Annotated in this window: 48 protein-coding genes and 2 tRNA genes (2 of these 50 cut by a window edge); 6 read left to right on the plus strand and 44 right to left on the minus strand. The window is 48.0% G+C overall.

Annotated features, from left to right (window positions below; all coding sequences use genetic code 11):
* From MHB82_RS23970 to MHB82_RS24055, 18 genes are all read right to left on the minus strand, one after another.
* A protein-coding gene (locus tag MHB82_RS23970; RefSeq protein WP_341176027.1) for an RluA family pseudouridine synthase crosses the window boundary here: on the minus strand, nt 1-824 show its 5' portion. The gene continues 82 nt to the left of window position 1, outside the view; only the first 824 of its 906 coding nucleotides appear in the window; its start codon is at nt 822-824; its stop codon lies off the left edge, out of view.
* A complete protein-coding gene (hemL, locus tag MHB82_RS23975; protein ID WP_341176028.1) occupies nt 821-2,125 on the minus strand; it encodes a glutamate-1-semialdehyde 2,1-aminomutase in 1,305 nt (434 codons plus the stop codon). The genes MHB82_RS23970 and hemL overlap by 4 nt, the downstream gene beginning before the upstream one ends.
* 148 nt (nt 2,126-2,273) lie before the next feature.
* The gene (gene hemB, locus MHB82_RS23980; RefSeq protein WP_341176029.1) at nt 2,274-3,275 is read right to left on the minus strand and encodes a porphobilinogen synthase; all 1,002 of its coding nucleotides are present in this window, start codon (nt 3,273-3,275) and stop codon (nt 2,274-2,276) included.
* A 136-nt stretch (nt 3,276-3,411) separates the two neighbouring features.
* Nucleotides 3,412-4,974, minus strand: coding sequence for a uroporphyrinogen-III C-methyltransferase (cobA, locus tag MHB82_RS23985; protein WP_341176030.1), 1,563 nt, complete (start codon nt 4,972-4,974; stop codon nt 3,412-3,414).
* A 4-nt stretch (nt 4,975-4,978) separates the two neighbouring features.
* Nucleotides 4,979-5,935 (minus strand): hydroxymethylbilane synthase, encoded by a 957-nt coding sequence (gene hemC, locus MHB82_RS23990; protein ID WP_110822807.1) that lies wholly within the window; start codon nt 5,933-5,935, stop codon nt 4,979-4,981.
* Nucleotides 5,936-5,937: 2 nt separating this feature from the next.
* Nucleotides 5,938-6,588 (minus strand): precorrin-2 dehydrogenase/sirohydrochlorin ferrochelatase family protein, encoded by a 651-nt coding sequence (locus tag MHB82_RS23995; protein ID WP_095361418.1) that lies wholly within the window; start codon nt 6,586-6,588, stop codon nt 5,938-5,940.
* Nucleotides 6,589-6,593: 5 nt separating this feature from the next.
* Nucleotides 6,594-7,421: a cytochrome c biogenesis protein CcsA gene (gene ccsA, locus MHB82_RS24000; RefSeq protein ID WP_375335150.1), complete on the minus strand. Its 828-nt coding sequence runs from the start codon at nt 7,419-7,421 to the stop codon at nt 6,594-6,596.
* 15 nt (nt 7,422-7,436) lie between these two features.
* Nucleotides 7,437-8,825 (minus strand): glutamyl-tRNA reductase, encoded by a 1,389-nt coding sequence (gene hemA, locus MHB82_RS24005; protein WP_095361417.1) that lies wholly within the window; start codon nt 8,823-8,825, stop codon nt 7,437-7,439.
* Nucleotides 8,826-9,137: 312 nt separating this feature from the next.
* The gene (speD, locus tag MHB82_RS24010) at nt 9,138-9,536 is read right to left on the minus strand and encodes an adenosylmethionine decarboxylase (protein WP_095293297.1); all 399 of its coding nucleotides are present in this window, start codon (nt 9,534-9,536) and stop codon (nt 9,138-9,140) included.
* A gap of 335 nt (nt 9,537-9,871) precedes the next feature.
* Nucleotides 9,872-10,459 (minus strand): non-ribosomal peptide synthetase module, encoded by a 588-nt coding sequence (locus tag MHB82_RS24015; protein WP_341176031.1) that lies wholly within the window; start codon nt 10,457-10,459, stop codon nt 9,872-9,874.
* A gap of 267 nt (nt 10,460-10,726) precedes the next feature.
* On the minus strand, nt 10,727-11,368 hold the full coding sequence (gene yihA, locus MHB82_RS24020; RefSeq protein ID WP_095361442.1) for a ribosome biogenesis GTP-binding protein YihA/YsxC: 642 nt from the start codon (nt 11,366-11,368) through the stop codon (nt 10,727-10,729).
* Between the two features lie 161 nt (nt 11,369-11,529).
* Nucleotides 11,530-13,869: an endopeptidase La gene (gene lon / locus MHB82_RS24025; RefSeq protein ID WP_341176689.1), complete on the minus strand. Its 2,340-nt coding sequence runs from the start codon at nt 13,867-13,869 to the stop codon at nt 11,530-11,532.
* A gap of 87 nt (nt 13,870-13,956) precedes the next feature.
* Entirely contained in the window at nt 13,957-15,714 is a 1,758-nt protein-coding gene (gene lonB, locus MHB82_RS24030; protein ID WP_095361414.1) for an ATP-dependent protease LonB, read from the minus strand.
* Between the two features lie 168 nt (nt 15,715-15,882).
* Nucleotides 15,883-16,980 (minus strand): flavodoxin-dependent (E)-4-hydroxy-3-methylbut-2-enyl-diphosphate synthase, encoded by a 1,098-nt coding sequence (gene ispG, locus MHB82_RS24035; RefSeq protein ID WP_095293293.1) that lies wholly within the window; start codon nt 16,978-16,980, stop codon nt 15,883-15,885.
* A gap of 121 nt (nt 16,981-17,101) precedes the next feature.
* Complete coding sequence (gene clpX / locus MHB82_RS24040) at nt 17,102-18,355, minus strand: ATP-dependent protease ATP-binding subunit ClpX (protein ID WP_095361413.1); 1,254 nt, start codon at nt 18,353-18,355, stop codon at nt 17,102-17,104.
* A 12-nt stretch (nt 18,356-18,367) separates the two neighbouring features.
* The gene (gene clpP, locus MHB82_RS24045; protein WP_091001992.1) at nt 18,368-18,958 is read right to left on the minus strand and encodes an ATP-dependent Clp endopeptidase proteolytic subunit ClpP; all 591 of its coding nucleotides are present in this window, start codon (nt 18,956-18,958) and stop codon (nt 18,368-18,370) included.
* Nucleotides 18,959-19,333: 375 nt separating this feature from the next.
* Complete coding sequence (gene tig / locus MHB82_RS24050) at nt 19,334-20,674, minus strand: trigger factor (RefSeq protein ID WP_341176032.1); 1,341 nt, start codon at nt 20,672-20,674, stop codon at nt 19,334-19,336.
* A gap of 135 nt (nt 20,675-20,809) precedes the next feature.
* Nucleotides 20,810-21,652 (minus strand): hypothetical protein, encoded by an 843-nt coding sequence (locus MHB82_RS24055; protein ID WP_341176033.1) that lies wholly within the window; start codon nt 21,650-21,652, stop codon nt 20,810-20,812.
* A 325-nt stretch (nt 21,653-21,977) separates the two neighbouring features.
* Between MHB82_RS24055 and MHB82_RS24060 the strand changes: the two genes are divergently transcribed.
* Nucleotides 21,978-22,051: transfer RNA gene (locus MHB82_RS24060), tRNA-Arg, on the plus strand.
* A 279-nt stretch (nt 22,052-22,330) separates the two neighbouring features.
* Nucleotides 22,331-23,566 carry a CynX/NimT family MFS transporter gene (locus MHB82_RS24065; RefSeq protein ID WP_341176034.1) on the plus strand — a complete coding sequence of 412 codons (1,236 nt, stop codon included), beginning with the start codon at nt 22,331-22,333 and terminating at the stop codon, nt 23,564-23,566.
* Between the two features lie 87 nt (nt 23,567-23,653).
* Here the strand turns inward: MHB82_RS24065 and MHB82_RS24070 are convergent, their stop codons facing one another.
* The 3 genes from MHB82_RS24070 to MHB82_RS24080 all read right to left on the minus strand — a co-directional run bounded on the left by MHB82_RS24070 (nt 23,654) and on the right by MHB82_RS24080 (nt 29,744).
* A complete protein-coding gene (locus MHB82_RS24070; RefSeq protein ID WP_341176035.1) occupies nt 23,654-28,153 on the minus strand; it encodes a S8 family serine peptidase in 4,500 nt (1,499 codons plus the stop codon).
* A gap of 381 nt (nt 28,154-28,534) precedes the next feature.
* Nucleotides 28,535-29,308, minus strand: a complete 774-nt coding sequence (locus MHB82_RS24075; protein WP_341176036.1) for a class I SAM-dependent methyltransferase — start codon at nt 29,306-29,308, stop codon at nt 28,535-28,537.
* Between the two features lie 362 nt (nt 29,309-29,670).
* Nucleotides 29,671-29,744: transfer RNA gene (locus tag MHB82_RS24080), tRNA-Arg, on the minus strand.
* A 297-nt stretch (nt 29,745-30,041) separates the two neighbouring features.
* Here MHB82_RS24080 and MHB82_RS24085 point away from each other — a divergent pair.
* Entirely contained in the window at nt 30,042-30,335 is a 294-nt protein-coding gene (locus MHB82_RS24085; RefSeq protein ID WP_095293284.1) for a DUF4870 domain-containing protein, read from the plus strand.
* A gap of 77 nt (nt 30,336-30,412) precedes the next feature.
* Here MHB82_RS24085 and MHB82_RS24090 read toward each other — a convergent pair whose 3' ends face one another.
* From MHB82_RS24090 to MHB82_RS24100, 3 genes are all read right to left on the minus strand, one after another.
* A complete protein-coding gene (locus MHB82_RS24090; protein WP_255248063.1) occupies nt 30,413-30,541 on the minus strand; it encodes a hypothetical protein in 129 nt (42 codons plus the stop codon).
* Between the two features lie 70 nt (nt 30,542-30,611).
* Nucleotides 30,612-30,968 (minus strand): hypothetical protein, encoded by a 357-nt coding sequence (locus MHB82_RS24095; protein WP_095361407.1) that lies wholly within the window; start codon nt 30,966-30,968, stop codon nt 30,612-30,614.
* A gap of 20 nt (nt 30,969-30,988) precedes the next feature.
* Nucleotides 30,989-31,288, minus strand: a complete 300-nt coding sequence (locus tag MHB82_RS24100) for a hypothetical protein (protein WP_183524909.1) — start codon at nt 31,286-31,288, stop codon at nt 30,989-30,991.
* A 192-nt stretch (nt 31,289-31,480) separates the two neighbouring features.
* Here MHB82_RS24100 and asnB point away from each other — a divergent pair, with 192 nt between their 5' ends.
* Nucleotides 31,481-33,325: an asparagine synthase (glutamine-hydrolyzing) gene (asnB, locus tag MHB82_RS24105; RefSeq protein WP_110756361.1), complete on the plus strand. Its 1,845-nt coding sequence runs from the start codon at nt 31,481-31,483 to the stop codon at nt 33,323-33,325.
* A 142-nt stretch (nt 33,326-33,467) separates the two neighbouring features.
* On the opposite strand, the gene MHB82_RS24110 is transcribed toward asnB, so the two are convergent.
* The 8 genes from MHB82_RS24110 to MHB82_RS24145 form a co-directional block, all read right to left on the minus strand.
* Nucleotides 33,468-34,337 carry an STM4011 family radical SAM protein gene (locus tag MHB82_RS24110; protein WP_341176037.1) on the minus strand — a complete coding sequence of 290 codons (870 nt, stop codon included), beginning with the start codon at nt 34,335-34,337 and terminating at the stop codon, nt 33,468-33,470.
* A complete protein-coding gene (locus tag MHB82_RS24115) occupies nt 34,334-35,728 on the minus strand; it encodes an STM4012 family radical SAM protein (protein ID WP_341176038.1) in 1,395 nt (464 codons plus the stop codon). Before MHB82_RS24115 ends, MHB82_RS24110 begins: the two co-directional genes overlap by 4 nt.
* A gap of 56 nt (nt 35,729-35,784) precedes the next feature.
* Nucleotides 35,785-36,570, minus strand: coding sequence for an STM4013/SEN3800 family hydrolase (locus MHB82_RS24120; protein WP_341176039.1), 786 nt, complete (start codon nt 36,568-36,570; stop codon nt 35,785-35,787).
* On the minus strand, nt 36,563-37,849 hold the full coding sequence (locus MHB82_RS24125) for an STM4014 family protein (RefSeq protein ID WP_341176040.1): 1,287 nt from the start codon (nt 37,847-37,849) through the stop codon (nt 36,563-36,565). The genes MHB82_RS24120 and MHB82_RS24125 overlap by 8 nt, the downstream gene beginning before the upstream one ends.
* A gap of 3 nt (nt 37,850-37,852) precedes the next feature.
* Nucleotides 37,853-38,695 carry an STM4015 family protein gene (locus MHB82_RS24130; protein WP_341176041.1) on the minus strand — a complete coding sequence of 281 codons (843 nt, stop codon included), beginning with the start codon at nt 38,693-38,695 and terminating at the stop codon, nt 37,853-37,855.
* Between the two features lie 396 nt (nt 38,696-39,091).
* Entirely contained in the window at nt 39,092-39,715 is a 624-nt protein-coding gene (locus tag MHB82_RS24135) for an XTP/dITP diphosphatase (protein WP_110756372.1), read from the minus strand.
* Between the two features lies 1 nt (nt 39,716).
* On the minus strand, nt 39,717-40,475 hold the full coding sequence (rph, locus tag MHB82_RS24140) for a ribonuclease PH (RefSeq protein WP_095293274.1): 759 nt from the start codon (nt 40,473-40,475) through the stop codon (nt 39,717-39,719).
* Nucleotides 40,476-40,616: 141 nt separating this feature from the next.
* Nucleotides 40,617-41,672: a GerMN domain-containing protein gene (locus MHB82_RS24145; protein ID WP_095361379.1), complete on the minus strand. Its 1,056-nt coding sequence runs from the start codon at nt 41,670-41,672 to the stop codon at nt 40,617-40,619.
* Between the two features lie 195 nt (nt 41,673-41,867).
* Between MHB82_RS24145 and MHB82_RS24150 the strand changes: the two genes are divergently transcribed.
* On the plus strand, nt 41,868-42,434 hold the full coding sequence (locus MHB82_RS24150) for a phosphatidylglycerophosphatase A family protein (RefSeq protein WP_095361378.1): 567 nt from the start codon (nt 41,868-41,870) through the stop codon (nt 42,432-42,434).
* A gap of 105 nt (nt 42,435-42,539) precedes the next feature.
* Here the strand turns inward: MHB82_RS24150 and MHB82_RS24155 are convergent, their stop codons facing one another.
* The 5 genes from MHB82_RS24155 to MHB82_RS24175 all read right to left on the minus strand — a co-directional run bounded on the left by MHB82_RS24155 (nt 42,540) and on the right by MHB82_RS24175 (nt 46,610).
* Nucleotides 42,540-43,193: a ferric reductase-like transmembrane domain-containing protein gene (locus tag MHB82_RS24155; RefSeq protein ID WP_341176042.1), complete on the minus strand. Its 654-nt coding sequence runs from the start codon at nt 43,191-43,193 to the stop codon at nt 42,540-42,542.
* Nucleotides 43,194-43,275: 82 nt separating this feature from the next.
* Complete coding sequence (locus tag MHB82_RS24160; RefSeq protein ID WP_341176043.1) at nt 43,276-44,316, minus strand: FAD:protein FMN transferase; 1,041 nt, start codon at nt 44,314-44,316, stop codon at nt 43,276-43,278.
* On the minus strand, nt 44,313-44,648 hold the full coding sequence (locus MHB82_RS24165; protein WP_341176044.1) for a hypothetical protein: 336 nt from the start codon (nt 44,646-44,648) through the stop codon (nt 44,313-44,315). The genes MHB82_RS24160 and MHB82_RS24165 overlap by 4 nt, the downstream gene beginning before the upstream one ends.
* 209 nt (nt 44,649-44,857) lie before the next feature.
* Nucleotides 44,858-45,844 carry an MBL fold metallo-hydrolase gene (locus MHB82_RS24170; RefSeq protein WP_341176045.1) on the minus strand — a complete coding sequence of 329 codons (987 nt, stop codon included), beginning with the start codon at nt 45,842-45,844 and terminating at the stop codon, nt 44,858-44,860.
* A gap of 22 nt (nt 45,845-45,866) precedes the next feature.
* The gene (locus MHB82_RS24175) at nt 45,867-46,610 is read right to left on the minus strand and encodes a class I SAM-dependent methyltransferase (protein ID WP_341176046.1); all 744 of its coding nucleotides are present in this window, start codon (nt 46,608-46,610) and stop codon (nt 45,867-45,869) included.
* A 321-nt stretch (nt 46,611-46,931) separates the two neighbouring features.
* Between MHB82_RS24175 and MHB82_RS24180 the strand changes: the two genes are divergently transcribed.
* Complete coding sequence (locus tag MHB82_RS24180) at nt 46,932-47,807, plus strand: DUF72 domain-containing protein (RefSeq protein ID WP_341176047.1); 876 nt, start codon at nt 46,932-46,934, stop codon at nt 47,805-47,807.
* 328 nt (nt 47,808-48,135) lie between these two features.
* On the opposite strand, the gene MHB82_RS24185 is transcribed toward MHB82_RS24180, so the two are convergent.
* From MHB82_RS24185 to MHB82_RS24215, 7 genes are all read right to left on the minus strand, one after another.
* On the minus strand, nt 48,136-48,567 hold the full coding sequence (locus MHB82_RS24185; RefSeq protein WP_341176048.1) for a hypothetical protein: 432 nt from the start codon (nt 48,565-48,567) through the stop codon (nt 48,136-48,138).
* A 102-nt stretch (nt 48,568-48,669) separates the two neighbouring features.
* Nucleotides 48,670-48,927 (minus strand): hypothetical protein, encoded by a 258-nt coding sequence (locus MHB82_RS24190; RefSeq protein WP_341176049.1) that lies wholly within the window; start codon nt 48,925-48,927, stop codon nt 48,670-48,672.
* 220 nt (nt 48,928-49,147) lie between these two features.
* Nucleotides 49,148-51,373, minus strand: a complete 2,226-nt coding sequence (locus MHB82_RS24195; RefSeq protein ID WP_341176050.1) for a glycoside hydrolase family 88/105 protein — start codon at nt 51,371-51,373, stop codon at nt 49,148-49,150.
* Between the two features lie 11 nt (nt 51,374-51,384).
* Nucleotides 51,385-52,206, minus strand: coding sequence for a polysaccharide deacetylase family protein (locus MHB82_RS24200; RefSeq protein WP_341176051.1), 822 nt, complete (start codon nt 52,204-52,206; stop codon nt 51,385-51,387).
* Nucleotides 52,184-53,845, minus strand: a complete 1,662-nt coding sequence (locus MHB82_RS24205) for a glycoside hydrolase family 43 protein (protein WP_341176052.1) — start codon at nt 53,843-53,845, stop codon at nt 52,184-52,186. Before MHB82_RS24205 ends, MHB82_RS24200 begins: the two co-directional genes overlap by 23 nt.
* A gap of 25 nt (nt 53,846-53,870) precedes the next feature.
* Entirely contained in the window at nt 53,871-57,209 is a 3,339-nt protein-coding gene (locus MHB82_RS24210) for a glycosyl hydrolase (RefSeq protein ID WP_341176053.1), read from the minus strand.
* Nucleotides 57,210-57,414: 205 nt separating this feature from the next.
* Nucleotides 57,415-57,671, minus strand: partial view of an extracellular solute-binding protein gene (locus tag MHB82_RS24215; protein WP_341176054.1) — the 3' portion only. The gene runs 1,255 nt beyond the window's last position; only the last 257 of its 1,512 coding nucleotides appear in the window; the start codon falls outside the window, past its right edge — the gene reads right to left on this strand; its stop codon occupies nt 57,415-57,417.

Genomic DNA, 57,671 nt, shown 5'->3' on the forward strand with positions numbered 1-57,671 from the left:
GGATGATTAAATTTTAACACTTCACCATGAAGTGCCTGGCGCCCAATGGCATCAGGCTTTCCTCCATACAGCTGATCGCCAACAAGCGGGTGTCCAGCATAACTCAGATGCACTCTGATCTGATGCGTACGTCCTGTATCCAGTATTAAACGCACAAGTGTAGCACGCTCCCACACTTCTACAATCTCTACATGTGTTACTGCGTCCTGCCCACTCTCGGAAACGCGTCTGCGCTGCTTGTGATGCCTGTCCTTACCGATGGGCGCATCAATTTTGCTGCATTCCGGAGATACCTGCCCTTCAGCAATGGCTACATACTGACGCCCAATTTCTTTGCGACGCATTGCCTCATCCAATTTTGCCAGAGCAAAAGCATTCTTGGCATAGAGAACAGGGCCTGTGGTATCTTCATCGAGACGATGCACATGGCGCACGCTGGTGTCGATACCGTTGATCTCATAATAAGAGGCGACAGCGTGATCCAGCGTAATGGCATGATCGGCACGAGATCCATCCGGATGCAGCTTCATACCCGCAGGTTTATGTACAACCAGACTAAAATCATCCTCGTACAGCACCTCAATCTCTGCCCACCGGGGTTCAACATCAATGGGCTGAGATGCAAAAAGGGCCAGCCGAAGCCGGTCCCCTGCGAGTTGAATTCCGTGATTTGCCTTGAGCTGACGAAACAGCTTTTCTGGAAACGAAAGTTCAGTGAGCAGCCATTGCTCTGCCGCAAGCTGTCTGTCTGGACTGCCTGTTACCACTTTGCCTGGCATCAGCTCCAGCCATTCCCCACGACGCTTCCAACTTTTGATCGTCATAGAGATTGTAGAGCCTTGCGGTTTGCTTCAATCGTATCGTCAATATCCTGCTCTGTATGCACACCAGAGACGAACATGCCCTCAAATTGGGAAGGTGCCACGCTTACACCCTCATCAATCATTGCTGCAAAGTAGCGAACAAACTGATCCAAATTGCTTCCTTTGGCTATATCGTAATTGGTAACAGGTACACTGCTGAAGAACGGACATACCATGGAACCAACGCGATTGATCGTTACTGCAATACCCGCCTCTGCCGCATTCTTTTCGAAGCCAGCCTGCAAACGAGACGACAACGTCTCCAAACGATCATAGACTTCCGGTGTCAACAGTTTGAGGGTGGTATAGCCTGCTGCCATAGCCAGTGGGTTACCACTCAGTGTTCCCGCTTGATAGATCGGACCGGTTGGAGCGATCTGCTCCATCAGATCCCGACGACCACCATATGCTCCGACCGGAAGGCCGCCGCCGATAACTTTACCGAGACATGTCAGATCGGGCGTAACACCATATCGCCCCTGTGCACAGTTCAAGCCTACACGGAAACCGGTCATGACTTCATCAAAGATGAGCAGGCTGCCGTACTGGCTCGTCAGGCTGCGCAGACCTTCAAGAAAGCCCGCTGCCGGAGGTACAACGCCCATATTCCCAGCCACAGGCTCAACAATGACAGCAGCCAGCTCCTCACCAAAACGTTCAAAGGCAAGACTAACCGATTCCAGATCATTGTATGGCACAGTGATCGTATTGGTAGCAACCCCTTCAGGAACTCCAGGACTGTCTGGCAATCCAAGGGTAGCGACACCGGAGCCCGCTTTGATCAGCAAGCTGTCCGCATGTCCGTGATATGAACCTTCAAACTTCAGAATTTTGCTGCGGCCCGTTACACCGCGCGCCAATCTGATGGCACTCATGGTTGCTTCCGTACCCGAGTTGACCATCCGCACAATATCGATGGAAGGTACGCGTTCGCAAACAAGTTTAGCCATCTCGGTCTCCAGCAGCGTTGGAGCACCAAAGCTCGTTCCTTTCAGAGCTGTTTCACGCAGTGCTTCAACGACATCAGGATGGGCATGTCCCATAATAAGTGGTCCCCATGAGCCCACATAATCAATAAATACATTGCCATCAATATCGTAAATTTTGGACCCTTCTCCACGTTCTGCATAGATCGGGGTAAGTCCTACGGATTTGAATGCCCGAACGGGGCTGTTTACGCCTCCAGGTATGTACTGCTTGGCTTCCTCGAATGCGCTGCGTGAGCGCTCATCGTTTCGTCTTTTTCCTGATTGTGCAGTCATGAACATCCTCCTTAATATGAAGGCCCCGCTCCTTATATGAACAGTAAACTGATCTATACAAGCGACATAACAGGGTCGTGCAGGGCCTTGCTATATGTTGATCATTTGATAACGACGCTCTTAGCAAACGTGTAATTACATAGAACTATTACTTCTCAGCCAACCAGCGGGAGGCATCTTTTCCGTAATACGTAATGATCATATCCGCACCCGCGCGTTTCATGCTGAGCAGAATTTCCATGGCGACCTTTTTCTCATCAATCCAACCCTGTATTGCTGCAGCCTTCACCATGGCATACTCACCACTTACATTGTAGGCCACAAGCGGGAGGTCAAATTGATCCTTGATTGTGCGCATCACGTCCAGATAGGAGAGTGACGGTTTCACCATCAGCATGTCTGCTCCCTCAAGCACATCCGTTTCAGCTTCGCGCAGTGCCTCGCGGGCATTAGCCGGGTCCATCTGATATGATTTGCGATCTCCAAACTGTGGGGTGGAATCCGCTGCTTCACGGAAGGGACCATAAAAAGCAGATGCATATTTAACGGAGTATGACATGATTGGAATATGGCTGAAACCATTCTCATCCAGTCCTGCCCGAATGGCCTGAACGAATCCATCCATCATATTGGATGGGGCAATAATATCCGCGCCTGCTTTGGCTTGGGATACAGCTGTTTTCACTAGCAAATCCAGTGATTCATCATTCAGAACATCTCCGCAGATATGTCCGTCAACTTCCACGGTATGCACCATACCGCAGTGGCCGTGATCCGTAAATTCACACAGGCAGGTATCTGCCACAACCAGCAGGTTGGGATACCAGGACTTAATCAATTTCGTTGCTTCCTGCACAATACCATCTTCAGCGAAACCAGAAGAACCAATACTATCCTTTGTCTCAGGAATACCGAACAACAACACGGCCGGAATTCCCAGATCGGCAATCTCTTTTACCTCTTCCTGCAGACGGTCAAGAGAAAAACGGAATACGCCTGGCATAGATTTGATCTCGGATTTTACGTTTTCACCGTAAGTTACATAGATGGGCTGGATAAAATCATCCACGGTCAGATGAGTCTCTCTAACCATATTGCGGATGCCTGCGGATTGACGTAAGCGACGGTGTCGTATAATTGGGAAACTCATATAGATACATCCTCTCTTAGAGTAAAGTAGAGCAAAAAGGGAAGCGCGCCGGTATCCTAACGAATTCAGCACGCTTCATCAATCTGCATTTTGGTATATGGATACAATCTATTACAATAGCGATACAATTCCTAAATCAACGAGGCATAGCCCCTTCTGGAGAAGGCGTCCGTTTCCATTCAATCAGCGCAGAGATCATACTTTCGATCGTTGCTTCTGCGGCCATCAGTGTCACCTTCAACCCAGCCGCTTCTGCCGTCTTGGCAGTCACTGGCCCGATGCAAGCAACCTCGACATTTTTTAACAACGGTAATGGATCTTGGAGCCCCATCCGTTTAAGCATCTCCATGAAGTTCGTAACCGTTGAAGAGCTCGTGAACGTCACCGCGTGAATACCGCCTTCTTCCAGCAGCTTCAGAAGTTCATCATCATCCTCTCCCGCGAGTACGGTGTCATAGATGATCGCTTCCGTGACCTCAAGTCCGTGTTCCTTCAACTGGTCAGGCAACCAGGATCGTGCCAGATCACCGTGGGGAAGCAGCACTTTCTGACCTTTTTTCAGTTGACTCTCAAAAGCCTCCAGCATACCTTCCTGCTGAAAAGGCCCTTTGACCACTTCGGCAACAATACCGTGCTTGCGCAAGGCCTCGGCAGTTGTAGGTCCGACTGCAGCAACTCTTGCTTGATGCATGGCCCGGATATCCTTGCCTTGCTCTTCCAGGTGACGGAAGAAAAACTCCACACCGTTTACGCTCGTGAAAAATACCCAATCAAATGTATTTAACGCACCGAAGGCATCCTTGACACTTTGTTTTGCAGTTTCACTCGAAGGCATAACGGTTTCGATAACTGGAAACTCATACGGCTCACCACCAAGTTCCTCGATGCGGTTCACCAGTTCACTCGCCTGACTGCGAGCGCGCGTCACCAGAATTCGTTTACCGAACAACGGTAGTACCTCAGCCCATTTCAATTGCTCACGTTGATTCACCACTTCCCCCACAACAATGACTGCAGGCGGTTGGAAGTTGGCAGCAATGACCTTGGCTTCTATATTTTCAAGCGTACCCACAAGGGTATCCTGCTCAGCTCTTGTTCCCCAACGAACCAGTGCGACGGGTGTCTGTGCCGGACGGCCATGACGGATGAGCTGTTCACTAATATAGCCGATCTTGGCTACACCCATCATAAATACCAGTGTTCCCGTTGCGTTCGTTACTTTATCCCAATGAATGCTGCGATCCAGCTTGTCCGGGCTTTCATGCCCTGTAATAATGGAAATGGATGATGCATAATCGCGGTGAGTCACCGGTATTCCGGCATAAGCAGGCACACTTATGGCTGCGGTAACCCCAGGCACGATTTCAAAAGGAACGCCGTTTTTGTGCAGCAGGTCTGCCTCTTCTCCGACGCGTCCAAATATCGTTGGATCTCCGCCTTTCAGCCGAACAACCACTTTCCCCTCAAGGGCCAGATCGACGAGCAGCTGATTAATCTCTTCCTGTTTCATCGTGTGACGGTCAGGCCGCTTGCCTACGTAAATCTTCACTGCGCCAGGCTTCATCTGTTTCAACAATCTCGGACTGGCCAAACGATCATAGACTACAGCATCTGCTTTGCCGATAGACTCCCATCCTTTTACCGTTATCAGCTTAGCATCCCCTGGACCTGCTCCTACCAAAAAGACCTTTCCCACCATGTCCTCATCCCCTAACTTCTGCCAGTATCTGCTCTGCTCCCCGTTCAATCAATCTCCATGCTACTTCTTCTCCAAGACGTACCGGATCTGTTCCGGTCAGAGCTTCTTTAAGGATCAGTCCGCCATCCGGCGTACCAACCATACCCGTTAATTGTAACGTGTTTTGCCCATTCGGGGAATCTGTATCTTGCTGACGATTCCAGACGGCATGAGCACCGATAGGCACCTGACAGCCTCCATTCAATACACTGAGGAATTTACGTTCTGCCAAAACGGGAAAAGCAGTCTCCGGATCATTATACAGCTTCAACAGATGAAGCAGCTCCTCGTCGTCCTCACGGCATTCAATACCCAGTGCACCCTGGCCAACGGCAGGAAGGCAAGCCTCTTCGGACAGATACTCGGTAATCCGATCCTGCCAGCCCATTCGATATAATCCTGCAGCAGCTAAAATAATAGCATCGAGACCCTCCGTCTCCAGCTTGCGAAGACGTGAGTCAATGTTACCACGCAGGGATTCGAGCTGCAGATCCGGGCGGTATGCCTTTAACTGACTGGAACGACGGAGACTGCTTGTCCCCACTCTCGCCCCTTCCGGCAATTGATCCAAAGATAGCCCCCCATTGGAGATCAGGGCATCACGCGGATCGGCACGGCGCGGAACAGCACCATTGATTAATCCTTCCGGCAGTTCGGACGGCATATCCTTCATGCTGTGCACAGCCATATCAATGGTACGATCCAACATGGCCTGTTCGATCTCTTTGACAAACAGTCCTTTGCCACCGACTTTGGACAGCGTTACATCGAGAATCAAGTCTCCCTTCGTAACGATCTTATGTACTTCAAAGTCAAATGCTAAACCTTCCCGCTCACAAATGCTTCGTAAATCCTGAATTACATGTCCTGTCTGTGTCAAAGCCAGTGCGCTTTGTCTGCTTCCCACTTTAATTGTACGCATATCTACAGCTCCTCCTGATTACGGGATATCCAATTCCCGATTTCTTCTTCTGTCCACCACCGAAATTGCCCTGCACGGATATCCTCCAGCACATTCATTTCAGTCAACCGCCGCAGTAAAATGCTTCGTACACGCGGAGACGACACACGTGACTTCACTTGAATCCTCATCTGATGTAGAAATTCAATATACGTCTCGTATTCTTCGCCAAATTGCTGCTCCAGTGTAGACCGAATCTCTGCGGCAGCTGCCGGTCCTGCTCCAGCTGTTGAGATCGCAATGCTCAATCTTCCACGCCTGACTACACTGGGGGTGATGAAAGCACTGTTCTCGGAAGACATCGCATCATTCACCAGTATGCCCGCATCGTTAGCTTCCTGTACTACCTGTGCGTTGACTTCAACGTGATCCGTTGCTGCATATACGAGAAAGGCCCCCCGCAAATCACCTTTGCGGTAGGACCGGGCTATCCACTCAATTCGGGAATCCTGATGCAGTTGTTTCAGCTCCGATGTGATTTCCGGACTAAACACCTTAATATGCGCTTCGGCGTGTAGCAAACCTTTAATCTTACGTTCGGCAACACGTCCGCCCCCAACAACGCAGCAGGTTTTGCCTGAAGTATTTACATATAACGGCGTATAGCGATCCATAGTCCTCACTCCCCTGTCCAACGATGAAACGCTGAATACGCATTGGTTAAAAAGCTCATAATGACAAAACCATATCCAATCAATGTCCATCTTGCCATGATGATGTTGGAAAACTGTTTTCTCTGCTTAGAAACGAAATAACCGATATAGATCGCGATAGCGAGACCTGTTGCAATGACTTTCAGATCCAGAAGCAGATACCACCTGGTCTCAGCGACAATGGATAATACGGCCAGCACCACGGAGACGCCAAGTAACGGTGTTCCGATCAATGTTGCGCCATCCATGTATTTGCCAATGACTTCAAGACTCGGCATCCGCCGCATCGTATCATTCCATTTTTTGTTTTTCAATTTACGGTGCAGGAACAGATACAACATGGCGAAGACCGCAGCTACCGTGAGTGCTGCAAAGCCCAGATTTGCCAGCGTAATGTGCATGATCAGCAGCCCGTGAACGGTCTGCCAGTTATGCAGCGAGATCTCCCCAGCTGTAAACCACAATCGATTCAGTACGGTAACTGAGAAGCCCACAATATTCAATAGCAGGATGACAAATTCCGAACGCTGGACACGTATCATCCCCAGGGACATCAATACGATACTAAACGAAAAGATAAACAGAAAATCAAACGTTGTATAGATCGGAAAATGGCCCTCGGTCCACATTCGCAAAATCACATGAACGACCTGAAGCAGCCAGACAACAACAAGAAACCCTGTGCCCGTTCGCTTCGCCCCCGCATTCCGTCGAATGCAGTCCGAGAAATAGAACAGAAGGCTCAGGGCATACATATAGATCAGAGCTTCATAGATTTGTTCAGAAAGGGTCAAGCTGTTCACCCGCCCTTATACACTTGCCGGAGCATAAGCCGGCATTGCATCTTGCCGGTTGTCTTTAAGATGAACGGCGGCCGGTTTACCCAAGGCCGAGGCATCGCTTTGGTTTACTTTTTCTGCGGCCGTCTCCACTGCATCCTCCAAGGCAAAAATTTGGGTGAACATGCGTAGTGCTTCATCTCCATGCTTGCCGCCAGCCATTTCCTTGATCCGGTTGATCGGATCTGTCGTCATTTGATTCACGATGCTTTTGGTCAAACGACGGATAACCTTACGCTGATGTTCGTCGAGCTCAGGCAGTTTATTAAAGAGACTCTCCATCGTATCTTCATGAATGGAAGCTCCTTTCTCCTGCAATGCCCGAATCACCGGGCGAACACCTAATGTTTTGAGCCAGTGATAGTAGTCTTCCATCTCCAGTTCAATCATTTTTTCGATTTTGGCCGCTTCCACCTTGCGCATCTCCAGATTGCTCTCCACGATCCCTTCCAGATCATCAATATCATAAAGGAATACGTTGGATAACTCTCCGATGGCCGGATCAATATCCCGAGGAACCGCAATATCGATCAGGAATAATGGACGTGATTGACGACGCTTCATGCTCTCACGGACAACGGAAGCATCCAGAACATATCGCTCTGCACCTGTTGAACTGATGACAATATCAACCTCACTCAGTCTCTCCAAAGCCTGCTCCATCGTACAAGGGGTTCCCCTGAACTTGGCAGCGAGTTCCTGAGCCCTTGCAAGAGTTCTGTTCGCTACAATGACCTCTGAGGCTCCATTGGCGTACAGATGCTTGACCGTCAACTCACTCATTTTGCCCGCTCCAAGAATGAGTACCTTCTTGTCCGTAAACATGCCAAAAATACGTTTCCCCAGTTCAACAGCTGCGTAACTGACCGAGACTGCACTTTCTCCAATGGAAGTCTCCGAATGTGCTCTCTTGCCCAGAGTTACCGCCTGTTTGAACAACATGTTAAACCAGGTGCCTGTCGATTTCTCTTCCTGGGCAGTGAAAAAGGCCTGCTTCACCTGTCCAAGAATCTGTGTTTCACCAATCACCATGGAATCCAATCCGCAAATGACACGGAACAGATGGCGAATGGCTTGATCATCTTCATATATATATAAGTGTTGCGTAAATTCTTCCCGCGGAACATTAAACCATTGTTCCATAAACGTACGAATAAAATAACCACACATGTGAAGACGGTCTACCACAACATACAACTCGGTACGGTTACATGTGGCTACGATTACACCTTCCAATACACTCTTGGTCAGCTTGAGCTGCTGCAGCGCTTCAGACAAGTCTTTTTCTGCAAATGTGAATCGTTCCCTAACCTCTACAGGCGCCGTGCGATAATTCAAACCAACTACAACGATGTGCATTGCAAGTTCACCTGCCTAATAAATTTCCAATCAAAGTGTTTTCTACATATCTCCATCCATTTATGCTTGACATGGTTAATTATATCACACATCATGACCGCGACCGGGCCATTTTTATGAAATGTTTATGAAATCCCCATGTAGATTATCCAATGCATTGTCATTTATTGTAGTGTCTCACCAATCTTCTCCGTTATTCGTTCTTCAAAATATTAAAACAAATAGTCATGGAATAATTCCATGACTATTTATAATTCGGGATAATTGCTTCATTCCCCATATGTGAACATTGCTCATGTTTATCTACATCACTTAGACCAGTTCGATGGGTTGCATTGTCGGTGTTACGACCTGCAGTTCACCCAATCCACGCACCAGTTTCTTAGCGTACGTTTTCTCCGGTTTCAAAACGGATACCAGGTAGTCAATGGCCAGCTGTGGGTCTACCGTTTCACCACAAGTGTAGCAGTCAATCGCCGCAAACCCTCTCTCAGGATACGTATGAATGGAGAGATGGCTCTCTGACAATAGCACAAGCACTGTCGCTCCTTGTGGCTCAAACTGCTTGGATTGCACGGACATTACTGTCGCACCACATGCCTCTGCAGCTTCAACCAGTTGGGCTTGCAGATACTCTGCACTGTTCAGTAGATCAAAGTCGACACCCCAAACATCAACAGCAACGTGTCTTCCGAAAGTTGAATATTCCATCCTTCGTTTCCCCCTTCCTAGGAATAAAATGTTTGAAAATTTCATCCGCTAGGACCTACGTCATTCACTTCCCGAGGGAAAAACCTCTCGCAACATATAATGTCCTGAGTGAATCCTGGTTCCTATATTCTTTTCAACGAGAATAAAAATAACATCTATTTTAAAGGAATGCAACCCTTTTTTTACAGTTAAACAAATAAATTATTGCCAGCCTAAATGAACGCATTCTTCACAAAAAAATCCCCTTCGGGACCTGAACCGGCAAGTGCCGGTGATCAGACAATAAGGGGATGGATAAAGCATTTATAGTTGTACAAAGGGCGTCTTAAGGTTCGTTAAGCCTCAAGTTCAAAGAGCCGTTCTTGATGTCGAGCAAGTCTTGCATCAATCTGATGAAGCTCTTCAGGAGCTGATGTATGAATCCTAGTATCAAGAAGTGTGTCCACCTCTGCATATAATCGGTTAATTTCACGCTCAACATCCCGAGCCTGGAATTGACGCTGTAATTCAAGCAATGTGTTTTTGTATTCATAGATCAGGCGGGTATTTTCCCCGTTTTGTTCTACAATTTTACGAACAGAGCCTTGAGCATAAACATACGTCATGGTGAATTCTTCATAAATCCGATGAACAACGCCGTCACCCTTAAAGGTCATAAAGAGTTTTCGGACAACGTTGGTCAGATGATGGTTTACCAGACGGCAAGACAACTCACAGATGTAAAACCCTTTCTGACGGTCAAAGGGAAAATGAACTTCCTCTCCACTGACATCTGCAAGCACAATTTCCTGACAACCATTATCAAGCACCTTAATCCGGTGATGAATCCGGCCATCGTCCGACATGCGCAAAAACTGATGCATCTGGGGTTCTGACAATTTAAAAGTGGCATTAACATACTCTGTGGCTAACCGCTGAGCCATACAAATCTCCTCAATTCTTCCCGATTGTTTTGCCTTCCTGCTTATGGGCAGTCATCTCAAAATTCTTCAGGCCGGCAAAGCCGGTATTTTTGTTCCTGTGGCATAAACGCACCTACATTCATTATACACCACCGCTAAACCAATATGCTCCAGAACAAAACAGTGAATTCTCATAAAATCCCATGAAAATACGGATATAATCGATCATTCATTCTTTATTCAGCCAGCTTACTCACTTTTCCGCATTAACATGGCAGAATCTGTTGCTCATTCATTCACTTCGCTGATTTCTTCTGGTTCAGATTCGTCCGAAGCAAATTGTCCAATACCTGCGTGGCGTGTGATGATCTCCCATAATTCATCTTTACCCAGTCCTAATTCGGATGAAAACGGTACAAACAAGTCTCCTGGACGCAAATCGAGCGCTTGCTTAATGACTTTGATATGTTTGGCTCTGCGTGTCTTTGGAATCTTGTCCATTTTGGTTGCTACAACTACCAATGGCAATCCGTGATGGCGAAGCCATTCATTCATCATCTTGTCATCCTTGGAGGGTTCATGTCTCATATCTACCATTTGCATGACAAGCTTCAATTCCTTGCGGCCGAGCAGGTACTTCTCCATCATTTTACCCCAGGCAAAGCGCTGCTCTTTGGAAACTTTGGCGTAACCGTAACCCGGAAAATCGACAAAATATAAATCCTGATTAATTTTATAATAGTTCAGCTGCTGCGTTTTACCCGGTGTCGAACTTGTTCGTGCCAGATTTTTGCGGCTAATCAAACGATTAATCAGAGATGATTTGCCCACGTTTGAACGTCCCGCCAAAGCAATCTCCGGCAGGCCATCATCGGGATATTGTTCAGGCCTAACGGCACTGATAATAAATTCGGATTGGTTTACTTTCATCATATATCTATCCTCTCTGGATCTCTTGTTCTTGCATTAGAAGCCAATAAACGTATTATGCCTTGGATCATTGTTCTATCATACCAAAAAAACCGTTCCAGCGGACGCCGAAGCTTCCGCAGAACGGTTCATTCTTCATACGCTCCCTTGGTTAACCGGATCTACAGGTGAATTCCTGTCTGCTCCACGAGCGCATGCTGCAGCACCTGATCCATATGGGCTACTGGGACAAATTCCACATCTTCCTTGATGCTGTCCGGAATGTCCCGCAGGTCCCGTTCGTTATCCTTGGGCAATAATATTTTTTTGTAACCGGCGCGATGTGCTGCCAGTGATTTTTCCTTCAAACCGCCGATAGGCAACACGCGACCACGCAGCGTAATCTCACCCGTCATCGCAATGTCTTTCGACACATGTTTGTTCGTCAATGCAGAAATCAAAGCTGTAGCCATCGTAATTCCTGCAGAAGGTCCATCCTTAGGAATGGCTCCCTCAGGTACATGGATGTGGATATCATTCTTCTCATGGAAGTCAGCCGGAATGCCTAACTGGGCCGCCTTGGACCGGGTATAACTAAATGCTGCCTGAGCGGATTCCTTCATGACATCACCCAGTTTACCAGTTAATGTCAGTTTCCCTGTTCCAGGTACAACCGTGACCTCAATAACAAGCGTATCTCCACCTACTTCGGTCCATGCTAGCCCGGTTACGGTGCCAATCTGGTCTTCCAGTTCGGCCATGCCGTAACGGAACTTGCCAGGTCCAAGATAGTCCTTGATTTCATCCGGTGTGATAATGATCTGACCTTCCGCACCAGATACGATATTTTTAGCCGCTTTCCGGCATAGTGAAGCCATCTGCTGTTCCAGATTCCGCACGCCAGACTCGCGGGTATATTCACGAATAACACGGAGCAGGCTGGCATCGCCAATCTCCAGCTGTTCTTCTTCCAGACCATGATCACGCTTCTGCTTCGGCAGCAGATAGTTTTTGGCAATCTGAAGTTTCTCGATCTCCGTATACCCAGGAATATTGAGCATCTCCATCCGATCAAGCAGCGGACGAGGAATGTTGTGCACCGTATTGGCGGTTGTAACGAACATGACGTTGGATAAGTCAAAAGGCAGTTCCACAAAGTGATCGCTAAACGTACTATTCTGTTCAGGATCAAGTACCTCAAGCAGCGCTGCAGATGGATCCCCGCGGAAGTCAGATGCCATTTTGTCGATCTCGTCCAGCAGGAAGACGGGATTAAGTGAGCCTGCTGTTTTCATTCCCTGAATGATACGACCAGGCATGGCACCTACATACGTGCGACGGTGTCCACGAATTTCGGCTTCATCCCGCACGCCACCGAGGGAGATTCTTACAAACTCCCGGCCCAGCGATCTTGCGATCGAACGGGCAAGTGACGTTTTCCCCACCCCTGGAGGACCAACCAGGCAGAGAATTGGCCCTTTAAGCTTTTTGACAAGCTTCTGAACCGCCAAATATTCAAGCACACGCTCTTTAGGTTTTTCCAGACCATAATGATCGGCATTCAGCACATCTTCGGCTTTTTGAATATCCAGATCATCCTCTGTCATCTCGCTCCAAGGCAGAGCTAGCAGCCAATCCACATAGTTGCGAATGACCCCGCCCTCAGCGGAGCTGGCAGGCATTTTCTCCAGTCGGTCAATCTCTTTCTCGACCTTATCCTTGACCTTGTCCGGCAAGCCGAGTTCTTCCATCTGAGTCCGAAGCTCCTCGACCTCACCCGCACGGCCTTCTTTTTCACCCAGTTCTTTCTGGATCGCTTTCATCTGCTCACGCAAATAATATTCCTTCTGGGTTTTCTCCATCTGTTTCTTCACACGCTGGCTGATCTTGCGTTCAAGCTCCAGCACTTCACGCTCATTATTGAGAATGTCGAGAAGTTTCTCCAGACGTTCGCGAACGTCGATCGTCTCCAGAATTTCCTGTTTATCCTTGATCTTCAAGGACAGGTGACTCGTGATCACATCAGCCAATCGGCCGGGTTCTTCAATATCGGACACAGCGGCAAGTGTCTCGGGTGTTACCTTTTTGGACAGATTAATATAATTTTCGAACTGGTTCAGAACCGTACGCATCAGGGCATCCGTCTCCGGATGACTATTCTCTTCTTCAGGCAGTTCCTGTGCCAGCACTTCGTAATATTCCTCGTTGTCCGTATATTCAATGATTTCAGCCCGTTCCAAGCCCTCCACCAGAACACGAATCGTTCCGTTTGGAAGCTTCAGCATTTGTCTGACCTTGGCTACGGTTCCGATTCTGAAAATGTCCTCTTGTGTTGGTTCTTCAATATTTACCTCGGCTTGGGAACATAGGAGAATCAAATGTTCTTCTACCATCGCTTTTTCTAAAGCCTTGACCGATTTCTCCCGGCCCACATCGAGATGCAGTACCATACTCGGGTAGACGAGAAGTCCTCTTAAAGGCAGTAAAGGAAAACGACGACCTTTCGTTTTGCTCGGTCCCATCGCTTTCGCACCTCCAATGGCTCTCAGGTTGTAGTCATTCATTATTCTATCAAATGTTCACATAAAAAACCAATTGAAGGGAAGCGCTTAGCAGCTTCCCGAATCAGTAACCTGTCCCGGACGGGTCAGATCAGCACGTAAAAATGAAGCAGATGCTGGAGGGAAAATCTCTGCAGCGGGTGCTGCTGGCTCATCTGCGTGCTTCAATTGCTCCGCCTGCTGAGAATCAGGCACCCAGGCAAATACCTCACGAAAAACATCCTGAACCGTATCTACCGGAATGACGCGTAATCCATCCAGATTCTCAAAAATGGACTGCCAGTTTTCGGCGGGAATAATAACGGTCTTGGCTCCCGCCTGAAAAGCAGCCTCTACTTTGGCGAGCACACCGCCAATCGGCTTCACCCGGCCATGAATGCTGATTTCCCCAGTCATCGCTGTCTCATGATCAACAGGACGTCCCTGAATAGCCGAGACAATTGCCGTGGCCATCGCAATTCCGGCTGATGGACCGTCAATTGGCGTTCCTCCCGGGAAGTTGATATGCAAGTCATAGTCATTCGGACGAAGTCCCATGGCTTTTAACACGGTGATCACATTTTCAACCGAACCTTTGGCCATGCTTTTTCTCCGGAGTGTTCGCGAACCGCCTCCAATCTCTTCCTCATCCACCACGCCCGTAATATTGATTCGGCCCTGGTCTCTGAGTACAGGCACGGCAGACACTTCGATCTCAAGTATGGTGCCCATATTCGGACCGTATACGGCCAAGCCATTAACAAAACCAATCTGTGGCTGCTGAGGCACCTTGCGATCCGGACGCGGCTGGATTTGGCTGCTGCCAGCAACCCACTCGACATCCGAGGCCTGAAGGGTCTCTCTTTTTTCTGTGAGTGCCAGTCCGGCAGCAAGCTGAATAATATTCACTGCCTCGCGTCCGTTCGTGGCATATCGCTTGACCACTTCAACAGCATCCGGACAAGGGCTGAAGCCGATTTTTTGAACAGCGTCCTCAGCAATTTTCCCGATCTCTTCCGGCAATAATGGTCTGAAGTATACTTCCATGCAGCGCGAACGAAGCGCTGGAGGCAGTTCATGAGGCGAACGTGTCGTCGCTCCGACAAGACGGAAATCCGCTGGCAGGCCATTTTGAAAAATATCGTGGATATAAGCAGGAGTATGCGTGTCTTCCGAGTTATAGTACGCACTTTCCAAAAAGACCTTGCGATCTTCCAGTACTTTGAGTAATTTATTCATTTGAATGGAATGCAATTCACCGATCTCATCGATAAACAACATGCCCCCATGGGCTTTGGTCACGGCTCCCGGTTTCGGTTGAGGAATGCCCGCAACCCCCATGGCACCTGCCCCCTGATATATCGGATCATGTACTGAACCGATTAAGGGGTCGGCAATCCCGCGCTCGTCAAAACGGGCGGTTGTCGCATCCAGCTCCGTAAACTTGGCATCTGGCTTGAACGGTGATGATGGATTTTTTTTGGCTTCCTCCAGGACCACCCTGGCTGCTGCTGTCTTCCCAACTCCGGGAGGCCCATAAATAATTACATGCTGCGGATTTGCACTGCACAAGGCAGCCTTGAGAGCACGCAAGCCGTCTTTTTGCCCCACGATATCATTGATGGTAGCTGGCCGTGTCTTCTCTGCGAGTGGTTTCGTAAGTGAAATCGAACGCAATTTACGCAGTTTCTCCAGCTCTTTGCGAGACTCACGCTCGACGGCACTGCGATTGGTTTTCTGGCCCCGAAGCAGATTCCAGAAATACAAACCAATCACCACACCAAAAAATAACTGTATCAACATGAAGACCATGCCTAAATCACCCATATCTCAACATCCTCCTGTTCTTCTGACTGTTCCCTACGGAATCATACTAATACATGGTAGTATAGCCGTTTCACCAACAGGTAAACGGTCCAGGCAGAATTTATGGATGTTAAGACACCAAGAGCCCGTCATTGCTGACGGGCTCTTGGTTAAGCATATATGAAACGATCAGTGCGAGCGTCCAGGAATTACTCCTGTTGTTTCATAGGTTTCGACGATTTTATCGATTTCCTTTTTCAATTCCTCTACCATAATTTCCTCAGGCACTTTACGGATCATCTTACCGTGACGGAACAAGAGACCTTCTCCACGAGCACCGGCAATTCCGATATCCGCTTCTTTTGCCTCACCAGGACCATTCACCGCACATCCCAGTACAGACACTTTAATCGGCACCTTGAGTTTGGAGATATACTCTTCCACCTCGTTCGCAATAGAGAAGAGATCAATGTCCAGACGACCGCAGGTCGGGCAAGAAATCAACGTAGCGGCATTCGAAATGAGCCCAAAGGTTTTGAGCAGATCGCGTGCAACCTTGATTTCTTCTACCGGGTCTGCGCTGAGCGAGATCCGCATGGTTGAACCAATACCCATAGAGAGCAGAGCACCCATACCTGCCGAGCTCTTAATTGTGCCCGAGAACAGCGTACCCGCTTCTGTGATTCCCAAGTGTAACGGATACTTAATGATCTGAGCTGCCTTGGAATACGCTTCAATCGCCATCGGTACATCCGACGCTTTCAGTGAAACGATAATATCATGGAAATCGAGTTCTTCCAGAATACCAATGTGATACAATGCACTTTCTACCATAGCATCAGCTGTTGGATATCCGTACTTCTCAAGCAAATGGTTTTCCAGTGAACCGGCGTTAACCCCGATCCGAATGGGAATACCACGTTCCTTACATGCTTTCACGACTTCTTCCACTTTAGCACGTTTACCGATGTTGCCTGGATTAATCCGGACTTTATCGATGCCGTTCTCTATCGCAAGAAGAGCCAGTTTATAGTTAAAGTGAATATCTGCTACAAGCGGAATGTGGATGCGTTTCTTGATTTCTTTAATGGCTGCAGCAGCTTCCTCATTATTTACGGTTACACGTACTATTTGGCATCCTGCCTCTTCCAATCGCAAAATTTCCGCAACGGTAGCCTCAACGTCTGCCGTTTTTGTAGTACACATACTTTGGATAATGACTTCATTACTGCCACCAATCGTTATATTCCCTACTTTTACGGGACGTGTATCTTGTCTTAAATACATGAGTGATTTCTCTCCCCACAACGTCAAAGCTCCACCCTGACAGAGACATGAATTCGCCTTCTGCCAAAGTGGAGAACTGACAAGTCTATATTTCAGAGCTGAGCAAGAGTGCTACCTTCAGTTACGCACTTTCTTCCTGCTTATCGTCCTTCGATTGGCCAAGTTCAGGCACAACTCTTTTCTCAACGACTTCTTCGGTAATCACACAGTTCGTAACATCATCACGTGAAGGCACTTCATACATGATTTCAAGCATGATACCCTCAATGATGGCACGCAAGCCCCGCGCACCTGTGTTACGTTTGATTGCTTCTTTTGCAATCGCGAGCAACGCACCTGGTTCAAACACCAGATTTACATTGTCCAGTTCAAGCAATTTTTGATACTGCTTGGTCAGGGCGTTTTTTGGTTCGGAAAGAATCCGTACCAATGTATCTTCGTCCAGTGGCTCCAAAGTGGAGATGACTGGTAGACGGCCTACAAATTCCGGAATCAGACCAAATTTCAGCAAGTCTTCCGGCAGGACCATACCCAGGTATTCACCCGGTTTGAGGTCTTTTTGTTCCGCAACGGTATTAAAGCCAATAACTTTTTTACCGATCCGGCGTTTGATCATTTGCTCGAGACCATCAAAGGCACCACCACAAATGAACAGGATATTTGTTGTATCAATTTGGATAAATTCCTGATGTGGATGCTTACGCCCACCTTGTGGTGGTACAGAAGCAACCGTTCCTTCCAGGATTTTCAGCAACGCTTGTTGTACCCCTTCACCCGATACGTCACGTGTAATGGACGGGTTCTCGGATTTGCGGGCTACTTTGTCAATTTCATCGATATAAATGATACCGCGCTCTGCTTTTTCCACATCATAGTCAGCAGCTTGAATGAGCTTGAGCAGAATGTTCTCAACGTCTTCACCGACATAACCAGCTTCAGTCAATGAAGTCGCGTCAGCAATAGCAAAAGGAACATTGAGGATTTTGGCCATCGTTTGCGCAAGCAACGTTTTACCGGAACCTGTAGGTCCGAGAAGCAAAATGTTACTCTTTTGCAGTTCAACGTCCTCAATCTTGCTTTGAGTATTAATCCGTTTGTAGTGATTGTAAACCGCTACAGACAAAGACTTCTTCGCTTGATCCTGTCCAATAACATATTGATCCAGAATATCGCGGATTTCTTTTGGTTTCGGTATATCTTTGAGGTCCAGTTCTTCGTCATGACCGAGCTCTTCCTCAACGATTTCGGTGCAAAGTTCGATACATTCATCACAAATGTACACGCCTGGTCCAGCGACCAGCTTGCGCACCTGTTCTTGAGATTTACCGCAAAAAGAGCATTTCAGTTGCCCTTTCTCATCGTTAAATTTAAACATGAAACCACCCCTTTAGGAATTGATCGGTCTGCTGAGCACCTGGTCAATAATGCCGTACGCTTTGGCTTCTTCCGCACTCATGAAAAAGTCACGGTCCGTATCCCGCTCAATTTTCTCAAGGGGCTGACCTGTACGATCGACGTATATTTGATTCAGTTTCTGACGTGTTTTAATAATCCATTCGGCGTGGATTTTAATATCCGCAGCCTGTCCTTGAACGCCGCCAAGCGGTTGGTGAATCATCACTTCGCTATTGGTCAGCGCATATCGTTTACCAGGCGCACCGGCCGTTAACAACAACGAACCCATGCTTGCTGCCATCCCAACGCAAATGGTAGATACATCCGGCTTGATATACTGCATCGTATCGTATATACCCATCCCTGCGGTGACAGAACCACCAGGTGAATTAATGTACAAGCTGATATCCTTCTCAGGATCGTCGGCTGCCAAAAATAAAAGCTGTGCTATGACAAGATTGGCTACATCGTCATCAATCGCACTGGTTAGAAAAATGATGCGATCCTTCAGCAAACGCGAATATATATCGTAAGACCGTTCGCCTCGATTGGTTTGTTCCACAACCATTGGCACCAGACTCATGAGACCAACCTCTTTTCTACATGTAATTAGACATAGGCTACCTGTAAAGCAAACCCAAATTCATTCTAACACGTTCCTGTGACAATGTCATTTTTCACAAGTAGTGTCAAGCATAAGTTAGTTTACTTTTTAGCCTGATCATATTTAACCATGTTTTCTATGTATGTGCAAATCGAAGGAATCCTATGCCGTTTAACCTTATTTTATTTGCATAAGTACATAGGAGCTTGAAACAGCATAACCCTTCCCAACATTATAACCATCCATATTATTACTGAATCATCTATAAAATGGATGCCATAATTTAAAAATAAGGCACGCAATGATTCACGTGCCTTATCCTTTATTCAGCTGCTTGTTGCCTTACAGCTTGTCTTATTTTTCGTCAGATTCTGCAGCAGCTTCTTCAGCAGGAGCTTCAACCGGCTCTACAACTTTGCTGTTCTCAACGAGAACATCGATCGTTTTGCGCAGTTTAACTTCATCGCGAAGGCTGTCGAGGGAACCATTGCCCTCCAGAATGCCACGAATCTCTTCAGCAGGACGCTTGTAGGATTCAGCCATTTTTTCGAGTTCTTGGTTCACTTCTTCGTCAGATACTTCAATGTCTTCCGCTTTACCTACAGCTTCAAGAACCAGGTTGTTGCGAACACGTTTGGAAGCATCTTCTTGCATTTGTCCTCTCAGGTCAGCTTGTGTTTGACCGGAGAAGCTCAGGAACATTTCCAGGTTCATGCCTTGGTTACGCAGGCGGTTGTCAAAATCACGCATCATGTTTTGCACTTCGCTGTCAACCATTGCAGAAGGGATGTCCACTTCAGCATTTTCTGCTACTTTTTCTACTACCGCATTTTCTTGAGCTGCTTTGAACTCATCTGCTTTGCGGGATTCGAGTTGTGTTTTCAGATCAGCTTTGTACTCTTCCAGAGTATCAAATTCGCTGACATCTTTCGCAAACTCATCATCCAGTTCTGGCAGTTGTTTGCGTTTGATTTCGTGTACTTTCACTTTGAATACCGCTTGTTTGCCAGCAAGTTCTGCTGCGTGGTAGCTCTCTGGGAAAGTTACTTCAACGTCTTTGAAGTCGCCTGTGGACAGACCAACAACTTGTTCTTCAAATCCTGGGATGAATGTGTTGGAACCCAGTTCCAAGGAATAACGTTCAGCTTGTCCACCTTCGAATGGTACACCATCAACGGAACCATCGAAGTCGATAACTGCAACGTCACCGTTTTGTGCAGAACCTTCGTCGATTACAACGAGTTCAGCATGACGTTGTTGAAGACGCTCAAGCTCTTCAGTTACTTCTGCGTCTGTTACTTCGCCTTTAGCTACAGCAACTTCGATTCCTTTGTAGTCACCCAGGGTAACTTCAGGTTTCACCGTTACTTTCGCTTTGAACTTGAATGCTTGTCCTTTAGCGAATTGTTCGATATCTACATCCGGACGATCTACCGGGAAAATATCCGTTTGGTCAATAGCTTCTGTGTAAGCTTCAGGAAGCAAAATGTCGATTGCTTCTTGGTACAAGCTCTCTACACCGAAACGAGCTTCGAAAATTGGACGTGGCACTTTACCTTTACGGAATCCAGGCACGTTCGCTTGTTTTACTACTTTATTAAAAGCTTTGTCGAGTGCTGCAGTTACACGATCTGCACCAACTTCAACTTCAAGAACCCCAAGGTTCTTCTCTATCTTTTCCCAAGTTGCTTTCATTGTATACTTTCCCCTCCAAAATTCACATGTTCACGTAGGCGATCACGTACAAAATAACCATTTTAGTATAAACAAGATTACATTCTTTTTCAAGGGGAATCCCTTGATGCGGTTTGAGGTAAACGTTTCCGGCCCTTATTGGCCCCCCAAACCTGCAGAAACAAACTGCTTCATTGAACGATATGCCTGCTCCAAACGGAAGCGCATCGCTCCAGTTACAGCATACATTGAACGGGTATCTTCTTCGTCGTGGGAGCCTCCCAGACTGTCTGCAACGGTCATATGTAGTGCTGCTGCCCATATATCTGTCATGGAATCATTATCTTCCAGCATGGAATCGTAGTCTCGTGTTCCATACACCGCCATGACAAATTGTATCCAAAGTTCCTGTGCAAAATAAAAGAGTGTCGGTTCGTGAACTTCCGTCTGATCGGCCACTCGCTCGAGAATGCGCACGATCTGAAGCGGAAAATCCTCCGGGCGCAGAGGGACCGTATCAATCTCCACTTCAACCTGCTCTTCCCCTCTTGTAAACGTGATGAAGCCCTGCGTACCGCGACGTCGTAAGGTTTGCAACACCCGGAACTGCAACAGTGGATGAAGAGACTTATCGGTCAACCAGCTACTGAGTGCCTCATCGATCTCCGGTAGTTCAAGATAGGCCAGCTGCTCCAATGCAAGCATCGTTTGTTCGGATAGTGGTTCTTCCATTACTGTTCGAAGCAGCTTATCCGCATATCCTTTATCCTGCTCCAACTTGGACCTGGCGTGCTGACGTGCCATATCTTCCTCACTGATTTCCTCTTCTTCTTCTACATCTGGGGCAATAGAGGAATCTTCCGCATAATGAGGGAACGCAGCTTCAAGCCACTCCAGCAGAGCCCGCCATTCATCATAATGACGTTCTTCCTGTCCCTGACATTGCAGCAAGAAGCGGAGCAGATTCATGGCTTCCCCATATCGCTCGTTTTCAAGCATGACAGTTAATTGAATCTGGTAATAGTCCAGCGTCTTAGGAAACAGAACAATATTGTTACTGTGCTCGTTTTCCGGGGTCGTGGATTCCTTGATAGGAGCACCTCCTCTATATCCTCAATCTCCGTCGGAATCAACCATAAATAGATGTATATTAAACGAATGTCGATCTATTTTCTGAGTTCTCCTGATATTCTAACATAACCTTAAATATAATGAAAAAAACGTCCCCTGTCGCCAAACATCATATACGAATAAGTTATTTAAATAAAATGTTTGATATTCATCATTATTTATGATAAAATCATTTTTGCTTGAAAAAATTCATGTCTCAGTAGCTCAGCTGGATAGAGCAACGGCCTTCTAAGCCGTCGGTCGGGGGTTCGAATCCCTTCTGGGACGTATTAAGAAAGAGCTTCCTTCTGGAAGCTTTTTTTTGCGTTCTGGGGATGGTTCGTCGAAGCATCCTCTTCGTTAGCACTACTTCGCAGTCTCGACTGCAAGGAGAGTATCCTTCTGGGACGTATTAAAAAATAGCTTCCTTCGGGAAGCTATTTTTACGTTCAGGGGATATGCTCGCCCAACTTCGTTGCTCAATGTTGACACCGAATGTTATGCTTGTTGGTACACGTATGTATCAAAGTATACATATTAGAAAAAATAAATAACAGGAGATTAACTATGCCATCCTCTTTACATCAACATTCGCCTGATCATGCAGTTGCGGATAACTCTACAGCGTCCGTGAAACTCGGACTTCTCCTTACAGGCATCATCCTGATTGCAGCCACGATGCGGTCGCCCATTACAGCGGCAGGGCCTATCGTTGATTTAATTCGTGCCGATACAGGGATAAGTCATACGATGGCGGGATTGCTCACTTCACTGCCACTGCTTGCTTTTGCTGCAATTTCCCCCTTTGCTCCGCAGCTGGCAAAAAGATTCGGTTTGGAGGCCGCACTGCTGACCGCTATCATTATTGTAACGTGTGGTATTGCACTGCGTTTTTTGCCGTCTGTTCCTGCACTTTTTGCAGGCACAGCCATCCTTGGATGTGGAATTGCACTAAGTAACGTTTTACTCCCCAGTTTGATTAAACGGGATTTTCCATTACGCGTAGGACTGGTTACTGGTCTATACTCCGTATCCATGAATATATGGGGTGCCATCGCCTCGGGAATTAGCGTTCCGGCAGCAGGATTCACCTCCATGGGTTGGCATGCTTCACTTGGAATGTGGGCTGTGCTCTCCATCCTGGCTCTTATCTTGTGGCTGCCTCACGTTCGTAACGGACGCCGCGGAGAAGTCTATGTTGCATCTCGGAATACCGAGAAACCGGTACGACTCATCTCCTCTTCACTCGCTTGGTATATCACGCTGTTTATGGGATTACAATCGTTGATTTTTTACTCCACCATTACTTGGCTGCCCGAAATTTTGTCTACGCAGGGTTTTAACCCATCTTCTGCAGGATTGATGTTGTCCATGATGCAGATGGTCAGCGTTCCAGTGACGTTCGTTATCCCCATCCTGGCTGGGCGGATGAAGGATCAACGCGTGCTGACAGCTATCACCTGTACGTGTCTCATATTGGGGTATGCGTTCCTCTTAAGCGGCATCTCCTCACTGGTTACTGTTGGTGTGGTTCTCGCTGGTATTGGTGGCGGAGCTTCATTTGGCCTGGTTACGATGTTCTTTGTACTTCGGACTGCGGACGCCAGACAAGCGGCAGGATTATCGGGAATGGCTCAATCGTTCGGGTATATGCTGGCAGCGGGAGGCCCCTTGTTGTTCGGACTAATTCATGACTGGACGCATGGCTGGACCATTCCACTGCTTTTGCAGGTTGCACTCGCCATCGTATTGCTGATTACAGGTATCATGGCCAGTAAAAATCGATTAATTGGTAATTCATGAGATAGATAAACTTCAAACGATAAAAAGGGACCCTCCGTGACGGAAGGTCCCTTTTTATCATTAACTATGCGATATGCCATATGCTCATTAAATTTTGCCCAGATGTTCAAGTAGGCGGTACAGAATAACCGATACCTGTGCGCGGGTTGATGTGGCTTTGGGAGCAAATTGATTACCGGTCATCCCTTTAACCAGACCATTCTCTACCGCAAAAGCTACAGCGGATTTCGCTTCATCCGAGATCTGATCTCCGTCTTTGAAATCAACTGATGCCGGTCCTTGTTCCAGTTCCAGAGCATCTGCGATCATTAGAACCATTTCTTCACGAGTCAAGTGTTCCCTTGCACCAGCCTCTTTGCTGCGTACTTCCCAATCAATACCCGTTCCAAAGATTCGATCGAGCAGCGTTGCAAATTCTGCGTGAGTAATGGTGCTATTAGGTGAAAATGTACTTGCATTAATACCTTTAGTGATTTGTTGAGATGCAATTACTTCGATTTCATCTTTAGCCCAGTGATTAATAATATCCCCGAAGGTTACGTCATTTTCCACCGCAGCATATGCTCCTGGCTCTGTAACATTGAACTGCAATTGCCCTTGTTGAGACACATCCGACAATGATGCAGGCTGCCATACTTTTTCTGTTGTTTGGTGGTAAGCAATGACTTTGCGCGGATCTTTCACAGACTTCGCATCATATTTCAAAGTAAGCGTAATGTTGTGCTTAAATGTGTCTTCATCCTGATCAATGGACACGATTGAAGAAACATGCTTCTCATTCTGATTGTCCGCTTGCTCTTTTAATACATGCAGTTTCAAACTGAAGCCGCTTGAAGAGATGTAGTCCGTTAGTGACATTGCAGGAATAGACACATTAAACGCTAGACCTTCAATAACCAAACTTTTGCCAGCTGCTTGAATCTTATCAGCTATAGATTTAATTAATGTTAGTTCCACTTGACTATACTTTTCAAACTCTATAGCGGATAGATCCAGCTTCACTTCTTTTCCATCACCTGCTAATTGTGTATTGATAGCCGTTTCGGATAGTGCAGCTGTAGCTTGGATTGTTCCGTCCGTATTTTTTTTCTCGGTTACGGATGCATCACCTTTTACAGTCGGCGATGGCGTTGGTGTTGGCGAAGGTGCTGAGCTTGATCCACCTGAAGAACCAGAGCCTGGAGATGGTGTGCCAGGATTAGGCACTTGTGGATCAGGATCTTTTTTTACAGTTAAAGCGGTAGATGACGTTCCCACCAATCCTTGAAGATCTTCAATAGTGATTTCCACACTATATTCTCCTGGAAGCAATCCCTCAAGACTAACAGTAAATGCAGCGTCTGATTCTACTTCAAAGTTCCCCTCTTTGATCTTCTTATCAGTAGAGTCTTTGACGATATAGCCGGACTTCAAGGATTTTGTTACGTCAAGATCATAATTCCATCCACTTTTAAGAGCAGGGGCAACAGTGAAGTACAGGTCTTCAACCGTACCTGACAGAGAGTTCGTACCTGTTTGCTGTATTTCCAGTTTTTCAGGCACTTTTACCACTGGTGCTTCTGTTTTCACCAAGAATGGAGGGGTATCCTCTACATACGTTTTGCCGTCTGTACCGTTCGCTGTAATGTCTACTGTATACAAGCCATCAGGGATTTCCATTACTTCTTTTGTAGTGTAATTCACAAAATTACCAGTCCAAGCCAAATTGTATCTTGTATTGGATTTGAAGTTATAATAATCTCCATAAATATATCCAATGTAACCATCCTGGTTAGGACCGGCCTCCATGTCAATTCCATCGAAAATTTCGACCACCGCAAAATTCATAGGGTTATGGAACTCCATCGCTATATTCAACGTATCTAGCGTGCCATCTTCCTTCAATGGATAATGGAATGGATTTGTCTCATTACCATACTTCGTTTCAATGTATTTAACGCCAGCCTCTGTAACATTGAAGTGTGCCACGTACGGTAAGCTGTACGTTTTCGCTCCATGACTGAACTGAAGATACCCTTGGGCTTCTCCAACAGTAGTCACGCCTTTTGGAACCGTAATCGTCACCGTTACCTCTTCTTCTCCATCCAATTCAAAGGATGCCTTATCAACGGAAACCGAGACACCATTAATGGTACGAGTAGGATTAACAGATACAGAATATTCCCCGCCTGTTCCTTTTAGTGACTGAACTTTGAGCGTTTTGCTGACCGTTTTTTCGTCTGTACTTAGGAAGTTGCCGAAATTGACACTACCTGTAATGTTTTCTTTTTCTACTGCCTCGCCGTTTTCAGTATATTTCGTGACATCCATGACTTTAACAAAAGTCTCAGGATCAATCGTCTCTGTGGCCTGTATACGTCCAGCACCTTGATCGAACACATCATAATTCTCTGTATTCAGTACTTTGGCATTGTTCATAAGGGCAACTTTGATATCGAAAGGTGTCCAATCCGGATGTTTTTCGATCAGCAATGCAATCAGCCCGGCTACATGCGGAGTCGCCATGCTTGTTCCTGATTTACGTCCATACGCTTGATCGTAATCCGCTTCAGGCTCATCCTTGCCATACGCAGGAATGGTTGACAGGATGCTAGTTCCTGGTGCAACAATGTCCGGTTTAATGTCCAGTGTTACCTTGGCTGGTCCTCGGGAACTTGAGGAGTTCATCTCATCTCCCTCTGTCATGTCTTTGACGAAATCACTGAAGCTGACTTCAACGCCTTGACCAGCGTCGAGCTGCGCCTTGATAGCTTCTCCATCTTCCTTGCTCATGCTCAGGGTAGGAATAAATTCAAAATCATCGCCCAAACTAACGCCAATTGGCCCAGGAATGTTATTGTAAACAATAACAGCAATCGCCCCAGCCGCTTTGGCATTGGCAATCTTATCAACGAAAGCTAGCTCCCCGCGCTGGATGAAAGCAACTTTGCCGTTCATATCTTTTCCTTCAAAATCAGTTGGTTTGCCCAAGCCGGCGTACACCAAATCGTATTGTCCATTCAAAACCGTTTCCGGATCCTCCGCTAGATTCCAGCCCATCACATCCAGGCGATAGACTGACTCTGTAACGCTTAGTGGATTGGTGTCCGTTTCAGTTGGAGCTGCGACTTCCTCCTCTTCAGCAGGTGCCCCTTCATCCGTACTAGGAATAGTTGTATCTTGTGTTGTATCTTGTGTTGTTTCCAAAGTAGTCTCTGCTTGCTCTACTTGTGGCAACGCATCTTCGCCTAATGATTCAGGCTTTTCAACGGTTGGCTCTTCTTCATCTGGTGTGCTAGCAAGAATGTCTTCCTCTGGATTTTCTGGAGCTTCAGTTCCTGGTGCTACTCCAAGTTCAGGTGATTGCTCAACCTCAGGTGCAGGCAATTCTTCAGGTAGTGTACCTTCACCTTCCTTATCGATCCAAAAATGTGTGTCGGCTGTGATCATCTGACTAGGGCCCGTAGAGTTACCGACTGTGATTGCCATAGCCGATGCTCCCGGAGAACCTAGTGTGTAACGGTTCGGGCCTTCGTTACCACTTGCTACCACTGCAGTCACACCTGACAGCATGGCATTATTGAGGGCAACCGAAGTAATGTAACTTGGATCATTTGCTAAATTCCCCAGTGAGAGATTGATGATGTCCATACCATCTTTGACCGAGCGATCAATTCCGCCCAGGACCCAAGCGGTTTGTCCACTGCCATAAGGCCCTAATACGCGGTAAGCATAGATTTCAGCTTCAGGAGCAATACCAATCACCCCATAATCTCCAGCTTCACGAGCGGCAATTGTTCCTGCTACGTGAGTACCGTGGGATGTATAGTAGGAACTGCCTTTTTCGTTAAACTCGGGCTGTTCAGACACCTTCCACTCTTCTCTTGTTGCTTCATAAGGATCTTCATCATTATCCACAAAATCCCATCCACCCTTATAACCTTCTGTTAGATTAGGGTGCTTGTAGTCGATCCCTGTATCAATAACGCCGACTTTGATACCATTTCCTTTGTAACCCAAATCCCATACTTCCGGGGCACCAATAAACGGAGCTGTATCCTTCATATAGGGATTAACTTCATCATTCTCTGGCGTTAACGCGATTTCAAGGTCAGGATACACACTGACCACACCTGGTATGCGAAGCAACTGTCCCATCTGGCTTCCATTCACTTCAATGGCTACACCATTCAGGGCGTATGCGTACTTTTCCAATACTTCGTGATTGATTTTGTTCTGAGTGAGGCTATGTACAAATGACTGTTGTTGTTGTTCGACCTTCGTCACAGCATTTGTTTCCATAGAGGAGGTAAATGACTTTCCTGAGAGGGTTGATTCGCCTTGCGCTACAGCTACGGGTTTGTTTGAGAGTTCAACGATCACTCTTGTTTTCTCTCCACCTAGACCTTCCAGCCTCTGATCCAAAAAAGGTTTTGCGGCAAGTTTCTCTTCCCGCTGGTCGAGAATCTCTCTCCACTGCTCGGCTTCAGCCTTGGTAGGCAAATTCCTGTCAAGCTGTACTTCTGCTGGAGCGGCTCCAGCCGCAGGCATGATGATGGAAAAGATCATAAGGACACTTAATAGCATGGATATCAATCGTTTATTCAAGGCGATGCCCCTCCTTCTTAATATGAATACCTCACCAATCACTGGGGTCTTGTCCCGAACAAGTACTGCAATACTTGTATAATGTCACCATCCCTTCCGCAAGAAGTTTGACCCATGGTAAATTATTCTACTAAATCATCACAATTCCCTTCTAAATAATTACAAATATGATATAAAAATTACTTATATGGTTCTTGAGTAAGAGGAAAATAAGAGAATTGTATTTATTTGTCGATGAAGATATTGAATTTTAAACTAGTTCATAGGAAAAAAGACCACAATCCTCATTGAAGCATGAGAATCATGATCCCTGCAAGATACAGACATTAAAGAGTAATGACCTTTTAAATTTCATTTAACAAAGTAAATGATACATTCACTTTACTTATCCAGTTTTACAGCCTCCACTCGCAAACGCTTATAATCCGCATAGATGGCATCATCTTTCCAGAGCTTGGGTACTACCATTTTACTCGTTTCAAGGCAAATTCCCTCAATTTGTTCCTTGCTTAGACCAGCAAAATAGTCCCCTCCAAAATGAGCTAACCACCCCTCAATACCCTTCTCCCCATCTTGAAGCTGGGTAGGACGATCGTAATGATAGGCCTGCCGAACCAGGAATCCCTTCTCTTCCAAGAGGGAGCTGTACTCACCGATTGTTGGAAAGTACCAGGGATTGCGATCTGCAGCATGAATTCCTGTCTTTTGTTCGAGCACCGTCTCCAGTGCAGTTACTATGGTCTGAACGTTACCCTTTCCACCAAACTCCACGACCAGGCGTCCGCCAGGCCTCAGCGCATTCCATATACTTTCTGCGACAAGTTCAGGAGACTTCATCCAGTGCAATGCTGCGTTGGAGAAAACAGCATCATAGGGTTTGCTGGCCTCGAATCGGTGTCCGTCCCCTTCCACGAATGTGATTTCTGGGAACTTCTCTCTTGCCCGCTGTATCATGTCCGGAGAGGCATCCATGCCAACCACCTCTGCTTGTGACAAGGCGATTTCGTGTGTCAAATCACCCGTCCCACAGCCTAAATCTAGAATCCGTTCTCCCTTTTGAGGTTGAAGCCATGAAATTAAACTTTTTCCGTATCCCGATACAAAGGCCAATTTGTGATCATACTCCTCTGCCTGCCATTGGTTGATTGATTTCATCGATACCACCGTCGCTTTCGTAATGATAAGTTTATTGTGGCACATCCGGACTTATTATTTAAATATATAATTTCTATCCCATTAATAGTTATAACCTATAAACTTCTGTCCCAGGAGGGATACTCTCCTTGCAGTCGAGACTGCGAAGTAATCCTCTCGAAGCTTATGCTCCGACGAACCATGGGGTTCTCATCACCTGAACGTAAAAAAGCTTCCCGTAGTAAGCTTTCTTGAACGTCCCAGGAGGGATACTCTCCTTCCAGTCGAGACTGCGAAGTAATCCTCTCGAAGCTTATGCTTCGACGATGGGGGTTCTCATCCCCTGAACGTAAAAAAAGCTTCCCGTAGGAAGCTTTCTTGAACGTCCCAGGAGGGATTCGAACCCCCGACCGACGGCTTAGAAGGCCGTTGCTCTATCCTGCTGAGCTACTGAGACAAGTATGTATAAATAAAATTTTTGGCGCGATTTCTATTATACTCGGTTTTCTATATTTTTCAATACTTTTATAAAAAAATTAATAAGTTGCATCCAGTTACATTCATTTACGTATAATTTCATACGCTGCTCAACCGATCGAATACGATCTGGATTCGCAGGCAATATTGTTGATGGCGGGGTTTATACCCCATATACACCATACGGAACATAGACTATTCATTGTCAGCTTGGCTGGGTAATCTTTTGCATACATACCTTTACACCTAAATTCATTCAAAGAAGGAGAGAATTGTTATGAGACAGCTTTTGTCCGCCTTATCCTATTTCAGTATTTTCTTCGCTCCTTTTCTGTTCCCGATTATCATTTGGATTGTTGCGCGGGACAATTATATTGAGGGACATGCCAAACGGGCCTTGTTTTCACACGTTTTCCCGTTTCTCGCTGCCATTCCCCTCTTTTATTTCTTCGTTACCTCTCAGAGCATTGGAGGCGCCATCGGTTATGTCATTCTGTTCTTTGTGATTTATGGATTAAGCTTTATTTATAATATCGTCAAAGGGATTCAAGTCCTTCGTGAGTATGCGTGACTTCCACACCATCCTTACCATTAGATTACATGCAGAAACCCGCCGTTTCCAAAAAAGCGGCGGGTTCTTCATTCCGGTTACTTGTTTCCCTTACGCCATGGATTTCTAAGCGTAGGACGCTTGCTGTTAACGGCGAGCACTTCCCCGGCAAACTCGGTATGATGCGCGTAAAGGTTTCCTTTGTTTTTCTTGAACTTGGAAGCCATTGCTATCACCTCCCCGGAACTTGGTTGTAGTATGCTCCGGGTTAGCTCCTTTATCCATGCTGGAAGATGATTACGCCTGACCAACTAAGTAGCGTTGAAGGGTTGGGCCGAGCAGGCCAAACGCAAACAATTCACTTTGGAATCGCGCTTTATCTTCTCCAGCGGTTATACCTTCACTGTTCTGAAACGCTGTCTCCGTTGCATCCTCAAAAGCAGTGTGCATATTGTTGTTGTACCAATCCAGAACAGCATCCGAATGGTTGCGTACAATCCTTACCACTTCCAATGTGCTTCCAGGCTGAGTTGCCGCCACATATACTAATAAAGAAGGATCTCCTGCGTTCGCTGGTTGTACCTCCACTTCTGCACAAGACAATCCATCCACCTCGGTTAATCTGCGGATCTTGGCATCCTGAATTGCATACATTGTTATCGCTCCTTATCATTTCATATACTTTGTTCGATCTCTCGTCTTGTCTCCGGTGTTCCCAAACGGTAAATCTCTTGATACACCTGCTGTATAGCAGCTTCATATGCCCGATTCACCGATTCTTCAGGTGTATCCGGCCACGGGAATACCATTCCTGGAAAGGCCTCTTCCTCTTTTTCCTGCATCAGGTTGAGGAGTCCCATTAAATGGTCAACTTCCTGAGGTGTCGCCTGAATAACCCATTCATAAGCAGCTGCGTGCTGATCCTGTAAAACGGAACGTCCACCCACAGAAACATAATAGGTTGTTTTGTCCACAGTCCATTCTCTCCTTCACAGGCATGCTGAGGCCGTTGTTCCTAGACATAGTTTCCGAAGAGGACAGACATTTTATGCCTGCTTTCGGCATATATTTGTTACGACTTCTGACGAAAAAGACAACATTCGCTGGCTCCATGCCATGCAACACTCTACAGGATCAACGAATCGACTAAGAAAGGATGAACAACCATGTGCGGTATAACCGGCTTCATACAGTGGAATCGGGATTTGACCCAGGAATCGGAACTGCTGCTCCGAATGACGGACAGTTTGTCGAACCGGGGGCCCGACGCTTCAGGTACATGGATCTCCAATCCTTGTGCATTTGGACATCGCCGGCTCAGCGTAATGGACCCGGAGAACGGGGCTCAGCCCATGCATGCGTTACAGGGAGACACCTCCTATACCGTCGTGTATAACGGAGAACTATACAATGCACCCGAATTGAAAAAAGAGCTGCTTCAACGGGGGCACCATTTCCGTACGCAATGTGATACGGAAGTTCTGCTCGCCTCTTATATCGAATGGGGACCGGCATGTGTAGACCGTTTTAATGGCATTTTTGCTTTTGCCATCTGGGATGGAGGACGCGAACAGGTCTTCATGGCACGTGACCGCCTTGGCGTCAAACCATTGTTTTACAGCAATGCAAAAGACGCTCTCGTATTCGGCTCCGAACCCAAATCACTTTTACTTCACCCGGATGTCGAAGCTGCTGTGGGCCCCGAGGGCCTGGCAGAAGTATTTATCGTAGGTCCAGCCAGGACGCCTGGACATGGTGTCTATTCCTCGTTGAATGAACTCAAACCAGCACATGCGCTCATCTTCAACCGGAATGGAATCCGAACCTACGCTTATTGGAAGCTGGAAAGCCAGCCTCACGAGCATGATCTGGATGAGACTGCCGCAGAGGTAAGACGTCTGCTGCAGGATACGCTCGAGCGTCAGCTCGCTTCAGATGTTCCAGTCTGCTCCCTTCTGTCAGGGGGCCTCGACTCCAGTGCCCTGTCTGCACTGGCCGTAGACTATTACAACCGAACGGGTCAAGGTCAAGTCAGTACGTATTCTGTCGACTACGTGGATAATGCCAAGCACTTTCAGGCGCACTCGTTCCAGCCTGGCGCAGATGGCCCCTGGATCCAGCGTATGGTGGATGAACTGAAGACAGATCATCACTGGATCGAGATTGAGAACGGAGAGTTGGTTCATGCTTTGAATCAGGCCATGTTAGTTCGGGATTTGCCCGGAATGGCGGATGTGGATTCTTCTCTCTATTTGTTCTGTAAGGAAATCAAGAAAGGGGCAACCGTCGCCATCTCGGGGGAGGCAGCCGATGAAGTGTTTGGAGGGTATCCCTGGTTCCATCGGGACGAGATGCTGAATTCGGGAACGTTCCCTTGGTCGGTAGCACCTGACATGCGGGCAGGTTTGTTATCTGCAGACATTCGGGAGTGGATCAGACCACTGGACTATCTTGCTGACCGATATTCGGATGCTGTGGCTGAGGTTCCTTTGCTGGATGGGGAGACCGGAAAGGCAGCACAAATGCGTGTCATGTCCTATTTGAACATCACCCGCTTCATGCCTACCCTACTTGATCGGAAGGACCGAATGAGTATGGGGGCAGGGCTTGAAGTTCGAGTTCCTTACTGTGATCATCGCCTGATTCAATATGTATTTAACATTCCCTGGGAAATGAAAATAACGGGCGGCCGTGAGAAGGGAATCCTAAGAAAAGCGTTAGAGGGTGTATTGCCTGACGATGTTTTATATCGTAAAAAGAGTCCTTATCCCAAAACACATAATCCAGAATATTTGACGGCCGTTAAGCAGCAGGTGCTGGATATCCTAGATGATGCATCTTCGCCGATTCTGCCTTTGATTGACAAGGCCCAGATTCGCAAGCTGGCATCTTCACCTGATGCTTCGTCTAATCTGCCCTGGTTTGGGCAGCTCATGTCCGGTCCACAGCTATTTGCTTACTTGACACAGATTAATTCCTGGTTGCGCACATATAAGGTTGCCATTCGTTAACAGAATGTAGTTTAAAAAGAGGGTGCCTGGTGAATAGCATTTATGCATTCACCTGGTCACCCCTCTTTATTTATTATCGCGTCTTAGTTTAGCCAAAAGCATTATTCAGAAGCATTCCTAATCTCCATCTTACTTTAGTAAATCATCGAGTCATCACAGCGGATTCCGGGTTTCGTTCAAGCAAGCCACGGCCATAAATCTCCCTGAATGGAGAGTCCGTCATATGAATGTATCCAATATAACAGCCGCACTTTTTCATCCTGCAGGGCCGATCCGCAGACAGCTTTTCCAACCCGTCACGGTACAAATGGCCAATAATCCGGCGATCCTTATAACATCTTTTTACATGCCCCGAACCCTGCACATAAAATACCTCCGAGCCGGCCGCACAGCCTTTGCCATAACTCTCATAATCCTGTAAGTTCCCCTCAAACAGAGGATCAATCGACCGCAAATAGGCAACCTCTTCCGGCTCGTAATAATTAGGCTTATCCTTAAAGGCATTGATCCACATGTAGATATCGTCCGGCAGCGCCTCTCTCATGGAATGAATGGCAGGAAATGCACTGCGGAGTCCCACCGTGCCCACACTGAATTCAAGACCCATTTCACGCAAAGTAAGGCATTGTTTAATAAAAGAAGATTCCTTGGTCTCACGAGGATGATAGGTTGCCCAGAAAGCAGCTGTCCCGGAATTCAATTCACGGGCCCAATCCAACTTAACGGAAAGGTTCGTCTGCACAGCAATCTTATGGACGTGGCGCATATGTGACAGCTCAACCATGGCTTCCCTGTACCAACGCCGTACCAGCGCCTCACCATATGGATTGAAGAAAATGGACAATTCGTGTCCAACCTCTTCCTGAGCCTTCACCCAATCCACGAACTGACGTAATTGTTGTTCGTCTGTTTCCAGCGTCTCCTTGGAATCCACAGTTTTGCTAAACGGACAATAGGGACAATCATAATTACAGGACGACAGCTTCCCCCGATAATACAAGGTTGCTCTCATGAGAACACAAACCCTTCCATTTGCTCGCGAATCTCGGCAGATATTAACCAATCTCCAATAGCATCGGAATATCCCAGACCTTCTTCGGTTAAACGCAGCACCTGATGTTCATTCTCCTGCTCAATCACAGCCATTCCCTCTGTCAGCAGTTCTGAGAGCCAGGCGTAATCCGTCATAACTTCACTTCCAAACCGCTGGAGATAATCATCCAAAGTCAGACCTTCCCGATGCAGCAGCGCTTTTAAAATAAATCTGCGTTTCTGCTCTTCCCGGCTCAGCACAATGCCATAATCAGCTACATCGTATCGCTCGGCAGCCACATAATCGGCGATGATGCTCTGGGTAGCCTTATAGCTCACTCCATATTTTGATGCATAATGTACTTCGCTGGTATAGGAACGGGCACCGCATCCAAGACCAACCATGCCTTCCTCCTGGCAGCTGTACGGCAGCAGCTCTTTACTTGCATGCGAGGATGACTCTTTTGCAAATCTGCGCATGGAATACTGAATATACCCCCTGCTTTTTAATGTTTCTCTTGCCGCAGTGTATAGCTCCATGCGAATATCCGGCCCTTGGCGCTGAATATCCTCCGGCTTCACGATTGTATTCTCGCGGGTATACAGCGGATAAATGAAAATCTCTCCCGGCTCATAAGACAGGACACGTTCAAGCGAATACAGCCATGACTCTACCGTTTGGCCGGGCAGACCATAGATCAAATCCAGGTTCAGCAAAGGAAAGTCGTACCGCATAAGCTTCTCCAGTGCGCGCTCTACTTCCAGTGGTTTCTGAGGGCGATAAATTGCTGCAGCCTCCGCTTCAATAAAGCTCTGAATCCCCATACTGACGCGGTCCACGCTGCGTTCCTTCAGTAACGCAAGCTTCCCTTCAGTCACGGTGTCAGGCGAGGTTTCTATTGAGATGGAAGCATGGGCGGGATCAAGTCCCATCACATTTTCCGCAATGTCAAACAAACGGTTTAACTGAACCTCATTCAGCAATGTTGGTGTCCCACCCCCAATGGCAAACCTCGAATACGGTCTGCGTGAAGTGAGGGGAGCCCATTGCTTCGCCTGGCGTTCCAGTGCATCCACATAACGTTCATGTGTATCGTCACGCCGGTCAGGCAAAGTGAACAGATTGCAGAATCCGCAGCGGGCAGCGCAAAACGGAATATGCATATATAAAAAATACGTGTCGGTATTCTCACGTTCCCACAAGGGTCCCAAGGGCAGCGGCGGGTTCAATTCCCGATATGCCGTCTTATGCGGATAAGAGTATAGATAAGAGCGATAAGGTAAAGTCAGCACTTCCCTAAGACCTGTAGTCGTATTGGATCCGGACGCTGCGGAATGACCTGTTGTTGTAAACTCAGACGGATTATCCATCGGTTTCCTCCTGTCTCCGGTTGTTTTCATTCACAATTAAATGGTTGCAATGCATGCTATAAAACAAATTCACGATAAGGTACATTCCAGACAACCTCATGCGCCAATCGGTGTCCCTGATACCCATCTTCGCCATAAGCTGTTCCATGATCCGAAAATGCAAGACAGAACGTAGGCCGCGAACGCTCCCGCATAGCATCAAACAAGGGCCCCAGAGCCTGATCCACATACCGAAGAGCAGCCCGTTGAGTCTCAACAGAGTCCTCCCTTGCCCCTACCACAAAATAGCGATTGGGACCATGAATGGCCGACACATTCAAAAATAGAAATATTTTCTCATCCTGTGGTATCTGTTCAAGCAGCTTCAATGCGTGCTGGACCTGATGCTCTGTCGAGCGAGGATTGGTAACTCCAAAGGTCATTCGCCAATAACTCTGCTGAAAGTAACCAGGCAGCACTTTGGCCAGCGGATTCTTTTTCGTGAAAAATATGACTCCACCTATACAGATTGTGCGGTATCCTTCCTCTGCCAAACCAGATACGATATCCGGTGTATCAAACAGCCAGGTATGCGGATGAGTCTTCAATCCGGTATTACGGGAATGAAACAGCCGGACATGCGAGGCCTTGTCCGTATTGGCGGGCGTAGGCATGAAACCACCAAAAAAGGCATGATGTGCTGCATATGTAAAACTTCCTGGGGTATGCCGTTTCTCCCAGGAACCCGATCCGCACAGATTGGGACAATTCACTTCCTCCTGCTTCGCTACGTCATATCTTAACGTATCCAGGGTAATCATTAACAGATCATGGGAGCCAACAATGGTGTTCATATCAGGCATGTTCGCAAGGCTCCTTTCGCAAAATATCCATCTCCCACTCATATGTTCCAAGTCCGTTTCGCTGTACGTGGTACAGCAGATCACCGAATGGATTCACATCCAGAACATAGGCACGCGGGTTATCCCCGCCACTGAGCATGACATCAATGCCTGCAGACCATGAATTCGGAAATGCAGCCATCGCTGTTTGGGCAGCGGTTTGGACCAGGCCCAGCCTGTAGCCGTCCACTCCTGCTTCCTCGGGCAGCATCCGCTCGTTGCGTAAATGCAAATTCGTTATAGGCGTCTGGCTCAGCCTTACAATCGCATGACCTGCATGACCGCCAGCTACAAGCTGACGAATATCAAATACACGCGAGCCATATGAAGCCTTGGCCATCCACCGTTCAATTTGAGCCCCTTCTGCACATAACCAGTCCATCAGAGTCTTAATTTCCTCCCTGCGGGTGTACCTCTGCATGCGGCCTTCGTTGTAGAAAATCGGCCTGCCCTTAACCACTGCCATCCCCACAGTGGTAACAGCTATCTCTGCACCCGTTAGCGGGTTGACCTGATAGGCAACAACGCCTGATGCTGCCGAGCCACAAGCAAGCTTAACAAATACCCGGTACATGCCTGAGGCCTGCATGGCTGCGCGCAGATCCGAATAGCTCAATATTCGCTCAGGAGATTGGAGAACGGGAGGGACATCAACGCCGTGAGCCGATAAATGCTGTTGGCATTTCCTTTTGTCAAACATGGTAGCAATATCTTCTGGATCGTTCAGGAATCTGGCAGAAGGCCACCATTCACCCGCTTCCCTTCCAATTCGCTTCAGACAGCCTTTCCAGCCATTAAACCACTGGGCAGGTGCATAGATACGCCCCCAATCCTGCCGCAGCTCAAGTGCCTCCTCTGCCGTAAATGACTCTCTGCTGAATGGTTCAGTGTTGGGTTCCCCATCCTTCGCACCAAGAGATAACAATTCCCGCTCCACATCCCATTGCTCCCCCGGTGCATCAATTCGAATCAAGGGTGCCGCTTCCGCTGTAACCTTGCGTTGTAAACTTTGATTGACAAGGTCGGCCAGGGACCCACCCTGTCTCCAGGTCTTAAGCAAGTCGACATAGGGTAGCACTTCAGCAGGGCTCAAGCCACATTGCAGCCTTGCCTGCTGGAGGCCTTTGGTTCTACGATTATCCGGGTTTCCGATCAACCAAAATGGCCGTTCTTTGTGCCACTCACTGCTATGGGATTGGAGTCTGTGATCTGCTGTTTGGTTTGTCTTAACGCCTGACATCCCTTATTCCGTTAATGACGGATAACGCCAGTCATCTTCATCACTCTGCTGCTGATCGCTGACATCAACGGATAAGCCTGAACGTTTCCAGCGAATGAGCATTTCGTCTGTCATGTAGTGATAGCTGAGATCGAGATGCTTCAACTTCTTAATCTTGTCGCTGGCAAGCAGAGCCTCAGCCCCTTCATCCGACAATGTGCCTTGGGACAAGTCCAGCACTTCCAGTTGATCTACAATGGGAGCCTGTGCCACGGCTTTGGCGATATCATCCTGAATATCACTGTCTTTCAGGCCAAGGTACACAAGCTTGGGGAATCGTCTCTGTTCCAGCAACGGAAGCACATCTTCAAGTGAACCGTCGAAGCCGTAATCATCTACACCCAAGTACAATTCGAGCTTGCGTAGCTCAGGCAATTGAGCATTTGTAATGGAAGAGAGGACCTCCTGCGGAAGTCCACCACAGATAATGACCAACTCTTCAAGCTTGGCATGCTGCAAGGGTTCAAGGCTTAATCCACTACTGCCTTTTACCGTAAAGGACTTCAGTTCTGGAAAAGCCTTCAAAAGTGGGGTCAGATTGGTCTGAATAATCCAGGAGACCTCACACTCTTCAAAGCCCATATCTCCAATGAACAGCTTTTTTAATGACGGAAAACTTGGCGCCAATTCAATAAGAACATTCATGAATTCGTCCGGAGAACTCTCGTAAGCTTGTCCCCAGTCTCCAATGACCAGACTTTCCAATGAACCCGCATCGGGTTTGGCAGCCAATTCCCTGATCAAATTCTCCATACGGATACCGTTCTCATAGTCATCATAAGATATCGTAAGCTTCACTTCCTGCATTGGTTAATCCCTCCGATTGAGTTCATTCTTGATTCGTTAATTTGAATGTTACCCCATCCTGCACGGGGCTTGCAACTTCTTCCAACTCCGGTCCCACCAGGGTTCTCAAACGCGAAATTGCTGTACTTCACCAATTAGGAAAGAGAACACGCGTTCTTTTCTCAATCGTATCAAAAAGAGATTTCTGCTAGGTATATGGAAGGATAAAAATAAAAATTATCAACATATACCTTGGTTCTATACACTTCGATTCTGTGCAGATCTTGGTGATATCAAAAAAAGCGCTAATAGCCGGAGTCCATTCCACAATCTCCAGGAATGATACTCCTTCCATTAACGCCTTCATATTTGTTCAGGTTGTTATACCTGATTCATATGACTCCTGATGACCAGGATTCAGCCTTCAAGCCGGGATACAAGCGCTCGCAGTGCATGACCACGATGACTGATAGCCTGCTTTTGTTCCAGCGTAAGCTCAGCCATCGTCATCTCGTATTCAGGTACATAGAACAAAGGATCATACCCAAAGCCACCACCACCGGCAGCCTCGCTCGTAATCCAGCCTTCTGCTGTACCCTCCGCTTCAAACTTGTCCCCTGTTGTTGGATCATACAGAACCAGGGCACATACAAAGCGTGCCGGACTGAGCAGCGGCTGTTGTGTATCCTCACCGGATTTGATAGATTCCAGCGCTGCAAGCAGCTTGGCATTATTCAGGGCATCCGTTGCTCCTTCGCCAGCATATCTTGCCGAATACACACCCGGCTCCCCATCCAGCAGGTCCACACAAAGTCCTGAATCATCGGCCAGCACAGGAAGACCAAGTGCATCTCCTACCGCTTTTGCTTTCTTCCAGGCATTCTCGGCAAAGGTTACCCCGTCCTCCACGACATCCGGAAGTTCGGGGTAATCAAACATGCTTTTGACCTCTTTGCCAAGGGGTGCAAATGCATGGGCAAACTCTCTTACTTTACCTTGATTTCGGGTTGCAACAATGATGATTGGGCTGTCCAGATGCATCTTAGGCTTCTCCTAATCCACTAGCACCGATCTTGAGAGCAATCGGTCCAAGCACTTCTTTTTGCCGCTCAATCATCTCCAGGATTCCCTGCTCACCCAGTTCCAGCATGGCATTCAGCTCACGGCGGTCAAATGGGGCTTCTTCGCCTGTTCCTTGCAGCTCTACATATTTTCCGCCACCTGTCATGACCAGGTTCATGTCTACTTTTGCCTTGGAATCCTCATCATAATTCAGATCCAGAACAGGCTGTTCTCCGACTACACCTACACTCACAGCTGCAATGAAATCCGTGATGGGGAAGGTTTGCAGGCGGTGCTGTTGGGCAATTTTGTTCACAGCCAGTGCCAGAGCAACAAACGAGCCGGTAATGGATGTTGTACGAGTCCCTCCGTCTGCTTGAATGACGTCACAGTCCAGGGTAATGGTCCGCTCGCCGAGCGCCTGCAGGTTAACCACAGAGCGAAGTGCACGGCCGATCAGACGCTGGATTTCCATCGTACGTCCAGTCAGCTTTCCGCGGTTCGCTTCACGCTGATTCCGCGTATGTGTTGCACGGGGAAGCATGGAATATTCTGCGGTAACCCATCCCTTGCCTTGTCCTTTCATGAAAGGAGGAACGCGTTCCTCCACCGTTGCGGTACAGATAACCTTGGTATCCCCGACTTCAATCAGTACAGAACCTTCGGCGTATTTATTTGTGTTAATTGTTAAATTCATCGGCCGCAGCTGTTCGCTGGTTCGTCCGTTAGATCTCATCATTTCTGCCTCCTACGACTTAAGCATCCTGTAATTGTTGAACTGAGTCACACTTTACTAATCCTTTTTATTTTACCAAAGAGTTCTGTTAAAAGCATCTATCCGCCAAAGACTCTGTTACCCGTCCCCGATTTTGTCCCAATCCTAGATCGGAATTTCATTGATATACTCGGGCTTGGAGACCGGCGAACTATAATCCCGGTTATCGTCACCCATGACTGTTTTTTGGCCGTTCCACTCGATTTGAACCTTGGCATCCTTGCTCGCTGTATTTTCTGTCGTTGTCAATACGACCGACTGCAGCAGCTCGCTTGGCACCGCATCTCCTTCGACGAACATATCGTCTTTGAGTGCAACCGTAACGGTTCCATCCTCCGCCGTTTTGACGGATTGCAATTCGGTGCCGCCTGTCATGACCTCTTCCAGCTCACCACCCTTGGCTGGCCCTTTAATCAGCTCATTGAGCGCGGCTTGCACCCGGTCCGTACCTGGTGTGACCAGGCGCGTAACCGGAACATAATATTGAATGCCCGCAGGCGAAGCAGCTGAGAAATACACGGTGACTGGACTGCTGTTGGTGGTGAACGTGTCTCCCAAATCAAGATTGATACCTACCGCCCGATTCAGCGGTTCAGGAAGCGGAGTACTGTTTACCGGCATTTGAGTCAGCTTTTTGCCGTCCACCCAGATCTGCACGTTCTCCACATCCGGTGTACCTGTCAACGTCCACGTGACGGCTTCCAGCATTTTGCGCTCATCCTTGGCGTCGTATTTGGCAAAGTTACCTGAGAACTCCACGACTGCAAGCTTGTCGTCCGGATGAATGGTCACATTCTGTACCACCGTGCCTTGTGGAAGAACACCTTGGAATCCTTCAGGCAGCATTCCTGCATAAGCACCACCTGTTACTAGTGTATCCAATGCAGTCTTCGGACTACTAACGTCAGAACCTGCCGGAAGCGTCAGTGATACCGGAGCGAGCAATCCTTGCTGATCCTGCAAATAGACTGTTGTGAGCGGAAGGGTTGCGAGTGTCCCATTGCCCTCGGCTGCTTGAATCATAGCTGCCTCCTGGATGGGCGGCGGTGGATCGATAGCCTCGGATGACTGTGCATTAAACATGCCGCAGCCGGACAACACCATCGGAATGCTCAGCAGCGCTGCTGCTGATGCCGTACGCATATATCGGATCTTACTCATGATCACGTTCCCCCTCATCATTTTTACAGTTTGTACTACCATGTATACGAGCCTTCGTCCAAAAAATAACTACTTTTTAAACATGCCCTGATGCACCAAGCAAAAACAATATTGAAAGAAAGAAACACAAAACGGGTTAATACGTATTAGGAATCAAGTGTAGGGACATTGCTAACTTCAGAGGAGGAATCGCCCATGGAACATCCAGAACAAGAAAAAATCCCTTACAGCCTGAACAGCCGCAAAGTCGCGGACGCTACAAGGGAATGGCTGCACAAGCGGGGCGTCACGATCCCAGAGATCGCAGAACTGGTCATGTTATTGCAGAAAAAATACTATCCGGATCTTACGATGGAAGAATGTATTGATAACGTGGAGAAGGTTCTTCGCAAGCGGGAAGTGCAGAACGCCGTTCTGACAGGCATTCAGCTGGATCTGCTCGCAGAGCAGGGTCAACTCATTTCGCCTTTGCAGGAGATGATCGAGAATGATGAAGGGCTGTACGGCGTGGATGAGATTCTCGCATTCTCCATCGTCAATGTATACGGCAGCATCGGATTCACGAATTACGGTTATGTAGACAAGCTTAAGCCTGGTGTACTTGAACGGCTGAACGATAAAAGCCTGGGACCTGTACATACGTTTCTGGATGATATTGTCGGGGCCATAGCCTCGGCAGCAAGCAGCCGAATCGCGCACCGCAAACAGTCGGAGCTGGAAGAAGCGTTAGGTCAGAAACCGGTCAGTGATGATGTCGTTTAACCCACATTTGTCATACGGAAATGAGACATGTCCATAAAGGACGAGCTCATGGAAAAAGCGGCCCTTGGGCCGCTTCTTTTTCGTATACATCAGATGTTAACTCGCCTATTTTAACCGTTCCTGTCTCCCTGCTCCAACGAGTCCGTATGCTTCGCCCCAGAGGCGTTCCATGGCTGGCTGTGACTGTGAATGATTGGGTCCAATCGTGATTTGCGGTCCTTTGCGTTCACGCAGAAGCCCCCGCAGAACCGTAATGCCAAGGATGGACAAGCCGGTAAAGACGTACATTAAACGCATCAGTACATTCCCCGAATCGGAACCTGTAATCATGCCATGCACCAGCAAACCGATAAATGCAGGATAGGACAGCATGTGGAACATAAACCACCATTTGCGGCCCAGTTTGTTACGCAGATCACTGGAGAGCAGCACGATCAGCAAGGCGTAAAAGGACAAGGTCCCAAGTCCGCTTCCAACAGGATGGACTGAGGCACTAAATGGAATAAGCAGTTCACTCCAGGTAAACGGACTGTAATGATCGATATACAGAGTTAGTGCATGCAGTATACCAAGTCCAAAGGCAAGCCAGGTCGTCCGGGTATGCCACTGGAACATGGTGGCTTTGGGTTTGCCTTTGGCAGCAGGCATCCCTTGGGCTATTCCCAGAAAGACGCCAGCAAAGAGCAGCAGATAAGCAGCTATCCCGCTAATACGAATAATATTCCACGTCGGTACATGATCAACAATCCATTGTGCCATAGCCATGCTCCCCCATATCTGATAGACTTATCGTACCATCACTTTGCGTTAATATAAAAAACTAGATGCAGGATACTCATCTTTAAATAAGGCTGAAGCAGTGATCCGGTTCAAAGCCTGGCCACCGCTCTTCGAGTGCATCCATATCCCCTCTGAACCAGAATTTAGCTTCCCTGGTCATCCATAAAACATCATGCAGGTCATAGTGCCTGTTCAGCCAGCCCATCGCTTCAGCACTTCCCAGGATACAGACGGTCTTCGCGATAATCTCGCATTGCGAGACATGCTGGCCTAGGGCGGTGCATTGCACCACATCTGTATCAGCCGGCTTCATTGTCCGCGGGTCAATCAAATGATGGGACAGACTTCCATCCGTCTGCTGCCACTGTCTTCGTGCAATTCCTGAAGTCGCAACTGCACCTGAGTGTAACTGAATGCTTCCTGTCAGATTGCGTTTATCCAGCAAAGGGTCCTTGATATACACAGTCCATGCAGAAGACTCAGGCGTACCCCACATCTGAATATCTCCTCCCGCATTAATCATGCCTGCAGGAATGTGAAGTGTGCGCTGCAGCCAATCCGCAATGCGTTCCGTTGCCCAGCCTTTCACAATACCGCCCAGGTCCAGTTCAACCCCGGGATACAGATGTACCATCCGGCTGCCCTCTCTGTGCATCCATCCTGGACAGGTATAATCGCGCTCTTCTTCCGGAATTAATGCGGCAACCAAGGTTGAGGTATGCAGAAGGGACTGCGTTATGCTGCGCTCATTCTGCCCGATCTGCTCGAAGCTGACATCATATCCCTGTTGCCGAAGGGCTTTTGAAATGCCCGGTTGAAAAATCCCTTCCGTCTGGCCTATATATCCGTATGCCAAACTCAATACCTCATCCATGGCAGCGGAAACTGGCATCCATCCCACCGATCGATTCAGACGATTCAATTCACTATTGGATATAAACCGACTGAAGCGCTGCTCTTGCGTTTCAAACCAGTTTTTCACAAGCGCTGCTGCATGCTCAGCTTCTTCACGTCCGGCGGTTACCAGCTGAACCTCCACATCCGTATTCATTGCACGAAATCTGAACTTAAACGGACGCGTGGTCTCCGCAGCGCGGCTCATGATGCACCTGTGCGTGACTGGTAACTGCCACTGCCGGTTCCTGAGTCAGATACCCGATCAGACTGACTGAAATCCCTGCTATAGGATCTGCTGCGGTCGCCATGTTCCTCTTCCTGGTTCTGGACAAAGCTGCCTGCCCATTCATCCATTACATCGTCACGGGTATTCGAATGACTTGCAGGTAAGCTATCGGTATCTGTTCCATTGGCTGCCGCATATGCAACATCAAAGGCATCAGAGGATCTTACATATTGAAAGAGTGCAGCCACCGTTAATGTTGCCATCGCTGAGGCTTGCCATTTTCTCCATTGATTTCGTTTCTTTCTGTTCATCGCTCTTCCCTACTTTCTCTAGCGAAGTTCATGCACTTATCTTATGGGCCCTGGATTAAAAGCAGATGAATGAACCGTTAAGAAAGGCTAAAGCTTTCCATTTCCTCCGATTCCATATACACAAAATAGGCCCTGAACGGGAGATGTTCTCCCATTACAGAGCCTTAGCCTTATGAATGATTGCTTTTCCTATTTTCTAATGAACTCCGTTATGCTTTTTTGAAAAAAAATGATCCATCCACTCTCTGTTCCTGCACAATATGCCCCCGCCGGATCAACTCCCGAAGATGAGCGAGTGTTTCACTCATGGCAAAGCGCAGCTGATGTGTGCCCAACCGATCACCAAACAAGGAAACACAAACGTCATACCCGTTCGACGGGTGCAGAGTAATATGTTCATCCATCTTCTGAAGCCGTTCCTCATGATGAGCGAGCAGATGAGAGGTTCGGTCTGTAAAATGGCTGAATGGATTTCGATGCCCCGGATATGCCTTCTCGACATCCAAACTCCCTAGACGGTGCAGCCCCTGAAGATAAGATAACAATGGCTGGTCATCACTTCCCGGCTGCAAGCTGATATTGGGCGAAATCTGTGGCAGTACGGCATCGCCGCACAACATTTCACTGGATTCTGGTGCATAAAAGGATAGATGCCCTGGGGCATGTCCACCTGTCTCGATGGCTACCCACCTTTTGCCGCCCATATCCAGCCACTCCCCATCTTCAATGAACGTCACATCCGGCAAGGGGGTGATCTGAGAGACGAATCCCTTCATATGTTCAGCAATTTGTATGGTCTTCTCATCCGGCATTCCATGTTGGCGATAGTATTCAGGCAGTACCACATCAATGGTTGCACTCGGGCCCCACATGTAATCTGCCTCTTGACGCGACCTGGCAGACATGCGTACAGGCGCGCCTGACTTCTGCTGCATCCAGCCTGACAAGCCGAGATGATCGGGATGATGGTGGGTCAACACTATTTGACCAATGTCCTGAAAAGACAATCCCAGATTGGTTAGAGCTTCCTGCCATTCCTGTTCTGTTCCCTGGTTGCGCGGGCCTGGATCAACCACGGTTATCCTTCCATCAGCATCATGGAGCACGTAACTGTTCACCCATCGCAGCGGGAAAGACATCGTGATCTGAAGCCGATGCATGCCCTCTGGCATGCTGATTGCTTCCGTTCGTTTCATTTTCTTCTCCTCCCTGCTGTTCTTACTCTACAGGCCGATGACCAACAAAAATCATGCGCGGGGAATGCTGCTCATCATATTGCTCCTCGTCATACCCTCCATGAACCTGATCTACCACAAGCCCTGCCTCCTGCAGCAGCTCACTTAATTGTTCACGGGTGTATAGCTTGACCCGTTCCTCATGAATCCGGGGTTTCTGACTGGACCCTGAATCGGTAATGTGAATTTCCTTCTGCACAAATCCGTTCTTGATCTGGCGAAACTCCTCAATACGATGCCCTTCCGTCTCTCGTTTGGAATGCGGAACCAAATGACGGGTTACGTAAGCCGTATTCATAAAATCAATAATGTAGCTGCCGCCAGGCTTCAGCATATGACGGATGCCCTGAAGCACCTTGAGCTGCTCACCATCCTCACGAAAATAGCCGAACGATGTAAACAGGTTGACTACCGCATCAAATCCACCTTGGAGCGGCAGATTACGCATGTCGGCATGAACCCATTCCACCCGATTCTCGGTGTCCATCTCCCGCGCTTCACGCAGAAGCACATCCGACAGGTCAATCCCGGTGACCCGGAAGCCTGCGTCTGCCAGAGCCAAGGAATGCCGTCCCATACCGCAGCATAGATCCAGAACCCGTGCCTGCGGCTCAAGTTTTAACCAATTGATCATTTTATGTACTTCTTCATATGCTCCCTGCACATCCCTGTGCTTGTATACGAGAAGGTAGTCTTCTCCAAAGCTCTCTTCATACCATTCCGTCATTCGTATCGCCCTCCACATGGTCAATGGCCCTGTTCTCTCTGTAACGTACTTGATATAGGGCTGATCATACCTAAGCTTGTAGTCATTGTATCTTCTTTATTCTTCAAACTCAAAGATTTCCAGCGGCTCCCGTTCATTGAACGGCCTGAATTTGCCCTATATAATGTTAAACATAGTCACGTGCCCGCAAACCGGTTAACTATATATAAGCTTTTCTAAAGGTTTACCTGACGACTGGTATATAGTCCGACCATCCAGAGGCATACATGCTTGAATCGCCATTGGACTACATAGAGACAGAAACAGCAGGAGGTGTTACTTATGATTCATATTGGACTCACAGGATGGGGAGATCATGATGATCTGTATCCCGATCGTACCAAAGCCAAGGACAAGCTGCGTTTATATGGACAGTACTTTTCAACCGTAGAGGTCGACAGTTCCTTCTATGCTGTTCAGCCTCGGGACCGGATGGCACGCTGGGCAGCTGAAACACCGGATGACTTTTCGTTTATCGTCAAAGCATATCAGGGGATGACCGGGCATCTAAGGGGCAAACCTTATTTCACCAGTACCTCAGACATGTACAAGGCTTTTCGGGAGTCATTGGAGCCGGTAATGGAAGCCGGCAAAATGCGGGCAGCCCTGTTCCAATATCCGCCGTGGTTTGACTGTAATCGTGATAACGTTAACGAGCTGCGTGAGGTGAAATTACGAATGGAAGGCATTCCGTGTGCGCTCGAGTTTCGCCATCGCAGTTGGTACGAGGATAACATGCTTGAGCGGACACTTGCTTTTCTGCGGGAACAAGGCTGGATTCACAGTGTCTGTGACGAGCCGCAGGCGGGCCCAGGCTCCATACCAATTGTACCGCAGGCGACGGATTCGGAGATGACGCTCGTGCGGATGCACGGACGCAATGTGTCAGGCTGGCACCAGAACGGTGCACCCAACTGGCGGGAGACCCGTTACTTGTATCGGTACAACAAGGAAGAGTTGATGGAATGGAAAGGATATCTGGAACAGCTGCATGAGCAGAGTAAGGATGTCTATGTGATTTTCAATAACAATTCGGGTGGCGATGCAGCAGCCAATGCGCAAATGATGATGGAACTGCTGGATATTCCGATCCGACCATTTCCAGATCGTACACCTGACGAGGAAGAGGATGGGCCTGAGCAGCTGGAGCTATTTTAAAAAATCTGGGCACAACCATTATATGCAATGACATATCGATTGGAGGTAAAATTATTTTAGATTACCGAGGTCGCTCTGTTCTAAAATATAGGTTCTAACTACTGTATTTCCATCAAAAACATAAATCCTTTCACAACTATTACATCTCCAAACATCATACCGAGGGAATGGTATCGATATAGGATCAATGAAGTCACCTTGATTAATAATGTCGTCCCATTCCTTATCTGTGTATACTGTCAACTCAACATCATTTGGGGCCTTTGAATTGGATAGCGTTACGCCACATTTACACTGAAATCGAGCCATATTTTGATCCCCCTGATCTCTAAACATGTTCTTCGTAAGAAATGGACTCAAGTAATGGACCAAATACTGGAACTAATTTAGTCATATACCAGTTTATATCCGTTATTTTGTTGTAACTCTCTACATTAAGGATTCTTCGATTAATATCAGGACTCATAATTATGGTACCATTCTCTCTAACTAAAAATGTCCCCCCTATGTTTGTATCTCTCCAAGTCATAACCACTCCGATTAACTCTTTTTGATTATCTTTTTCGGCTAATATCTTAAACAGTTCTTCTAAAGGAATACATTCATGCTGCCAATCAAAGTCATCTACATCCCCAACCGGCAGAAAAGTTACTTTTCCATGATCGTTATATGACCAGCCGAATTCTTCAAGTTTTTGGAGAATAATCATTCTCGCGACTGGCTTTGATAAAGCTATCTCAAAAGAGGATGAATTAGACATGCGGATCCCCCCAAATTAATGATTTGTGCTCTCTGGAACCATTCTCTTTATATTGAGCCCCAGCCTCTTTAGAACTTTCACAAAATATAATTACGCAGTAAACTACATGTTTATATAGTATTTTAATAAATCATGACGTAGCTCATTAATTAGTTGATCTTCACCTAATGAAATAGGATAGACGTCACCATCCTCAAACATATTCTTTATCGCCTCATCGTAACTAGTTGCGAATTCCAGGACATAAGAGTTCAGTCCTTTAACAAGGGTTATTTTGTAATAGAAACCTGAGTGAAATAACAATGTGCTGCCATTTACAATAGCCTTTTCAAAGTTCAACTCTTGAAATAAAGCACTCATCTTCTTCTGTAGTTCTATAAAAAAACCTCCTTCTACTATTCAAGCCGCTAAGTCCAGGGTAAATAGGTAATTCTACATATATTCTGTGAGCTTATAATCAAATCCCCTCTATTCATTTCAAAAATTCACATAGCTGATTGTTTAATAGTTGAGAAAGAAAAAGGCTATTTTAGGAAATCCCTAAAATAGCCTCCACCCACTCTGAAGCTTATGTTATCTCCTAAGCCTTCTGCATCGTACCCTCTTCTTCAGTAATCTCCATCCCGCTGAGCTGCTGGTTCATTTTATGCACTTCAATCCCTGCCAGGAGTACAATGCCGATCCCGTGAGTATCGTTCAGAATCCAGCCCAGATCGTCCCGATAGTAGAGCGCGGTAAAGGAATAACCCGACCCGCGGCATACGCCATATATATTGCCTTTGTAGTCAATGGACAGCCTTGTCATGCCTTCCCATCCTTTGAGGACAGCTTTCAGATATGGCGCAGGTGTCTCAAGCCATCCCTCGCGAATTCCACGGGCATAAGCGTAGATGAACATCGACGTGCATGAGGTTTCCTCATAGGAGTCCGGACGGTTCAGCACCTGATGCCACAGGCCATTTTCCCCTTGCAGCGCCAAATATCCCTGACACAGATCACGGTAGAAGCTCAGCAATTCCGAACGCCTTGCATGATTCTGAGGCAGAATGCTTAATAGCTCGGTCAGGGAGAAGAGAACCCAACCGTTTCCACGCCCCCATGGAATGCCTGTTGCCCGCCCACGCACAAAATCATACACATGCGACATGATCTGCTGCTCAGGAATATAGAGATATTGACGGAATAACAGGAACTGGTTAACAGCATCATCCCAATACGCCGTATTGCCCGTCAGCTGACCATAACGCATCAGGAATGGTGTGCTCATGTACAGATCATCACACCACATCGTTTCGTGACGCATCTCTCCGCTTCCGCGAACACGATAAAAGGCTCCATCCTCCAGCCGTTCCTGCTCATCCGTAATATAACGGGCAATGCGATCTGCCGTATCTCGGCCCCCGCGAATGTCTCCCAGTTCCATCGCAGCCAGCAGTGTTGATCCAAACGAACCACAATCATCCAGACTGTCGATTGCTGACAACTGGTTGTTAATTCCTGCTGCACCGTAGGTTTCACGGTCCCATAGACCGTAACGGTCGAACGAAGTACTTAGGCCGATATGCTCTCGAACATACTGGATGTAATCGTCACGTTTCAGCTCCTGTCCGATAAGCAGAAGTCCAAGCAGCGTAACCCCTAAAGGATAATTCCATTTTCCGTAATGTGTATTTTCGAGATATGGGCGAACGCTCGTATTCGGCTGATCCACATGCCAATAGACTCCTTTCGATCCATCATCAAAAACAGTATCGGTCACGACAATATCTGTGGGTGAAGGTGCGGAACCCGGAGCAAATTTCCCGGTATACAGCCATACATCTGAACTGCCGGCAACCGGATGCGGAGAGCTCAATCTCCAGCCATCTGAACCCGAGTCCCCGGGCGATTCCAGCGTGAACCCCCAATGGGCCTCCCCGGCCTTGGTTTCCCCTCGTACGACCAGATCGGATAATCCATACCGACGCGGCAGTTCCACGCGATAAGGTCCACTTTTGTCTGAGGTATATACTTCCTTACCGTCCAGGTACAATTGAAGGGCACCTACATGCTGACCTTGCAATACTACAGGAGATGATCCCGGCAATGTTACATCCAGCTTGGTCCACGCGTAGGCCACGGCTGGTTGTTCTGTACCAAAGATCCTCGCGAAAGTGCCGACCTCTCGCTCTTCTTCTGTCCATTCTCTTCGTGGATACCAGGAAAGCCCCGTTTCTTCTTCCGTCATTCCATCATGGGGAATCGAAGTTACAGGTTCATCAAGAGGTTCGGAATACAGCCAGCCTTCCTGACCTTGCCGATCCACTCCCGGAGTGAGGAAATGAAGCGGGAAATTCTTGAAGGAAGCGGTACCATAAATGCCGCCGAAACCAACCTCTGTTTTGACAAAACAAAGCAAGACGTCATTCCAGCCGGCCTTTACGGGAATTGGAATCTGTGTTCTTCGCTCTGGGAATAGCTCCTGCAGCAGCTCGGATTTGAAAGCCTCTTCCCCGTTGACATAAATCGTTACTGGACTGTAGCAGTTCAGGCCTGTGTTCAGCGTAGTCTCCTGCTGACTCCATAACTTGCCCCATACGTATACGTACTGCCCTGTACTCGCTTCTGGCCACTTGTCGTCCAGGTTCAGACCGTAACGGTAATCCCCCAGTCTGCGGAAACCTCCACGGTGGTAGGCCCGGAACAAAAAAGAATGTTTGGGATGATCGCCGATATAACGCTGGGCTACCGTCGTCAGAATATCCGGAATTGAATGATGGACCTTACCTGCAATCGACTCGTTTGCATGAAAATAGCGAATGATCATCAGCCCCTTCCCTATACCTTGATTCGTTCGGTTAAACGCAATGTCTCCCCTGCACGCACTTCAATGACCTGCTGATCTGCCGTGAACCAGACGGATATGGCTGACGGATTATGGATGATGGACCGGTCCGCTGAACATTCCAGTCGTTTGACCGCTTTCCAATAGGAAATGATCTCGATATTCGTTGCATACCATATATCGTCCCTGCCGCCGATCTGCTCGCCAAACTGCTCAATGATCTCCCAATTATCATTATCATTGAATTCATAACTGTGTCCCCAAACATAGAGCAGGAGCGGTGTACCCGTTTTGGAATGCTGGATAAAACGCTCGGCATGCGCTGCCAGGTCATTTATATGATGACAGGTCGGGTGCCATTCAAGCGGGCGTTCAGGCAGCGTATATCTGCCGTGGGATTCAACCGTCCGGGCATAGTCCAGGCCTAACCATTCCAGTTTGGTGCTTAGTGCGCGATCAAATCCTCCATTGGGATAGGCCATTCCCCTCACCGGATAACCAACAAGCTGCTCCAGTGCTCGGCGATCTTCCATGATTTCTTCGTTCAACAGCTCATCCGGTACATATGGCAATGTAGGATGAGTAACCGTGTGCACAGCCACTTCATGCCCAGCGTACAGTTCAGCGACTTCCTCCGGTTCAATTCGCCCCGGTTTCCCGAGCGTACCGGAGTTCAGATTGAAAGTACCTCGCAGTCCATAACGATTAAAAATATGAACCAGCCTCCGGTCGTGGACCACACCATCATCATAACTAAGCGTCAGTGCCTTCATCATACCACCAGGATATCGATCAAACTGAATGCGATGTCCCATCTTGGACCTCCTCCTTACCCTGTTCTTCCACCGTTTCGTTCACCTCAAAATATCGAAAAACGCCTTGGCCTCCACGATTCGCAGATCGCGTGTTTAGAGCAAAAACCCCCATCTTCGCACCAACCCAGAGAGCGGTTGTTGCCCTAAACGGTGCACCAATGGGCTGAAAGTCTTCTCCGTCCTTACTCCAGCTAAACTGGCAGCGAGCAGGTTCCTCAAGCGAAAAGCGGAGATGAATGGTCCAACCGGTTTCCGGTGAACCATGCTCACTCCAATCCAGTCCGGTTTCTTCCGATTCATCCGCATGCAAATGGTTGTCAGGCTGTTTGGCTCCGCGGAGCAGGGACAATCTGACTGCTCCAGTGTCCGTCTGAGACAGACTCAGGCAAGCATAATCATCACCAAATACAATGAACCCCGCTCGGTCTCCCTCCCGTTTCGGCAAGAAGGTCAGCTTGGTTGTTGCTTCAAAGGCGGAGGCAGGAAGCTTCTGCATAAGCAGCTGCGGTACGCCGAATAGGGATTGTATGCCTTCCGGGTAAGGATGCATATGTAGTACAAGTCCCTTGTCCGGAACAACCTCTGCCCATTCGGGACGGGAGTTGGCCTGCCATTGCCACTGAACCCCTATGCGATCATTTTGGAAATCATCTGAAACATCAGGCACAGTAATCGGGTAGGCAGCACCCACATCCGGTTTGATGTACACATCCACAGGCTCACCTGTTCCATTTCCTTCACGATCTACGCCAATGACAGGCCATCCGTCTTCGTTCCACTTCATCGGCTGAAGATGAACGATTCGGCCATACGCATCCCGATCCTGAAAATGAATGAACCATGACTCTCCTGATTCCAGTTCCACGTATCCCCCCTGATGAGGACCATTAACATTGGAAGCTCCCTGATGCATAACGATCCGGTCCTCATAAGGACCAAACACCTGCTCGGAACGCAAAACGGTTTGCCATCCAGGCTTCACACCCCCGGCAGGGGCAAAAATGTAGTAGTACCCGTCCCGCTTATAAAACTTCGGCCCCTCAATCGTAGGGTGTTGGGCTGTACCGTCAAAAACAATCTGCCCTTCATCCAGGAGCCTGCTTCCATCCGGAGCCATACGGCACACCTTAATCTTGCTTTTTATGCCTGTGCGACTCTTAGCAAAGGCGTGCACCAAATAGGCTTGACCATCTTCATCCCATAATGGGCAAGGATCAATCCAGCCCTTCACCTCATGGACCAGATGAAGAGGCGACCATTCGCCCTCGGGGTGATCTGCCGTTGTCATGAAGATGCCTTCATCCGGCGTGCTGAAGAAAATCCAGTACTTCCCGTCATGATACCGGATGCTTGGTGCCCATACTCCCTTGCCATGAAGCGGTACATCATACCCTTCCAGATCTAGCCGCTGAATGGCGTACTGCACCAGTTTCCAGTTCACCAGATCCTTCGAATGCAAAATGGGCAGCCCGGGTATGTGCGAGAAACTTGAAGCGGTCATATAAAAATCTTCGCCGACACGAATGACGTCAGGGTCAGAATAATCAGCATGCAGTATGGGGTTGCGATACGTCCCGTCTCCCTGATCTGCGACCCAGATGGGTGCCATTTTTTCCTGTCCTGATTGGGTTGTACTCATATGCTCCTCCTTCACATTTCCAAATTTATTCTTCAACTAATCCAATACCAGTCTCATGCAAACTATGGCTATCCGAATCAAAATAGGTACCTTCGAGCAGACCAATCAACGTATTGGTGATGCGTACTTCGATCTCGTTGTCTCCTGAACGGAGCCAGGACGTTTCTCCACTCCAGCGATACGGAGACCAGCATCGCACGCCAAGGCTGTGACCGTTGACCAGAACCTCCGCCACATCCTGCACAAGCCATTCACTGAATTCGAGTTCAAAGGATTCGGCATCCGCGTCAGGCTGATCCAGCCAAAAGCTGCGTTTATAGCTCATCTCTCCTGCATAATACGGGTACAGCGGCTGCGGCTCAGGCGTGATCCGAATGGCTGTATCGGGCTCACGGACCAAAGAGACCATCCCTTCGTGATGAAACTCCACGCCAAACCGTCCCTGCAAATACAGCGGATCGAGAATTCCTTCCTCATCCTTCGTGACCTGTACCGTAATCGTTATTTCATTCAAGCCTGTGCGCAGCCACTCATTGATATCACAGCTAATGTTGGTATAATCTGTGATCTCAACGGACTCAAATTGATCAGGCCCAATCGTTTTGCCATTGATTTCCATGATCCATGCCCCTGCAATGGCTGCTCGATCCATAAATATGCTGCACTCGGGCAAAGCCGTTCCCAGTTCAAAAGCTGTGGTGTACCGACATTGAATCGGATAGGCAATTGTCGCTTTCTTCGGCGTGCCAAATACCTGATTAAACTGAACAGGCAGGTGATGATGCCCCGACAATTCAGCCGCTTGATCGATAAAAGGCTTCACGCCTGCATGCTTGTTTTCCAAGATCACGCCATTGTCATTCGTTGCCGTAAGACGGAACTGTCCAATTCGAAGGGTATTGGGCTGAATGGCCTCCAGTCGCCATGGCCCTTCTACAGGTAAAATAATGGGGGCAGATGGCAGATGTACAGCATCAGGCTTGAATGGTGCAGCCACTTCAGTCTGACCGGTGTTACCCGGTATATCCTCAGAAGATTTTGCTTGCAGAGTCAGCCGCACAGCGTGTGCTTCATACCCGGCAAACCCGAGTGAAATACACCATTCACCTCCGCTGCTGGTCAGCGGCAAGACTTCCCGTTCTCCTGTCTCCAGATTAAGCCGCTCTGCCAGCACACGTTTATCCGATGAGACATCCGTACTGCTCCATAACCGCTTGGCAACGACCTTCAATTGTCCCTTTAATTGCCGCCCCTCCTGGTTGGACAGGAACACCATATATTCACCATCCGATAATTGACGGGTCTGCATTAACAAGGAAGCACTCTCTTCCTCCATAATCCAACAGATAGGCTCTGGCAGCACCTGGTCCAGCAGCAGCGAGATTAATTCAAGAGTTGAATCATCCCCCTGACCTGCACCAACCGGAAGGAAGTAGGCTTCTCCCTCCCCTTGCTGCCACATTAATTCACTGCTGCCTTGCCTGATCTCCCCGGCATGACCCCAATACTCTTCCTCGGGTTTATCCCCTGCACCGAAGAAGTTCGCTGCTTCATTGCCTACTGGGCTTCCTTCCTGAATTGCGATGTACGGAGGCAGTCCGACTGATATGACGGTTCCTCCCTGCTCAGCAAAACGTCTAACCTGCTTCCAGGCATCCGCCTCCAGGTTCAGCATCGGCGGAAGGATAAGTACTTCGTACCTGGCAGCACCAATCCGAATCGTTCCACCCGCAAGTTCGGCTTCGGCGAGCAGCTCAGGGTCCAGATGGTCATAGTCACGTCTGTTCTCTAGCAAATGCACACCAATTCGCATCCAATCATTCGTAAGCCGCTCCAGTCTCGCCCGTTCGGCTTCATCTTCACCGCTGTATTCAAACCCATGCAGAGGATTGCCCATCAGGCTCCAGAATGTGGTCGTCGGATCGAGAACGGCAATCCGAATATCGGCTGCCCCCGTGCTCATGAGATAACTTATTCGTCCCGTGTAATCTCCAAGCTGACGAAAATGCTTCCAGTATGGATTCTGCAGAAACTGGGATGGCGGTGCATCATGCTTCGTTAACCCGCCAATCGTATAGAAAAAAGCGTGGAAATTATAGAAATTCGTGCCCATGGCAGCCATCCGGTCAATCATCCATTTCGCATCCTGCAGCGTCATTGACCAGCCCACACTATGAAAGCACTCGATCAAATTGCGGCTGCGTCCCAGCTGTCTGGCCAGGGAGCTGACCATCTTCGGATTATCACGCATTCTTTTGCCGTACCGTTCCAGAATCCAGGATAAGGGGCGCCCAATCTTCTCATGTGCGGAGTCTCCCCCGGGCATATGGCTGAACAACTGAGTCGTCATTCGTACCCCTGGAACCTCTGCGGCATACTGGATTCCCGCATCCTCGCACCAGTCATGCACCTGCTGATGGTATGACTCCCTGAGAAGCAGATGCAGCGATTGATAATAGTCATACCGAATACGGGCTGAGTCCGGAACATCGCCGTATAACAGGGCAGGAAGCGAATCAATCAGACTGTATCCACAGCGTTCGCGGAAATATGCAGGCAGCTGAGGAGACCAGGGAATACGTCCGAGCGGTGCAATTTCATCAGAGAACATGCCTTTGATAACGCTGTCAAAATGAGTTCCAACAGCCGCCGCATATCGGTCATGAGTAAGTTCAATAAAACGGCTCATCGCTTCCCTGTGGCACGGGTCAACAAAATTGCCGTAATATTTGAAATCGTCCATCTCCACTTCCTGAAACAGGACTACATCCCAATTACCTGCCGGGGGGTCCCACACCAGGCGGAAAGCCGTGCGATATGTAAAAAATCGCTTGCGATTATAAGACGTCAGACCCGTCTCCTGATAGACCTGATCGGTCTGGATATTGCCGATGCTATGCCGTAAATCAATCGACTCATCCCATAACCGATTACCCTCTGTGTCTCTTGGAACGGCTTTGGCAACCAGAATTCGTCCCCATGGCAACTCATGACTCGCAGCTTCTCCGCCCTGCACATGCAGCTGATAATGCACAAGCTGGCGCTGCTTGGCTTCAGGGAAATCCAGGGTGACCTCACCACCTGCCATGCCGCTAGGATAGGGGTATTCGTCATACAGCCATACTTCCATGCCGCAGGTCTCGGCTGCTTCCACCGCAATCCGAACCTTATCAAACCAAGCATCCGACAGATAGGGGATCTGCAGCCCCTGACGCGGACAAATGAAAAAACCGCCCACACCCTGTGATGACATTTCATTCACTTGCCGTTTGATCTGCTCTTCCTCCATATCCCCATTCCAAAACCAGAAGGGATGAATCCGGTACTGCGCGGCGGGATTCGCAAATGCCTCCCCGTTCCACATGTCGCTTTCCTCCCTGTTAAAAAAGAATTTTTTTCTTCCATTATGGTTCATTTATGTTCATGTACGTTTGTTTGGCTAAGATTATACCTTAAAATAAGCGGTTAGGGAGCCTGTAAATACAAAATGTTTTAAAAAATTGATATAGATGGAAATGCCCGACAGCTTCTGTTGTACTTACGTACGGCTGCCGGGCTCTGGATTTTCACTACTTCAATGCAGCGTACAATTCATTGACTTCCTTCACGTACTCATCACCGCCGCTGCTTTTCCACAGTGCGATTGCATCCTGGAATCCCTTCTCATCAATCTGTCCCACGATGAATTTGATACGGGCATCGTTGATAATGTTATCCAGCTGGGGCCCTTTCTGTGCATAAACGTCAGAGATCAACGGCTCTCCTGGATTGGGAACAACGATCTCCTCGTTGGCCTTTTGTACCTCTGCCACCTTCTCACGAACCG

It is taken from the genome of Paenibacillus sp. FSL K6-2862 (assembly GCF_038005125.1).
GTDB lineage: Bacteria > Bacillota > Bacilli > Paenibacillales > Paenibacillaceae > Paenibacillus > Paenibacillus illinoisensis_A.

Bases quoted from the DNA above. Each gene is read 5' to 3' on its own strand.
- MHB82_RS24165 (WP_341176044.1), bottom strand. From the start codon at position 44,648: ATGAACAGAAAGAAACGAAATCAATGGAGAAAATGGCAAGCCTCAGCG.
- MHB82_RS24185 (WP_341176048.1), bottom strand. From the start codon at position 48,567: ATGTCTAATTCATCCTCTTTTGAGATAGCTTTATCAAAGCCAGTCGCG.
- MHB82_RS24180 (WP_341176047.1), top strand. From the start codon at position 46,932: ATGATTCATATTGGACTCACAGGATGGGGAGATCATGATGATCTGTAT.
- MHB82_RS24160 (WP_341176043.1), bottom strand. From the start codon at position 44,316: ATGAGCCGCGCTGCGGAGACCACGCGTCCGTTTAAGTTCAGATTTCGT.
- cobA (WP_341176030.1), bottom strand. From the start codon at position 4,974: ATGGTGGGAAAGGTCTTTTTGGTAGGAGCAGGTCCAGGGGATGCTAAG.
- MHB82_RS24090 (WP_255248063.1), bottom strand. From the start codon at position 30,541: ATGGCTTCCAAGTTCAAGAAAAACAAAGGAAACCTTTACGCGCATCAT.
- speD (WP_095293297.1), bottom strand. From the start codon at position 9,536: ATGGAATATTCAACTTTCGGAAGACACGTTGCTGTTGATGTTTGGGGT.
- clpX (WP_095361413.1), bottom strand. From the start codon at position 18,355: ATGTTTAAATTTAACGATGAGAAAGGGCAACTGAAATGCTCTTTTTGC.
- MHB82_RS24175 (WP_341176046.1), bottom strand. From the start codon at position 46,610: ATGACGGAATGGTATGAAGAGAGCTTTGGAGAAGACTACCTTCTCGTA.
- clpP (WP_091001992.1), bottom strand. From the start codon at position 18,958: ATGAGTCTGGTGCCAATGGTTGTGGAACAAACCAATCGAGGCGAACGG.
- MHB82_RS24065 (WP_341176034.1), top strand. From the start codon at position 22,331: ATGCCATCCTCTTTACATCAACATTCGCCTGATCATGCAGTTGCGGAT.
- MHB82_RS24085 (WP_095293284.1), top strand. From the start codon at position 30,042: ATGAGACAGCTTTTGTCCGCCTTATCCTATTTCAGTATTTTCTTCGCT.
- MHB82_RS24200 (WP_341176051.1), bottom strand. From the start codon at position 52,206: ATGGGACATCGCATTCAGTTTGATCGATATCCTGGTGGTATGATGAAG.
- hemL (WP_341176028.1), bottom strand. From the start codon at position 2,125: ATGACTGCACAATCAGGAAAAAGACGAAACGATGAGCGCTCACGCAGC.
- MHB82_RS24015 (WP_341176031.1), bottom strand. From the start codon at position 10,459: ATGGCTCAGCGGTTAGCCACAGAGTATGTTAATGCCACTTTTAAATTG.
- tig (WP_341176032.1), bottom strand. From the start codon at position 20,674: ATGAAAGCAACTTGGGAAAAGATAGAGAAGAACCTTGGGGTTCTTGAA.
- MHB82_RS24135 (WP_110756372.1), bottom strand. From the start codon at position 39,715: ATGCATCTGGACAGCCCAATCATCATTGTTGCAACCCGAAATCAAGGT.
- MHB82_RS24120 (WP_341176039.1), bottom strand. From the start codon at position 36,570: ATGCCTGATATGAACACCATTGTTGGCTCCCATGATCTGTTAATGATT.
- MHB82_RS24125 (WP_341176040.1), bottom strand. From the start codon at position 37,849: ATGTCAGGCGTTAAGACAAACCAAACAGCAGATCACAGACTCCAATCC.
- yihA (WP_095361442.1), bottom strand. From the start codon at position 11,368: ATGAAAGTAAACCAATCCGAATTTATTATCAGTGCCGTTAGGCCTGAA.
- hemB (WP_341176029.1), bottom strand. From the start codon at position 3,275: ATGAGTTTCCCAATTATACGACACCGTCGCTTACGTCAATCCGCAGGC.
- MHB82_RS24095 (WP_095361407.1), bottom strand. From the start codon at position 30,968: ATGTATGCAATTCAGGATGCCAAGATCCGCAGATTAACCGAGGTGGAT.
- MHB82_RS24115 (WP_341176038.1), bottom strand. From the start codon at position 35,728: ATGGATAATCCGTCTGAGTTTACAACAACAGGTCATTCCGCAGCGTCC.
- ispG (WP_095293293.1), bottom strand. From the start codon at position 16,980: ATGTATTTAAGACAAGATACACGTCCCGTAAAAGTAGGGAATATAACG.
- MHB82_RS24155 (WP_341176042.1), bottom strand. From the start codon at position 43,193: ATGGCACAATGGATTGTTGATCATGTACCGACGTGGAATATTATTCGT.
- MHB82_RS24130 (WP_341176041.1), bottom strand. From the start codon at position 38,695: ATGCAGGAAGTGAAGCTTACGATATCTTATGATGACTATGAGAACGGT.
- MHB82_RS24150 (WP_095361378.1), top strand. From the start codon at position 41,868: ATGGAACATCCAGAACAAGAAAAAATCCCTTACAGCCTGAACAGCCGC.
- MHB82_RS24190 (WP_341176049.1), bottom strand. From the start codon at position 48,927: ATGAGTGCTTTATTTCAAGAGTTGAACTTTGAAAAGGCTATTGTAAAT.
- lonB (WP_095361414.1), bottom strand. From the start codon at position 15,714: ATGGGTGATTTAGGCATGGTCTTCATGTTGATACAGTTATTTTTTGGT.
- MHB82_RS24110 (WP_341176037.1), bottom strand. From the start codon at position 34,337: ATGAGAGCAACCTTGTATTATCGGGGGAAGCTGTCGTCCTGTAATTAT.
- MHB82_RS23995 (WP_095361418.1), bottom strand. From the start codon at position 6,588: ATGGATCGCTATACGCCGTTATATGTAAATACTTCAGGCAAAACCTGC.
- MHB82_RS24055 (WP_341176033.1), bottom strand. From the start codon at position 21,652: ATGCTTGAAAACGAGCGATATGGGGAAGCCATGAATCTGCTCCGCTTC.
- MHB82_RS24205 (WP_341176052.1), bottom strand. From the start codon at position 53,845: ATGAGTACAACCCAATCAGGACAGGAAAAAATGGCACCCATCTGGGTC.
- MHB82_RS24210 (WP_341176053.1), bottom strand. From the start codon at position 57,209: ATGTGGAACGGGGAGGCATTTGCGAATCCCGCCGCGCAGTACCGGATT.
- hemA (WP_095361417.1), bottom strand. From the start codon at position 8,825: ATGCACATCGTTGTAGTTGGTTTGAATTATCGCACGGCGCCTGTAGAG.
- lon (WP_341176689.1), bottom strand. From the start codon at position 13,869: ATGGGACCGAGCAAAACGAAAGGTCGTCGTTTTCCTTTACTGCCTTTA.
- asnB (WP_110756361.1), top strand. From the start codon at position 31,481: ATGTGCGGTATAACCGGCTTCATACAGTGGAATCGGGATTTGACCCAG.
- MHB82_RS24075 (WP_341176036.1), bottom strand. From the start codon at position 29,308: ATGAAATCAATCAACCAATGGCAGGCAGAGGAGTATGATCACAAATTG.
- MHB82_RS24145 (WP_095361379.1), bottom strand. From the start codon at position 41,672: ATGAGTAAGATCCGATATATGCGTACGGCATCAGCAGCAGCGCTGCTG.
- MHB82_RS24170 (WP_341176045.1), bottom strand. From the start codon at position 45,844: ATGAAACGAACGGAAGCAATCAGCATGCCAGAGGGCATGCATCGGCTT.
- rph (WP_095293274.1), bottom strand. From the start codon at position 40,475: ATGATGAGATCTAACGGACGAACCAGCGAACAGCTGCGGCCGATGAAT.
- hemC (WP_110822807.1), bottom strand. From the start codon at position 5,935: ATGCGTACAATTAAAGTGGGAAGCAGACAAAGCGCACTGGCTTTGACA.
- MHB82_RS24195 (WP_341176050.1), bottom strand. From the start codon at position 51,373: ATGATCATTCGCTATTTTCATGCAAACGAGTCGATTGCAGGTAAGGTC.